Origin of the sequence: Kribbella sancticallisti (assembly GCF_039530625.1) — a bacterium.
Classification (GTDB): Bacteria; Actinomycetota; Actinomycetes; order Propionibacteriales; family Kribbellaceae; genus Kribbella; species Kribbella sancticallisti.
In genome coordinates this window covers 369,081-426,751 of the sequence record NZ_BAAAOS010000019.1, presented here as the reverse complement: position 1 = coordinate 426,751, position 57,671 = coordinate 369,081, and the positions used below count along the sequence as shown (strand labels likewise).

Annotated in this window: 50 protein-coding genes (1 of these 50 only partly in view); 22 read left to right on the top strand and 28 right to left on the bottom strand. The window is 66.4% G+C overall.

The genetic code is table 11. The features are described 5' to 3' along the window. Positions 1–559: the 5' portion of a helix-turn-helix transcriptional regulator gene (locus ABD255_RS16335; protein WP_344214626.1), read on the bottom strand. The gene continues 398 nt to the left of window position 1, outside the view; the window shows 559 of its 957 coding nt (coding positions 1–559); it begins with the start codon at positions 557–559; the stop codon falls past the left edge of the window. Positions 560–748: 189 nt separating this feature from the next. Here ABD255_RS16335 and ABD255_RS16330 point away from each other — a divergent pair, with 189 nt between their 5' ends. The 4 genes from ABD255_RS16330 to ABD255_RS16315 are packed head-to-tail and all read left to right on the top strand — an operon-like array spanning position 749 to position 4,383. Next, positions 749–1,531, top strand: a complete 783-nt coding sequence (locus ABD255_RS16330) for an ABC transporter ATP-binding protein (RefSeq protein WP_344214624.1) — start codon at positions 749–751, stop codon at positions 1,529–1,531. Further along, positions 1,515–2,216, top strand: coding sequence for an ABC transporter ATP-binding protein (locus ABD255_RS16325; protein ID WP_344214622.1), 702 nt, complete (start codon positions 1,515–1,517; stop codon positions 2,214–2,216). Before ABD255_RS16330 ends, ABD255_RS16325 begins: the two co-directional genes overlap by 17 nt. Positions 2,217–2,238: 22 nt before the next feature. Continuing rightward, on the top strand, positions 2,239–3,495 hold the full coding sequence (locus ABD255_RS16320) for an ABC transporter substrate-binding protein (RefSeq protein ID WP_344214620.1): 1,257 nt from the start codon (positions 2,239–2,241) through the stop codon (positions 3,493–3,495). 15 nt (positions 3,496–3,510) lie between these two features. Continuing rightward, positions 3,511–4,383 (top strand): branched-chain amino acid ABC transporter permease, encoded by an 873-nt coding sequence (locus tag ABD255_RS16315; RefSeq protein WP_344214618.1) that lies wholly within the window; start codon positions 3,511–3,513, stop codon positions 4,381–4,383. Here ABD255_RS16315 and ABD255_RS16310 read toward each other — a convergent pair. Then, on the bottom strand, positions 4,336–5,616 hold the full coding sequence (locus ABD255_RS16310; protein ID WP_344214617.1) for an RNA-guided endonuclease InsQ/TnpB family protein: 1,281 nt from the start codon (positions 5,614–5,616) through the stop codon (positions 4,336–4,338). The two genes, ABD255_RS16315 and ABD255_RS16310, sit on opposite strands and share 48 nt — an antisense overlap. A 107-nt stretch (positions 5,617–5,723) precedes the next feature. Between ABD255_RS16310 and ABD255_RS16305 the strand changes: the two genes are divergently transcribed. Both ABD255_RS16305 and ABD255_RS16300 read left to right on the top strand, forming a co-directional pair. Continuing rightward, complete coding sequence (locus ABD255_RS16305; protein WP_344214615.1) at positions 5,724–6,803, top strand: branched-chain amino acid ABC transporter permease; 1,080 nt, start codon at positions 5,724–5,726, stop codon at positions 6,801–6,803. Between the two features lie 230 nt (positions 6,804–7,033). Next, positions 7,034–7,423 (top strand): hypothetical protein, encoded by a 390-nt coding sequence (locus ABD255_RS16300; RefSeq protein ID WP_344214613.1) that lies wholly within the window; start codon positions 7,034–7,036, stop codon positions 7,421–7,423. Between the two features lie 131 nt (positions 7,424–7,554). Here ABD255_RS16300 and ABD255_RS16295 read toward each other — a convergent pair whose 3' ends face one another. The 4 genes from ABD255_RS16295 to ABD255_RS16280 form a co-directional block, all read right to left on the bottom strand. Continuing rightward, complete coding sequence (locus ABD255_RS16295) at positions 7,555–7,698, bottom strand: hypothetical protein (RefSeq protein ID WP_344214611.1); 144 nt, start codon at positions 7,696–7,698, stop codon at positions 7,555–7,557. A 431-nt stretch (positions 7,699–8,129) separates the two neighbouring features. Next, positions 8,130–13,661, bottom strand: coding sequence for a DUF3320 domain-containing protein (locus ABD255_RS16290; protein WP_344214610.1), 5,532 nt, complete (start codon positions 13,659–13,661; stop codon positions 8,130–8,132). Next, entirely contained in the window at positions 13,658–15,853 is a 2,196-nt protein-coding gene (locus ABD255_RS16285) for a HelD family protein (RefSeq protein WP_344214608.1), read from the bottom strand. The genes ABD255_RS16290 and ABD255_RS16285 overlap by 4 nt, the downstream gene beginning before the upstream one ends. A 587-nt stretch (positions 15,854–16,440) precedes the next feature. Then, a complete protein-coding gene (locus tag ABD255_RS16280; RefSeq protein WP_344214606.1) occupies positions 16,441–16,764 on the bottom strand; it encodes a hypothetical protein in 324 nt (107 codons plus the stop codon). Between the two features lie 423 nt (positions 16,765–17,187). On the opposite strand from ABD255_RS16280, the gene ABD255_RS16275 reads away from it, so the two are divergent. After that, positions 17,188–20,286 (top strand): DEAD/DEAH box helicase, encoded by a 3,099-nt coding sequence (locus tag ABD255_RS16275; RefSeq protein WP_344214605.1) that lies wholly within the window; start codon positions 17,188–17,190, stop codon positions 20,284–20,286. A gap of 94 nt (positions 20,287–20,380) precedes the next feature. Beyond that, positions 20,381–21,355 (top strand): aldo/keto reductase, encoded by a 975-nt coding sequence (locus ABD255_RS16270; RefSeq protein WP_344214603.1) that lies wholly within the window; start codon positions 20,381–20,383, stop codon positions 21,353–21,355. Positions 21,356–21,412: 57 nt separating this feature from the next. On the opposite strand, the gene ABD255_RS16265 is transcribed toward ABD255_RS16270, so the two are convergent. Both ABD255_RS16265 and ABD255_RS16260 read right to left on the bottom strand, forming a co-directional pair. Further along, entirely contained in the window at positions 21,413–22,078 is a 666-nt protein-coding gene (locus tag ABD255_RS16265) for a response regulator transcription factor (protein ID WP_344214601.1), read from the bottom strand. Then, entirely contained in the window at positions 22,075–24,099 is a 2,025-nt protein-coding gene (locus ABD255_RS16260; RefSeq protein WP_344214599.1) for a sensor histidine kinase, read from the bottom strand. The genes ABD255_RS16265 and ABD255_RS16260 overlap by 4 nt, the downstream gene beginning before the upstream one ends. Before the next feature lie 158 nt (positions 24,100–24,257). On the opposite strand from ABD255_RS16260, the gene ABD255_RS16255 reads away from it, so the two are divergent. Further along, a complete protein-coding gene (locus ABD255_RS16255; protein WP_344214597.1) occupies positions 24,258–24,716 on the top strand; it encodes a hypothetical protein in 459 nt (152 codons plus the stop codon). A gap of 28 nt (positions 24,717–24,744) precedes the next feature. Beyond that, positions 24,745–25,251, top strand: a complete 507-nt coding sequence (locus ABD255_RS16250; RefSeq protein ID WP_344214595.1) for a hypothetical protein — start codon at positions 24,745–24,747, stop codon at positions 25,249–25,251. An 8-nt stretch (positions 25,252–25,259) separates the two neighbouring features. Here ABD255_RS16250 and ABD255_RS16245 read toward each other — a convergent pair whose 3' ends face one another. Further along, the gene (locus ABD255_RS16245) at positions 25,260–26,129 is read right to left on the bottom strand and encodes a LysR family transcriptional regulator (RefSeq protein ID WP_344214593.1); all 870 of its coding nucleotides are present in this window, start codon (positions 26,127–26,129) and stop codon (positions 25,260–25,262) included. Between the two features lie 61 nt (positions 26,130–26,190). Here ABD255_RS16245 and ABD255_RS16240 point away from each other — a divergent pair, with 61 nt between their 5' ends. Genes ABD255_RS16240 through ABD255_RS16230 form a run of 3 tightly spaced genes read left to right on the top strand, consistent with a single transcriptional unit; the run spans position 26,191 to position 27,532 of the window. Further along, on the top strand, positions 26,191–26,523 hold the full coding sequence (locus ABD255_RS16240) for an aldo/keto reductase (RefSeq protein WP_344214591.1): 333 nt from the start codon (positions 26,191–26,193) through the stop codon (positions 26,521–26,523). Between the two features lie 2 nt (positions 26,524–26,525). Then, positions 26,526–27,230 carry an aldo/keto reductase gene (locus ABD255_RS16235; RefSeq protein ID WP_344214589.1) on the top strand — a complete coding sequence of 235 codons (705 nt, stop codon included), beginning with the start codon at positions 26,526–26,528 and terminating at the stop codon, positions 27,228–27,230. Next, complete coding sequence (locus tag ABD255_RS16230; protein WP_344214587.1) at positions 27,227–27,532, top strand: hypothetical protein; 306 nt, start codon at positions 27,227–27,229, stop codon at positions 27,530–27,532. Before ABD255_RS16235 ends, ABD255_RS16230 begins: the two co-directional genes overlap by 4 nt. On the opposite strand, the gene ABD255_RS16225 is transcribed toward ABD255_RS16230, so the two are convergent. Continuing rightward, a complete protein-coding gene (locus tag ABD255_RS16225) occupies positions 27,504–28,418 on the bottom strand; it encodes a LysR family transcriptional regulator (RefSeq protein ID WP_344214585.1) in 915 nt (304 codons plus the stop codon). The genes ABD255_RS16230 and ABD255_RS16225 overlap by 29 nt on opposite strands. 85 nt (positions 28,419–28,503) lie before the next feature. Between ABD255_RS16225 and ABD255_RS16220 the strand changes: the two genes are divergently transcribed. The 6 genes from ABD255_RS16220 to argG all read left to right on the top strand — a co-directional run bounded on the left by ABD255_RS16220 (position 28,504) and on the right by argG (position 33,840). Beyond that, complete coding sequence (locus ABD255_RS16220) at positions 28,504–29,457, top strand: SEC-C metal-binding domain-containing protein (RefSeq protein ID WP_344214583.1); 954 nt, start codon at positions 28,504–28,506, stop codon at positions 29,455–29,457. 48 nt (positions 29,458–29,505) lie between these two features. Then, on the top strand, positions 29,506–29,910 hold the full coding sequence (locus tag ABD255_RS16215) for a hypothetical protein (RefSeq protein ID WP_344214581.1): 405 nt from the start codon (positions 29,506–29,508) through the stop codon (positions 29,908–29,910). Between the two features lie 142 nt (positions 29,911–30,052). Continuing rightward, a complete protein-coding gene (locus ABD255_RS16210) occupies positions 30,053–30,565 on the top strand; it encodes a VOC family protein (RefSeq protein WP_344214579.1) in 513 nt (170 codons plus the stop codon). A 182-nt stretch (positions 30,566–30,747) separates the two neighbouring features. Then, positions 30,748–31,491, top strand: a complete 744-nt coding sequence (locus tag ABD255_RS16205; RefSeq protein ID WP_344214577.1) for a L,D-transpeptidase family protein — start codon at positions 30,748–30,750, stop codon at positions 31,489–31,491. A gap of 249 nt (positions 31,492–31,740) precedes the next feature. Further along, positions 31,741–32,307, top strand: a complete 567-nt coding sequence (locus ABD255_RS16200) for a hypothetical protein (RefSeq protein ID WP_344214575.1) — start codon at positions 31,741–31,743, stop codon at positions 32,305–32,307. Between the two features lie 84 nt (positions 32,308–32,391). Continuing rightward, positions 32,392–33,840 carry an argininosuccinate synthase gene (gene argG, locus ABD255_RS16195; RefSeq protein WP_344214573.1) on the top strand — a complete coding sequence of 483 codons (1,449 nt, stop codon included), beginning with the start codon at positions 32,392–32,394 and terminating at the stop codon, positions 33,838–33,840. An 82-nt stretch (positions 33,841–33,922) separates the two neighbouring features. Here the strand turns inward: argG and ABD255_RS16190 are convergent, their stop codons facing one another. From ABD255_RS16190 to ABD255_RS16135, 12 genes are all read right to left on the bottom strand, one after another. Beyond that, entirely contained in the window at positions 33,923–35,602 is a 1,680-nt protein-coding gene (locus tag ABD255_RS16190) for a SulP family inorganic anion transporter (RefSeq protein ID WP_344214571.1), read from the bottom strand. Next, a complete protein-coding gene (locus tag ABD255_RS16185) occupies positions 35,599–35,949 on the bottom strand; it encodes an ArsR/SmtB family transcription factor (protein WP_344214569.1) in 351 nt (116 codons plus the stop codon). The genes ABD255_RS16190 and ABD255_RS16185 overlap by 4 nt, the downstream gene beginning before the upstream one ends. Further along, a complete protein-coding gene (locus ABD255_RS16180) occupies positions 35,946–36,140 on the bottom strand; it encodes a hypothetical protein (RefSeq protein ID WP_344214567.1) in 195 nt (64 codons plus the stop codon). The genes ABD255_RS16185 and ABD255_RS16180 overlap by 4 nt, the downstream gene beginning before the upstream one ends. A gap of 92 nt (positions 36,141–36,232) precedes the next feature. Further along, entirely contained in the window at positions 36,233–37,240 is a 1,008-nt protein-coding gene (locus tag ABD255_RS16175) for an RNA polymerase subunit sigma-70 (protein ID WP_344214565.1), read from the bottom strand. 73 nt (positions 37,241–37,313) lie between these two features. Next, positions 37,314–38,690 carry an amidase gene (locus ABD255_RS16170; protein ID WP_344214562.1) on the bottom strand — a complete coding sequence of 459 codons (1,377 nt, stop codon included), beginning with the start codon at positions 38,688–38,690 and terminating at the stop codon, positions 37,314–37,316. A gap of 132 nt (positions 38,691–38,822) precedes the next feature. Beyond that, positions 38,823–39,605: an SDR family NAD(P)-dependent oxidoreductase gene (locus ABD255_RS16165; protein ID WP_344214560.1), complete on the bottom strand. Its 783-nt coding sequence runs from the start codon at positions 39,603–39,605 to the stop codon at positions 38,823–38,825. 11 nt (positions 39,606–39,616) lie between these two features. Further along, positions 39,617–41,239 (bottom strand): aldehyde dehydrogenase family protein, encoded by a 1,623-nt coding sequence (locus tag ABD255_RS16160; RefSeq protein WP_344214558.1) that lies wholly within the window; start codon positions 41,237–41,239, stop codon positions 39,617–39,619. After that, the gene (locus tag ABD255_RS16155) at positions 41,236–42,102 is read right to left on the bottom strand and encodes an ATP-binding cassette domain-containing protein (RefSeq protein ID WP_344214556.1); all 867 of its coding nucleotides are present in this window, start codon (positions 42,100–42,102) and stop codon (positions 41,236–41,238) included. The genes ABD255_RS16160 and ABD255_RS16155 overlap by 4 nt, the downstream gene beginning before the upstream one ends. After that, positions 42,095–43,057, bottom strand: a complete 963-nt coding sequence (locus ABD255_RS16150) for an ABC transporter ATP-binding protein (protein ID WP_344214554.1) — start codon at positions 43,055–43,057, stop codon at positions 42,095–42,097. Before ABD255_RS16150 ends, ABD255_RS16155 begins: the two co-directional genes overlap by 8 nt. Further along, positions 43,054–43,872, bottom strand: coding sequence for an ABC transporter permease (locus ABD255_RS16145; protein WP_344214552.1), 819 nt, complete (start codon positions 43,870–43,872; stop codon positions 43,054–43,056). Before ABD255_RS16145 ends, ABD255_RS16150 begins: the two co-directional genes overlap by 4 nt. Next, positions 43,869–44,819, bottom strand: a complete 951-nt coding sequence (locus ABD255_RS16140) for an ABC transporter permease (protein ID WP_344214550.1) — start codon at positions 44,817–44,819, stop codon at positions 43,869–43,871. Before ABD255_RS16140 ends, ABD255_RS16145 begins: the two co-directional genes overlap by 4 nt. A 10-nt stretch (positions 44,820–44,829) precedes the next feature. After that, positions 44,830–46,341: an ABC transporter substrate-binding protein gene (locus ABD255_RS16135; protein WP_344214548.1), complete on the bottom strand. Its 1,512-nt coding sequence runs from the start codon at positions 46,339–46,341 to the stop codon at positions 44,830–44,832. Between the two features lie 209 nt (positions 46,342–46,550). Here ABD255_RS16135 and ABD255_RS16130 point away from each other — a divergent pair, with 209 nt between their 5' ends. Then, positions 46,551–47,321 (top strand): FadR/GntR family transcriptional regulator, encoded by a 771-nt coding sequence (locus tag ABD255_RS16130; protein ID WP_344214546.1) that lies wholly within the window; start codon positions 46,551–46,553, stop codon positions 47,319–47,321. Positions 47,322–47,360: 39 nt separating this feature from the next. On the opposite strand, the gene ABD255_RS16125 is transcribed toward ABD255_RS16130, so the two are convergent. From ABD255_RS16125 to ABD255_RS16105, 5 genes are all read right to left on the bottom strand, one after another. Continuing rightward, on the bottom strand, positions 47,361–48,344 hold the full coding sequence (locus tag ABD255_RS16125; protein ID WP_344214544.1) for a type IV toxin-antitoxin system AbiEi family antitoxin domain-containing protein: 984 nt from the start codon (positions 48,342–48,344) through the stop codon (positions 47,361–47,363). Between the two features lie 126 nt (positions 48,345–48,470). Next, positions 48,471–48,968 carry a hypothetical protein gene (locus ABD255_RS16120; RefSeq protein ID WP_344214542.1) on the bottom strand — a complete coding sequence of 166 codons (498 nt, stop codon included), beginning with the start codon at positions 48,966–48,968 and terminating at the stop codon, positions 48,471–48,473. A 91-nt stretch (positions 48,969–49,059) separates the two neighbouring features. Then, a complete protein-coding gene (locus tag ABD255_RS16115; RefSeq protein ID WP_344214541.1) occupies positions 49,060–50,766 on the bottom strand; it encodes an amidase in 1,707 nt (568 codons plus the stop codon). Further along, positions 50,763–51,062, bottom strand: coding sequence for a hypothetical protein (locus ABD255_RS16110; protein ID WP_344214539.1), 300 nt, complete (start codon positions 51,060–51,062; stop codon positions 50,763–50,765). Before ABD255_RS16110 ends, ABD255_RS16115 begins: the two co-directional genes overlap by 4 nt. A 398-nt stretch (positions 51,063–51,460) precedes the next feature. Continuing rightward, positions 51,461–54,091: an MXAN_6230/SCO0854 family RING domain-containing protein gene (locus ABD255_RS16105; RefSeq protein WP_344214537.1), complete on the bottom strand. Its 2,631-nt coding sequence runs from the start codon at positions 54,089–54,091 to the stop codon at positions 51,461–51,463. Positions 54,092–54,638: 547 nt separating this feature from the next. On the opposite strand from ABD255_RS16105, the gene ABD255_RS16100 reads away from it, so the two are divergent. Continuing rightward, positions 54,639–55,889, top strand: coding sequence for an MFS transporter (locus tag ABD255_RS16100; RefSeq protein WP_344214535.1), 1,251 nt, complete (start codon positions 54,639–54,641; stop codon positions 55,887–55,889). A gap of 79 nt (positions 55,890–55,968) precedes the next feature. Here ABD255_RS16100 and ABD255_RS16095 read toward each other — a convergent pair whose 3' ends face one another. Then, positions 55,969–56,142, bottom strand: coding sequence for a DEAD/DEAH box helicase (locus ABD255_RS16095; RefSeq protein WP_344214533.1), 174 nt, complete (start codon positions 56,140–56,142; stop codon positions 55,969–55,971). A 147-nt stretch (positions 56,143–56,289) separates the two neighbouring features. Here ABD255_RS16095 and ABD255_RS16090 point away from each other — a divergent pair, with 147 nt between their 5' ends. Continuing rightward, positions 56,290–57,594: a GGDEF domain-containing protein gene (locus ABD255_RS16090; RefSeq protein WP_344214531.1), complete on the top strand. Its 1,305-nt coding sequence runs from the start codon at positions 56,290–56,292 to the stop codon at positions 57,592–57,594. The last annotated feature ends 77 nt before the right edge of the window (positions 57,595–57,671 follow it).

Below are 57,671 nucleotides of genomic sequence, written 5' to 3'. Positions count from 1 at the left end.
CGACCAAATACCACCGCCTCCCCCAAGCCACCAACCGATGCGGCTCCGTACTGCGAACGCCAACCTCCCCGCTCTCCTTCGAATACTCAAACCGCAACCGCTCATTCGCCCGAATAGCCCCAGCGATAGCCGTCAACACCTCAGCATCAACCATCGGCCCACTCCCCGACACCGTCACCATCGCCCCCTGCAACGCCTTGACCCGATGCCGAAGCCGAGACGGCAACACCTGCTGCAACTTCACCAACGCCCGAACAGACGTCTCCTGAATCCCCGCCACACTCCCGCCTGCCGCGGCCCCCAACCCAACCGCCACAGCCACGGCTTCCTCGTCATCCAGCAACAGCGGCGGCAACTCAGCCCCCGCCCCCAACCGATACCCACCAGCCACTCCCGGCCGCGCCTCCACCGGATACCCCAGCGTCCGCAACCGCTCCACATCGGTCCTCAAGGTCCGAGTAGAGATCCCCAGTCGCTCAGCCAAATCAGGCCCGCTCCAATCCCGACGCGCCTGGAGCAGCGACAGGAGCCGAAGAAGCCGCGCAGAGGTTTCCAACATCTCCGGATCTTCTCACTCATCGCGGAAGACTTTCCTCCGCGATTCCGCCCGCGCGGCCGTTCACCGTCACGACAGCCCGATAGACCACCGAGCAGCCCGCATGCCCTGTGCGGACACCACACCAATCAGGCCCGCACTGTGTAGCCCGACGACATGGAAGGTCACTCACCGCGCACCTAGGTTCCACCCATGGATCCAAGCAACGCCCCCGGACGCGATTCCGGGGCGGTGATCGAGACCACCGGACTGACGAAGACCTTCCGCGGCTTCACCGCCGTCAACGGCGTCGACCTCACCGTCGCGGAAGGTCACGTACACGCCCTGGTCGGCCCGAACGGCGCCGGCAAGACCACGCTGTTCAATCTCCTCACCGGCTTCCTCAAGCCCACCGCCGGCCAGATCAAGCTGAGCCGCCGCGACATCACCGGCTCCTCGCCGGAACGGATCGCCCGGCTGGGTGTGGCCCGCTCGTTCCAGATCACCAATCTGTTCGAGCAGTTGACGCTCCAGCAGCACGTCGAGCTAGCCCTGATGGGAACGACGAAACTGGGCCACCGCTTCTGGATATCCGACCGGGTCCTGACCAAGTTCCGCGATCGCGCCGGCGAACTGCTCGACGAGGTCGGCCTCGCCCGGCAGCGCGAAGTACCGGCTGGAACCCTTGCGTACGGGCAAAAGCGTGCACTCGAGCTTGCCCTCGCGCTAGCTCTCGATCCCGCCGTTCTCCTGCTCGACGAGCCGACAGCCGGCATGGGCATGGAAGACGTCGAGCGGACGGTCGACCTCGTCAAACGGATCCGCACGAACCGCACGGTCGTACTCGTCGAGCACAACATGAGCGTTGTCGCGGGTCTCGCCGATCGAGTAACCGTGCTCCAGTTCGGCCAGATCCTCACCGAGGGCACGTACGACGAAGTACGCAATGACTCCCGAGTGATCGAGGCCTACCTGGGCGGTGAGTCCGCTGCTTAGCGTGCAAGGCATCAACGCGTCGTACGGCGAAGCGCAGGTACTGCGGGACGTGTCCCTCGACGTGGCAGCCGGTGAAGTGGTCACCCTTGTCGGCCGGAACGGCGCCGGCAAGACCACCCTCCTGCGCTGCCTGATGGGACTCCACCGCCCCACGGCGGGGAAGGTGACCCTCGACGGCACCGACATCACCGGCGTACCGGCTCATCGGCGCGCCCGCCGCGGCCTCGGCCTGGTACCGGACGACCGCGGCATCTTCGCCAGCCTGAGCGTCGAGGAGAACCTCAGACTTCCACCGACCATCAGCGACAGCGCCTGGTCCGTGGACCGCGTCTACGAGTCGTTCCCGGTTCTCAAGGATCGCCGGAAGTTCCCCGGTACCAAGCTTTCCGGCGGCGAGCAGCAGATGCTCGCCATCGCCCGCGTACTACGGATGGGCGCGCGCCTGCTGCTCTGCGACGAGCCGACCGAAGGTCTTTCCCCGGTCCTCGTGCACCAGATCGGCGACATCCTGCGCGACGTCAAGGCGGCCGGGGTGACGGTCCTGCTGGTCGAACAGAACGTCCGGTTCGCCTCGACCGTTGCCGACCGCCACTACCTGCTCGCCCAAGGCCGGGTCGCGCAGACGCTGGACAACACCGAGGTCAAGGAACGCGAGCACGAACTGCTCGAGTACCTCGGCATCTAACGCATCATCGGAGGAGAAACCCATGCGACGAAACCTCATTCCGGCGATCTCGACCCTGGCGGCCGTCTCGCTGCTCGCGGCCTGCGGCGGCGGGGCGGGCGGCCCGTCCGGTGGCAGCGGGAAGATCAGCGACGACAAGATCGTGCTCGGCGTCATCAACGACCAGACCGGCATCTACAGCGAACTGTCCGGCCCGAACGCGGTCAAGGCGGTCCAGATGGCCGTCGACGACTTCAAGGCCAAGCACGGCGACGATGCCGTCAGCAAGGACATCGAGGTGGTCGTCGCCGACCACCAAAACAAGCCCGAGGTGGCCAACACCAAGGCGCAGGAGATGTACGACCGGCAGAAGGCCGACATCATCCTCGACGTACCGACCTCGTCCGCCGCCCTCGCGGTCGCGGGCCAGGCGCTGGCCAAGAAGAAGCTTTACTTCAACATCACTGCGGCCACGACCGCGCTGACGGGCGACAAGTGCAACAAGTACACCTTCCACTACGCCTACGACACCTACATGCTGGCCAACGGAACCGGTACTGCGGTGACCGAGGCCGGCGCGAAGAACTGGTACCTCGTCTACCCCGACTACGCGTTCGGCCAGGACATGGAGAAGAGCTTCTCCAAGGCCGTCGCCACCGCCGGTGGCAAGGTCGTCGGCAAGAAGTCGTCGGAGTTCCCGAACACCAGTGGAGACTTCTCCTCACAGTTGCTGCAGGCCCCGGCCGCGAAGCCCGACGTGCTGGGCACCATGCACGCCGGTGGTGAACTGGTGAACCTGGTCAAGCAGTACAACCAGTTCAAGCTCAAGGACAAAGGTGTCAGCCTCTCGGTCGGTCTGATGTTCATCACCGACATCCACTCGCTCGGTCCGGACGCGTTGGCCGGCACGAAGTTCACCGACGCCTGGTACTGGAACTTCGACCAGCAGAACCGCGAATGGGCCGACAAGTTCAAGGAGAAGACCGGCTCCCGGCCGTCGTACGCGCACGCGGGCAACTACTCCGCCGCGATGAACTACCTCGAAGCCGTCCAGGCAGCCGGCACCGACGCCTCCGACGACGTCGTGAAGAACCTGGAAGGCAAGGAGATCAACGACTTCTTCCTCCGCAACGGCAAGATCCGCGCCGAGGACCACCGCGTCATCCACGACGTCTACCTGGCCGAGGTGAAGCCGAAGAACGAGGTCAAGGAGGACTACGACTACGAGAAGATCCTGACCACCATTCCCGCGGACAAGGCGTTCAAGCCGGTGTCCGAGAGCACCTGCAAGATGGGCTAGGAGCGGTATCTCTTCATGGCTGACGTTCTTCAACACGCCTTCAACGGCCTGGTCAACGGCAGTTTCTATGCCCTGCTGGCCCTTGGCCTGGCCGTCATCTTCGGAATGCTCGGCGTGGTCAACTTCGCCCACGGCGCGTTCTACATGCTCGGCGCTTTCGGCGCCTTCATCCTGCTCAACGAGGCCGGCGTCAACTTCTGGGTCGCGCTCGTCGTCGTGCCGTTGGTGCTCGGTGCGGTCGGAATGGCGCTCGAGCGTCTGCTCGTACGCCGCCTGGTCGCGCTCGACCCGCTCTACAATTTCCTGCTCACCTTCGGCCTGACCTTGATCATCCAGGACCTCCTGCGGATGAAGTACGGCTCGCAACCCCAGCCCTACCCGCAACCAGCCGGCCTTCGAGGCAGCGTGGATCTGGGTTTGTTCGACTTCCCCGCGTACCAGGTTTTCGTTCTGGTCTTTTCCGTACTGGTCTCGCTGGGCGCATGGTTGCTCCTGGCCCGCACCCGAGTGGGAATGATCATCCGCGCCGCCACCGAACGCCCGGAGTTGACTCGGGCGATGGGCATCGACGTGGGCCGCTGGATCTCCCCGGTCTTCGGCTTCGGGATCGCCCTGGCCGGGCTGTCCGGAGTACTGGCTGCTCCGATGCGGGCCGTCAGCCCTCTCATGGGCGCCGACCTGATCATTCTCGTCTTCGCCGTAGTCGTCATCGGCGGCCTAGGCTCGATCTTCGGCTCGGTAGCCGCCGGCTTCCTGATCGGCATGCTGCAAGCCCTAGGCAACGTCTACATCCCCGGACTGGCCACGACGTCAGTCTTCATCCTGATGGCCATAGTGCTCCTATGGCGCCCAGCCGGCCTCTTCGGCCGCGAGGAGACTGCCGTTTGACGTCCTCCCCGCCGTAACCGACGAGGATTCCAACCCATCTACGCGGAAGGTAGTGAGTTGAGGTTCACGCTTCACAGACATCCGTACTGGCTTGTCTCGGCGCGCACTGACCGCCCGTCCGGCGGCGATGTTGATTGCGGCATTCAGGTCTGCATGGTCGCTGTGGCCGCAGGACTGGCACTGGAACGCTTGGCTCTCGCGGTTTCCAGATGCACAATGCCCGCAACGCGAACACGTCTGACTCGTGTACGCAGGGCTGACCTTCTCGACCCTGCCGGCCGCTTTGTGCTCGAGCCGCTGAACAAGCAGACCCCAACCTTGGCTGCGGATGCCACGGTTCAGCCCGGCTTTGGCGCGTCGCCGGTTCGGCAGGTAGCTACCCGGCCTGGCGGGGTCTGGCTTCGGCTTCGACCGCCGCGTCATCTGCGCGACCCGGAGGTCTTCGACGCGGATCATGTCGAATCGGCGCGCAATATCTGTGGATGTCTTCTCGACCCAGTCCTTGCGGCGAGCCGCGGCGCGGGCGTGCAGTTTCGCTATCGCGGCTCTGACGCGCTTCCTGTGATTCGAGCCGCGCTGCGCCCTGGCGAGTCGCCGCTGAAGATGCATAAGTCGCCGCTGCTCGAACTCCGACAATCCTGGGCAATTGAGCAGTTCACCGGTGGACAGCGCCGCGGACACGGTCACACCGCGATCGATACCTACGACCTCACCGTTGCCCGGCGCCGGGATCGGGTCCGGCACCGCAGCGAACGCGATATGCCAGCGGCCCACGCTGTCACGCTTGACCCGGTACGACTTGGCCTCGGGCAGTGCACGACATACCCGGAACCGCACCCAGCCGACCTTCGGGACCAGCACGCGCGCCCACTTACGGCTGACTTGCTCAACCCGGCCGGCTTGCGGGCCGACGATACGGAAACCTTCATTCCGTCCGGCCTTGCGCCATGTAGGGCGGCGGTGGCTGCCGGCGAAGAAGTTCCGCCGTGCTTGGTCGAAGTCCCGCAGCGCTTGTTGCTGAACGGTCTGCGATCCGCCACGCAACCAGCCAAACACAGCACGCGCTTCGGTCAGTTGCCGGGCCTGCTCAACGAATCCCGGCGTGGGTCTTTTGTCACGTGTCCACATCGACCATTGCTCGACGGCCAGGTTCCACACGTACCGGGCTTGTCCGCAATGCGCCATCAGCCCAGCAGCCTGCGCCGGTGTGGGATACAAGCGATAACGAGACACGGCACCTACTCAACCAGCCACCGCCGACAGTTCGGCGACCACCTTGAGGGGAGGGAGTCGCGGTTCCTCCCCGCCTTGAAAGACAGGGAGGAACCGCGACCTATTTGATGACGGCACTGGTGATCCGCAAGTTGGCGGCAATGCCTCGCCTGTGGCGACTGGTGGCCGTGCTCGGCGGACTGCTGATCGCGCTCGCGCTGCCCTGGCTCATCTACCCGCCGATCGCGATGGACATCATTGCGTGGGCCCTGTTCGCGGTCGCGCTCGATCTGTTGCTCGGATTCACCGGACTGCTGTCGTTCGGCCATGCGGCGTTCTGGGGCAGCGCGGCGTACACGGCCGGCACGATCGCCATCAAGACCGGCGCGCCCTTCCCCGTCGCGATTGCCGGCGCGGCCGTGGTGGCGATGGTGCTGGCCGTGCCGATCGCGCTGCTCGCAGTACGGCGTAGCGGCATCTACTTCGCGATGGTGACTCTCGCCTTCGCACAGCTGGTGTACTACGTCGCGAACCAGTGGCGGAGTCTGACCGGCGGGGAGAACGGCCTGCAGGGCATCCCGAAGAACCTGTTCGGGCTGGATCTATCAGACCCGTTCTACTTCTACTACGCCGGCCTGCCCCTGGCGCTTCTCGGCCTATGGATCGCCTGGCGGGTGGTCCATTCGCCCTTCGGCCGGGTGCTGGTCGCGATTCGCGAGAACCCCGCCCGCTCCCGCTCCCTCGGCTACCCGGTGGACCGATACAAGGTAATGGTCTTCGTTATCTCCGCGGGTCTGTCCGGGCTCGCTGGCGGTTTGTATGCGATCAGCCACGGGTTCGCCTCCCTCCAGGAGGTCTACTGGACCACCTCCGGCAAGGTCGTGATCATGACCGTCCTCGGCGGCATCGGCACCCTCTGGGGCAGCACCATCGGCGCCGCCCTGATCGTCCAGGTCGAGGACTACGTCGCGACCTCCGGCATCCACCTCGGCCCGCTGAACATCACCGGCCCCGGCCTAATCACCGGCCTAATCTTCGTGGTGGTCGTTCTCCTCTTCCGCCGTGGCGTCTGGGGCACCATCGCCCACCTATTACACCGCCGCCGCACCGTCCCGGATGCAGAACCCCACCTCAGCTGCACGACAGCACCCCCGCTCGAGACAGGAACCGTGGTCGAGCACGAGCCCGCCGCAGCGCCGAAGCAGTGAGTATGTAGGCGACCGTCGCAATCAACTTTGGCCATCGAGCAAAGCCCGACCATTGTGGTCCGCTCCGGCGATGTCGACCAGCTGTTTCAACGTCGTTGCCGTCCGTGCATCACAGGCGACCCATAAGGCTCAGAGCTAAGGCTGGTCGGAACCTTGGCCATGAGAGACGATGCCTCAGACCTGTGGAAAGCTCCCACGCGGTCAGCCGTCGCTGCCATAAGGTGATGATGATGTCATCGCTGGAGGGAGTCCGGATGTCCTCGGAAACACCGTACGACCGCGAGAATGGCGAGCGTCTGCTCATCATCGATACGCCGACCGCTGCGCTCAACCTGCCTCGGATGCTGCATCGCTTCAAGGCAGGCCAGGCAGAGCCGTTGTTCTTCGGCGACGAAGGCAAGCCCGAGGGCGTCGTCATCTCCTTCGAGGAATGGGAGCGTCTGGACGCGCTCGCCGAAGAGTCCGCCCAGGCCGACCGTACCCGACAGGTCGCCCGGCAGCGTCTGGCAAGTGCATCGCCGAATCAGTACGTGCCAGTCGACGACCTCGCACAGGAGTTCGGCTGGGATCTCGACGACGATGACGAACCCCCGAACGACGGTACAACGCCGCGACCATGACCGCGAAGTACCACCTGATGGTCCATCCGGAACTGCAAGCTCAACTCCGCGACCTCCACACGAAGGTCCTGCAAGATCCCTCCGGCCCAGAGGCTCAACAGTTCGCAGCCGTCCGCACCGGTCTGAGCGCCCTACGAGACGGCCGGGAAGCGGACCTCGACGGTGAGCGCCTCGGCTACTCCGATCGCCACCCTGACCTCCGCGACTGCGCCGAGATCAAGCTCACGGTGGTCGCGGAGTTCACTCGACGTGGGCGGGCGATGGGACCTTCTCATCGACTGATCTATCGCGAGTTCGAAGGCGCAGCAGCTGACCATCCGCCGGTCCGTCAGGTCATGGCATTCGAGCCTCGAAAAGACGGCCGCCCTTTCGAGGTTGCGGCCAATCGTCTTGGCCGTACCAGAGGTGCACCTCTGGCCGAGCTGGACAGCCTCCCCAACGTCGAGCCGGCCGTCGGCCCGGGCAAAGACCCAACCCGCCCGATCGCCCCAGTTCGCCGACCACTACCTCCCGACCTGGCTCAAGCAATGAAGGGTCTGGAAGGCGTGCCACCAGCAGCCGGTGCCGCGACACCTCCGCGCGGCGACCTCGAACGGCCCATCGGCCCTCGCCATACGCCCGGTTCTCCCACCCGAGAACGCTGACCGGTCGCCCCCGGGTCTCTCCAACATCAGCGACTTCTCCTCCGCGACCTGAACGTCCCTTGCTAGTTCGGCGCTGACGCGATGCCGAGACGGAGAGACCCTGAGGCCATACGTTCGACCGCACCACTGTCGACGCAGCGCTTGATGGAGGCCTCTACCGCGGCGACGATGTCGGAGCCACTGCGCCGCCAGCCAAACATCCCACGAACGGCCGCAAGCACCTCAGCATCGCCCGCGCTGACGGCGTCGACGACTACGCCGATGACCGCGAGGTCGAGTTCGTCGGCCGGCACGTGCTGAACGGACCGGACGTCCTCGGCGTCGGCTGGCACACGAACCGACGCGGCTACTACCTGGTCCAGTCGATAGAAGCCCGACGAATCGAGGCGGATCGGTATGCCATCGACCCGTGATCTCCTGGCGACGAAGCTTATGTTGTCGCGGATGGCTGATCCGATCCGCCCGACACTGAACGCCGCCCTCACTCTCTTGTTGACCAAGTCGCGGTGGATCGGCGCCTCGTGACGGAACAGACCAGTCAGGTAGGTCCGCAACGGTTCCCGCGCCTCGACGCTGCCCAATTCGTAATAGCTGTACGGCGCGGGCTCGGCATAGGGAACATAGGTCACTGCCCATTCAGGCGGCTCGTCGAGATCGATCTCCTCCATCTCGACAGCCAGTGGTTGGGCGCCTCTTGCTGGCTCGGTCGCTGCTGACTTCTCACCCGCGATCGCCCCTTCTATCGCGGATCGGAGGCGGTCCAACTGCCCCTCACGATCGCGATACCAGCTGAGTCCCCAGATCCGATGCAGTCGCCAGCCAAGTCCTTCCAGTACTGCGCCGCGCAGACGGTCTCGATCCCGGGCAGTCTTTGCCGAGTGGTACGCGGCGCCATCACACTCGACGCCAAGCACATACTCGCCTGGCCGATCGGGGTGTCGCACACCGAGATCGATCCGGTAACCGGCCGTGCCCACCTGCGGCACGACCTCGTATCCCCAGGAGCGGATTGCCTGCAACACATCCGCCTCGAACGGGCTCTCGACATCATGCTCGCCCTCGTCCAGTTCCAGTGCCAGCGCTGCGACACCTCGTTGGGCGAAGTCCAGGTATCCGCGGAGATGGCGAACGCCGTCGCTGCTGGTCTCGTGCATCTCGCCGGCTCGGAACGAGCTCACGACCTCGACCCGCATGCGGGCTCTCGTGATCGCGACGTTGAGTCGACGCCAGCCTCCTCGGGAGTTGAGCGGTCCGAACGACATCGTGAACTTGCCGTTCTCGTCCGGGCCGTAGCCAACGCTGAAGATGATGATGTCGCGCTCATCGCCCTGAACGTTCTCCAGATTCTTCACGAAGAATCCAGTCAGGCGGTCGTGCTTCTCGAGCAGACCGCGAAGTAGAGGTTCGTCAGCGGATCGCCGGTCGAGTGCCGCCGTGATCGTGTCTTCCTGGGCGCTGCTGAATGTCACGACGCCGACCGACAACTCTGGATGATGACGTCGGTGATACAGAACTCTGTCGACCACCGCCTCGGCCTCGATCGGATTGTCGCGCGATGAACCGCGGCGGTAGACACCGTTGACGACGAACGACTCGACACCCAGATCAGGTGCGTTGAAGCGAGCACCTGGGAACGTCTGCAGGCCGCCTTCTTGGAGTGGCGAGCCATCAGTCGAGTAGAACCTGTAGTTCGAGTAAGCGATCAGGTTTTCGTGCTGGCTTCGGTAGTGCCAGGTCAGCGGCAGGGACGCGAAGCTGGTCTTGCAGAGCTTCAGCACCGACTCGAAGTCGTCAAGCTCTTCGTCCTCGTCGGACTCGTCGATCGCCTGCGTGAAGAAGGCCGTCGGTGGCAACTGCTTTTCGTCTCCGGCCACGACGAGTTGTCTGGCGCGATAGATGCAGTTGACTGCGTCTGACGGCAGGACCTGCGAGGCCTCGTCGAAGATGACCACATCAAAGGTGAAGGATCCAGGCAAGAACTGTGAGACCGATAGAGGGCTCATCATGAAGCAGGGCTTCAACTCTTGAACGATGTCGTCCGTCCTCGCCAGCAGGTCCCGAATCGGTAAATGGCGGCTCTTCTTCTGTGCCTCGCGCTGAATCAAGGCCGCAGCAGCGCCACCGACCATCTTCGGTCTCCGCCGGTTGCACGCCTCTGCGACTGCAACATGCGCGGACTGCACCAACTGCTTATCGATGCCCTGGAACCGTTGAACCAGCGCATCACGATCGACTGACCTGAACTCGGCCAAACGAGGATCTCCAGCCATCGTCGCCTCGACCCAGGCTTGGAGGAGGGCATGCTCAATGGCTCTTTCCACCGAAGATGAGGGCACTCGGCTGCCGTGTAGCGCGCCGACAACCTCACCGAGGCCGGCACCCTCGAGTTCCCGAACAGCCTTCGTGTACGCGGCCCACTCGGCGATGTCCTCCGGTGCAGACGCTGCCATCTCCGCCAGCAACTCGGCGGCAGCACCGATATCTTCGTCTAGTTCGTCGCGAAGATTCCTCGCCTGCTCGGGGTGGAAGGCAGTGCCGAGTGTCGTTGACGCCGCTCGCCAAGAATTCAGCGGTTCGGCCAGTTCCGCCGCACCGATCGTTGGATCGCTCATCCGGGTCGCGGACAGTTCGCTGACTGCACCGCCAACCAGGTGGCGAACCCTGTCGGCCCAATCAACCGCAGCTTTCAGCGCGCTCCAGGTCGTCTCAGCTCCGTCGTAGTGCGCACCCAGGTCGAGACGGTCCTGCTCGAACGTGTCCAAGAGGGCTGCATCACACCCGACGACGACGCTTGCCTGTTCTAGCGCTTCCACGGCTCTGCCAATCGGCAGGTCGCATCCAGCTTGTTGAGCTATGGTCGACAAGGCATCACAACCCCGCTCAGCGGCGGAGGTGGCTGCGACAGCTGACTCAGCAAGGAGATCCAGCGGCAACTTGATGAGCTCGGAGGCTGCGGCGTCGCCGACCAGCGTCCGTAGCTCCTCGCTCCACGCTCCACCAGACTCCAGAAGGCGCTCTGCGACGATCAAAAGCTGCGGATCCGGGCTTCCGCCCACCGTCAGTTGCTGCGCCATCGGTCCATCGTTCAAGTCTCCGGCCGCAAGCTGAACAGCTCGATGAGCTGTCGAGATCGCGTTTGTGAGACGACCAAAGTCTGTGTCGGTCCGACGGTAATACCGACCCAATCGAGGAGCATAAGTCTGTTCGTCACGTGCCAGGTGCTGCTCAGCGCGCTGCCAGGCCACTGCCTCGTCGAGATGGGCCAGAGTCCCCTTGTCCACCTTGCCGGCAACCGTGACACCGCGCAGGAGCTTGCGATCGGCCCGAGCGCTCTTACTGAATCGGCGCAAACCGACATGGCTCTGCGAGAACCTGACGTTGAGGGCCCCGAGGTCGATGGTCAGGGCCTCCGAAGTAAAGACCTGTTCAATGACCGCACGCCGTTGGTTCACGACGGATACCAGTTCGCCGAGGACTCTGCTGGACTCGTCCAAGGCAGATTGCACAGCAGGATTGAGCCAGTCTCGCTCCGGCAGTGCTGCCTGGCCGCCCAAGGACGCAAGCTCGGCCAACTGCACGGCGCGATCGAGGCTCAGCCCTTCGGCCCGGATTCCTAACAGTGAACTCAGTTGACGGGCGTCCCTCGCGACAGCCTCGAGGCGCTCTGGGGTCCCTTTTTCGAAGCCCAGCAAGGCCTGTAGTTGCCGAACGGTCATCGTCGGCTGCGGCGCCCAGGCCTCCAGCAGACTTGGCGCCCTATCAACCAGACTCCGAGCAGCCGGCAGTAGGTCTGGATCCACCGCCCGCCAGGCCGAACCGACAATTCCCGTCAGCGCCTCCCTGGCGCCGTTGTACTCGTCGGAGAGCTTCTGACGCTGGCCGACCATCTCCCTGACGACATCCAGATCCGAGATCTGAAGCCATGATCCTGGTGCCGCTGGATTCGAGGCGAGCAGATTCAGCAGCTGTACCCGGTCTTCGACGCCGGCTATCGTCTGCGGCAAAGTCAAAGCAACACTGTCGTCGACAGCATGCATCCGACGCGCCAGCGCGATAGCTGTGTCACGAGCTGACGCGGCGGCTTTCCGCAGAGCCTCGATCTCGCCGGGTGTTGGAACAGGATTTTCAAGCTCGCGCCACAGGAAGTCGGCGCCTTCGCTGACTGGCCGCCAGGCTCGCGCCAGCCTTCCGGCCTCGGCCCGCAACTCCTCGAGTCGTACCGCCGTCAAGCCAGACCACTCATTCGGTCTCGTCACCGAGCCGACCTGGAACTCACGGAGCTGCATCATGCGGCCCAGGACCGCGTAGACACTTTGATAGAAGGGTTGCCGGTCTTCTCCCATCGCGGCCGCAAAGCTGCTCAGATTCTCCCGGACGACTTTCAAAGACTGGCGCTCGGACTCGGGCAGTTGCCCCTTGACCTTCGCTCGTTGCTTGAGGGCGCGTCCAAGCTGCCCGACGACCTCCTTCCGTGTCGCCGCGTGGCTGTGCAGCTCGAGAAGAAAGTCGCTCAACCCGACGTTCGCTAGTCTGTTGCGAACGACGTCTAGAGCGGCGACCTTCTCGCTGACGAACAAGACGGTCTTGCCCGTGGCGATCAATTCGCAAATGATGTTGGCGATGGTCTGGCTCTTGCCGGTCCCAGGCGGTCCGTCGACAACGAAGCTCCGGCCCTCGCGGGCCGCGATGATGCACTGCCGCTGAGTGCTGTCAGCATCGAGAATGCTCATCAGATCCTCAGGTGCGACGACTTTGTCGAGATCGTCGTCCTCGATCGCCTCGAAGGAATAGCGATCGGCGCTCGGCGCGGCATCCCCTAGTGCAAGCAGTTGCACCATGGGATGGGCGAGCAACTCGTCTTGATGGTCCATCAGATCCCGGTAGATGGCTTCCTTATGGAAGCTGAAGTTCGTCAGAACCACCCGATGATGGACCTCCCAACCGGCCGACTTGGAGACCCGCCGGCGAACCTCGTCCAGGACCTCGAACACATCGAAGCCATCGGGATCGAGGTCGTCGAGCTCGATCCCGAAGTCCTTCTCCAGCTTGAGCTTGAGTGCCGGGTTGACGACAATCTCGTCCTCGGTTCGTTCAGCCGTGTACGGCGACTGGTTGCCCTGCCGGTGGAGCTTCACAGGACACAGCAGGATCGGGCTGTCCACGGTCGCTTGGGTGTCTTGCTCAACCCAGCGGAGCATCCCGACGCCGGCGTAGAGGGTCCAGAAGCCTCGGTCGGCGTAGACCTGGTTAGAAAGCTGATCGAGTCGCCGACAGGACGCTCGGAGCTTGGCAGGCGTCTTGTCCTTGACCAACAAGCCATCGGACATCAGCGGTAGGGACGGCGCCTCGTTGGCGCCACCTTCCTCTGGCTCGAGGTCGGCTGCTTGCAGAGGTGTTCCGTCCCAGAGCTGCGCCAGCACCTCATCGAGCTCGGCGCCGACGATTTCGAGCGATGCGCTGCGTGTGTGGGCGAAGTAGACCAGCCGCTGACGGCGGTCCAGGTTGAGCAAATCCTCACGCCAGTGGGTGATCTGCCTGGTGAGCTTGTCGACCTGTGCAGCGTTCAGACCGTGGTCTGCACCTGGCATCGTCATTGGATCCACTCCTCGTCGCGCTGCCCTGATGGCAATGCGCGCACTTCTTCCGGTGGACCGGCCAACCGGCGTACGAGACTCTCGACCAATGCCAGGTCTTCGGCGTTCAGCCGACCGAGCAGGTCAATCATTGATTCGGCAGCGCCCTCTCGCTCCAACAGTTCGTCGCCGAGTTCGTCGTGTTGTGAGAATCCTGCTGGCAGGACCTCGCAATGGACAACGTCCAGCTGCTGAGTGCAGCGCGTCATCGCGACGTAGAGCTGCCGCGCGCCCTGAACGCTTTGAGCAGCAATAGCCGCTGGCTCAACCAGGATCACGACGTCGAACTCAAGACCTTTGCACAAGCTCACCGGGACAAGAGTTACCTCGAGGGCGAAGTCACCATCTCGGCCGTCCCCGACCTTGATGTGCTGATCGCCCGCGACCCTCAGCGCCTCGTCGTAGAGGGCGTCTGGCAGGAGGACGCCAGACGTGAGGCTCTCGTCGCGATAGCGCTCAGCCAAGGTCATGACCTCGACCAGCAGCTCCTCAGTCGAGCTTTGCCAGATCTGAGGCTCTCCGCGGCCCACACGAATCGATAGCGGCGGCTCCAGGTCGGGTGAGACCAGGGGAAGTTGCTTGGCCGCGAGGGCCAACGCCGGAGCGGGAACCCGGTAGCCGATCGTGAGTGTGTGGACAGAGGCGTCGGCGGTCGCGAGATGCTCCGTCAGCTCCTGCCAGGTGTCACGCACCCAAACGCCCGTTGCTTGGGCGAGGTCACCAAGCACCGTAAACGAGCCCGACGGACATCGTCTCGCCAGCGCCCGGGCCTCCATCGGGGAAAGATCCTGAGCTTCGTCGATAACGATGTGGCCATAGGTCATGGAGTCGCCGTTGAGCAGGAACGACACCTCGTCAAGGCAGAAAAGGTCGGCCCGCGTCCAAGCCTCGCCGTCCAAGGAGGAGCGGAATAGCCTCGCTCTCTCGTCGGCTGCCAACAGTCCCTCCGCGGCAGAGATCAACCAGCTCTGCGTCGAGTACAAGCTTCGGACGAACTCTTCAGGAGTGAAGCTCGGCCACATCCGGTCGAGGGCGTTGTTGAAGGCTGACAAGCGCCGAATTGTCGCCTCATTGGCACGGACCGGACGGTTCTGCAGTCGCTGGGCATCGGCGTGGTTCTTGGCCGCCAGGGCCGACAACGCCTGGCGGAGTACATCTCTCGCTTCGTTGTGAGGTAGGACTCGCCCCTTGATGTCTTCCACGAGCCGGTAGATCTCGTCGCCCGGGATCCGGATCCGGTCTGCCCCGAGTGGCAACACGAGCTCGTCCTCGTCCCAGCCGATCCGCTGATCCAAGGCACGACGCAGCAAGACACTCATGGCCGCGCTGCCTTTGATCCGCGCGGTCTCGACCGGTTCGACGGTCGTCGCCCGCGCCTCGCCGCCGTACAGGGAATCGAGATCCATCTGGTCGATGTCAGACACGTCGAGAGACGGAAGGACACCGCTGAAGTAGGTCAACAGCGTCGTGCTCGGAGCGACCACCAGCATGCCGAGCTTCCTGATGTCCGGGCGATTGAAAGCCAGCCAGGCGGCCCGATGAAGGCCGACAACCGTCTTTCCCGTGCCTGGTCCGCCCTGCACGACGACGACGCCATCACCCGGGTGACGGATCACGCGGTACTGCTCGGACTGGATCGTCGCGACGACCTCGCGCATCGCGCCGTCACGCGAACGATCGAGCTCTTGTAGCAGCGCGTCGCTGATCGAGGCATCTCCGGCGCTGGTCGCGATGGACTGCGCGGTCTGGCGAACCACCTCGTCCACGACACGCTGCAAGCGACGGTCCTGCTCGATGAAAACCCGCTTCAGAACCAGGTCGCCCGGTTCCTGGGGCGTCGCGTCGTAAAAGGCCGCGGCCGCAGGCGCGTGCCATCCGACCACCACGAGGTTCCGGTCGGTGTCGTAGACCCGGCGACGCCCGATATAGAGCTGCTCGTCCTCGCGGTCCATCCGCCCGAAGACCAACTGACCAGAGCCGCGAGAGTTCCGCAGGATCGCTAGGGCCCGATTCATTGCATGGGCTGTCGATCGGTGCAGCGCCTCGAAGTTCACGATGTTCTGCTCGGCGTCTGCCAATCCCCGGTCGAGCAGATCATAGGCCTGCTCGATGTACCGCTGCTCCTGCTCAAACTCAGGATGCTGAATCGTCATGAGCCCCCCTCAGAGATCGACGTGATCAGCCTGAGGTTGAGGCTAGGCGGCGGCTCCGACACTTCGTCCGGCCGCAACCACCCCTTGCATGAACGATTCCACTTCAAACTCCCCCACCAATCCCCCAGCACTCATCGACGGCCGCCCGCGGCGAACGGGCTGCCGAAGCCCTTCATGGTCGCCTTGTGGACGCATCCACAACCATTGATCGTCACCTCGCCCCCGACCGTTACAACAAGTCGTCACGGAGAGTCCCGCATGCCTCAATCGTTACCAATCGAGACTCAGCCGCGCCGAGCGTCTGCTGCGGACCACAGCACGCGCGTTGCGGAACCAGAATCGGGGACGCGCGAGCGTGCCGCCCCAACGCAGATCTACTGTTATGCCTCACCACAACGGGAGGACACGGATGGTTCTGGACCTCACCGCAGATTTCGCCCTTCGCGACCAGATCATGACGCGCCTGGCTCATCTACGAGATCAGTCGGGCGGCACCGTGACCCGAGAGCAGCTGACCAACTTCGAGATCGACGGAGAGCGTCGCCGGCTGATCGACGCGTCACGGGGAATCTGGAACCCGCGCGACCTCAACGCGACCCTGTCAATCGTGAGCTCGCCGAGCGTGTAAGCGCGCACGGCACTGTGATGTTCACCTCGACATCGGTGATCGGAAGCCTACCTGGGTTGTGGACAGTGAAGGTGTACAGCGCGGTCGAGGTCCCGTCCGGGTCAGGCTTCGTCGGAACTTCACGAGCGCGCCAGGAAACGGCGACGCCGTCTAACTCCACACGCTCTTGGTGCTTGGCGTCGCGGCGAAACGACTGCAGTTGAATCCCGGCGAACGTAACCGCGACCGCCGTCGCTACGCCCGACACCCAGGTTGCAGCATCGCCCCACTGGATCAGCAGCATCCATCCGCCCTTTCCGACTCGCCGGTCCGCGCTCATTTGATCGCAGACGATGGAGACATCACCCGTGGGTGTACTCGATCCATCGCTGTTTAGCGCGAATCGTTACTCAGGTAACTGGTGAGAGTTGGGCGAGTCAAGCAAGAGCCGCTCGTACGGCGCCAGCCACTCATCGGAGCGCCCGGACCATGCCTAGCCGAGAGGACGAACCACGGTAGCCCCGAGCCTGCTGGAGACCTGCGCTGAACCGCAAATCCAGCTCGGAACCGGGACTGCCACGGGTGCTCTTCGGACGAACTCGTGCATCGGTGTCAGACCGGAGCAATAGACGGCTTTCATCGCCGAGCAGCGGTACTCGACATGCGAGGGAGGCGACTCAACGATTGTCGGCATCATCTGGCAAGCTCTCCGCGAGGTGGTGATTGGATGAAGCCAGGGATCTATGACGCGCTCGTTACCGATGGTCTGCTCGAAACCCTCGGCCAGACGGAGGGGCTAACAACCGCGCTCAAGGACGTCGACGATGCCGATCAACCCGAGGTTCTCGCGCGGCACGTTCGAGATGCTGTGCTGCGCGTCCTTGGATCAACTCGTGACCAAGGCCAACGAGTTGCGCTAGTCAACGACCTGCTCCATCGCATGACAGCACAGAACGACGTGCTGCCCGAGACATCCCCGCAGCAGTTGCTTGCGCTGTATCCGCCGGCAGGACCCGGAGTCCATCAGTCTGGCGATGTTCGTCCGAGCACTCCCCTGTCAGACGCAGCACTCCTTACGAACGCACACGGAGAGCCGGCGCTCGGCTCCGAACTTCGAGCAGAGATCGATACCTCCGACGAGGTCGACCTTCTCTGCGCCTTCGTCAAGTGGTACGGGCTAAGACTGCTGGAGCCCGAACTACATCGCCTCCGGCAGCGAGGCGGTCCGTTCCGGGTCATCACCACGACCTACATGGGCGCCACCGATCGCCACGCACTGGATCGACTGGTCAGAGACTTTGGCGCCGAAGTGAAGGTTCAGTACGACGTCCTCCGTACGCGACTGCACGCCAAAGCCTGGCTGTTTCGTCGCGAAACCGGGTTCGATACCGCCTACGTTGGATCGTCGAACCTCTCGCGCGCCGCACTCCTAGATGGGGTCGAGTGGAACGTCCGGCTGTCACGAATAGCGACCCCGAGCCTCCTCAACAAGTTCGGTGCCACGTTTGACACGTACTGGAACGACTCGACGTTCGAGACCTACGACCCCGAGCGGGACCGTGACCGTCTTGACGACGCGCTAGCTGAAGCCAGCCATCGCAAGTCAACGGACCGCGTCACTATCTCGCTTGCGGGTTTGGAGGTTCGCCCCCGGCCCTACCAAGCCGAGATGCTCGAGGAAATTGCAGTCGAACGCGAGGTCCACAACCGGCACCGCAACCTGGTGGTGGCGGCAACGGGAACCGGTAAGACCGTGATCGCCGCCCTCGACTACCGGCGCCTTCGGGACGCCGCCCTCGCACGCGGCGAGCAGGCGCCATCCCTGCTCTTCATTGCTCATCGTCGGGAGATTCTTCAGCAGTCGCTGCGCACCTACCGCGAGGTTCTCAACGACGCGAGCTTTGGCGAGGAGTACTTCTCCGGTGCACGCCCCGAGCGATGGGACCATGTCTTCGCCTCAGTGCAGGCCCTGACCAACTACGACGTCACCACCCTCCCGGCAGACTGGTTCGACATTGTGGTTGTCGATGAATTCCATCACGCCGCGGCACCGACCTATCGGAAGCTGCTCAGCCACCTCCAGCCCCTTGAACTACTCGGGCTGACCGCCACGCCGGAGCGCAGCGACGGGTTCGACCTGCAGTCCTACTTCGGTGGCCGAACCGCCGTGGAGCTTCGACTCTGGGATGCCCTCTCCGATGACCTTCTCTGCCCCTTCCACTACTTCGGCATCGCAGACGGCACTAGCCTTACCGACCTGCAGTGGAAGCGTGGCCGCTACGACGAACTGGAGCTCGAGGGTCTTTACACGGGGAACAAGAGTCGAGCAGCCATCGTTCTGCGTGAACTGCAGGACAAACTCACCGATGTGCATGCGATGCGCGCTCTCGGTTTCTGCGTTTCTGTCGCCCACGCGGAGTACATGGCTCGGGTCTTCAACGAGGCCGGAATCCCCGCGCTCGCGGTATCAGGCCGCACCCAAACCGCCGAACGCGACCGGGCCTTCCGTGACCTCAAGGAACGTCGCGTCAATGCCCTCTTCGCAGCCGACCTGTTCAACGAGGGCCTCGACCTCCCCGAGGTCGACACTGTCCTCTTCCTACGCCCGACCGAAAGCCCCACCGTCTTCCTGCAGCAACTCGGCCGTGGCCTCCGCCAGGCGCAGGGCAAGCCGGTCCTGACGGCCCTCGATTTCGTCGGCCACCAACGCAAGGAGTTCCGCTTCGACAAGCGCTTCCGCGCTCTCACTGGCGAGACGCGCCGCGGCCTTCAACGCCAGGTCGAACAAGGGTTCCCCTTCCTCCCTTCCGGCTGCCAGATCGTCCTCGACAAGGTCACCCAGCAGACCGTCTTAGAGAATCTGCGCACCCAAGTCATCGGGCGCTGGAACGAGATGACTAGCGAACTCCGATCGCACGGTGATCAGGACCTCTCGACGTTCATCCGCGAGTCCGGCGTCGACATCAGTGACATTCTTCGAAGCGGGAAGAGTTGGACCGCGCTTCGACGCAACGCCGGCCTACCGACTCGTGAAGGCACGCCCCGCGAATCCACCCTGCTCCGCCGCGTACGGGCCCTGGCTCACGTAGATGACCCCGACCGCATGCGCACCTACAGCCTGCTCCTAGACGACGCTGCGCCAACGTACGGCGAACTGAGCGAAGCCCAACGGCACCACGCCCGCATGCTCTTCTTCTCCCTCTGGCCCGACGGCGGTGGCTTCGACTCATACGAGGCCGGACTCGAGGCCCTCAGCTCCGAGCAGGCCCTGCGCGACGAGTTAATCCAAGTCATCGACTTCGCCATGGACCGCGCCCGGCATCGAACCCTCGAACTCTCAGGGCAACTCAGCAATATCCCTCTACGCGTCCACGCCCGCTACCAACGCGAAGAGATCCTCACAGCGCTGAACTACGCAAGCCTCCAACGCCGCCCCAGCAGCTTCCGCGAAGGCGTCCTATCGTCCAAAGACACCGGCATCGACGCCTTCTTCGTGACTCTCACCAAGTCTGAAGCCGACTACTCCCCCACCACGATGTACCGCGACTACGCCATCAGCCCCACGCTGTTCCACTGGGAATCCCAAAGCACCACCTCAGTCACCTCGGCGACCGGTCAGCGCTACATCAACCACCGCGCCCTGGGCTCGAACATCCTCATCTTCGCCCGCGAACAGAAGCTCAACGAACTAGGCACCTCCCCCTACCTCTTTCTAGGCCCGGCCACCTACACCACCCACACCGGCGACCGCCCCATCGCCATCACCTGGCGCCTAGACCACCCCATGCCGACCGACCTCTTCCAATCTGCGTCCGTTGTCGCCTGAGGTGATCGAGCTACCAGATATAGAAGCTGAAGTGATCGAACTGAGTGGATTCTTCTGTTGGAAAACTCAGGGCTTGTGAGCGAGGTTGGGAGGTATGGACTTCACTCATTTGGGCCGGACGGGCCTCACTGTTAGTCGGATCGTGTTGGGGACGATGAACTTCGGGCCGCATACGAGTGTGGAGGACTCGCACGCGATCATGGATGCGGCTCATGCGGGCGGGATCAACTTCTTTGATACGGCCAACGGGTATGGGCGGGCGATCTATGCCGGGCGGACTGAGGAGATCGTTGGGGAGTGGTTCGCCAAGAGTCCGGAGAACCGGCATAAGACGGTGTTGGCGACCAAGGTGTACGGCGATATGGGTGAGGGGTGGCCCAATGAAAGGAAGCTCTCGGCGCTGAACATCCGGCGGGCGCTTGACGCTAGCCTCAAGCGGCTGCAGACGGATTACATCGATCTGTATCAGTTCCACCATGTCGACCGCGCTACGCCGTGGGATGAGATCTGGCAGGCGATGGAGGTCGCGGTACAGCAGGGCAAGATCCTGTACGCCGGGAGCAGCAACTTCGCGGGATGGCACATCGCTCAGGCGCAGGCGGCTGCTGAGAAGCGGAACTACACGGGGCTCGTCAGTGAGCAGTCGATCTACAACTTGATCGTCAGGGATGTGGAGCGCGAGGTACTTCCGGCCGCGCAGGAGTACGGGCTTGGTGTCATCCCGTGGTCGCCGCTGCAGGGTGGGCTGCTTGGTGGGGTGATCCGCAAGGAGAACGAGGGCGTACGCCGTACTGAGGGTCGCGCGAAGGAGGCTCTTGAGAGGCTGCGTCCGCAGATCGAGCAGTACGAAGACCTCGCGGATGAGCTTGGGCACGAGCCTGGCGATCTCGCGCTCGCGTGGCTTCTCCACCAGCCGGCCGTGACTGGGCCGATTGTTGGGCCGCGGACGATGGAGCAACTCGAGTCGGCGATCCGCGCCGTAGACGTCAAGCTCGACGACAAGGCGCTCGCCAAGCTCGACGAGATCTTCCCGGGCTACAAGACCGCCCCCGAGGACTACGCCTGGTAGAGCCTCCCAAAGCCAGAACATCGCCCGTACGACGTCGCGTCGTGCGGGCGATGCCTGTCAGTGGAGGTCAACCGAAGGATCTCCGATGCCGGATTCCTTGGCTTTGAGGGCGGCGGCGGTGCGGTCGGGGACCTGGAGTTTCGTGAGGATTTGGGAGACGTGGTTGCGGACGGTCTTGTCTGACATGCCGAGCCGCCGCGCGATTTCGTGGTTGCGGCAGCCGGTGGCCAGCAGCTCCAGAACCTCACGTTCGCGCGGCGTCAGGTCCGGGAAGGCCCTGGCTGTAGGCGATTCGACCTGGAGGCCGGAGTAGAAGGCGACGATTCGCCGGGCGACGGCGCCGCCGTACACCGCGTCGCCGGACGCGACGGAGCGGACGGCGCGGACGATCTCCTCACCATCGGCGCCCTTGACGAGGTAGCCGCGGGCTCCCGCCCGGAGGGCCGCGAAGACATGTGCGTCGTCCTCGTGCATGGTGAGCACGAGGATCGGCAGTTCGGGCTGCGCGCGCAGCAGTTGCGTGATCGCTGTGACTCCGTCGAAGCGCGGCATGGAGAGGTCGGTGAGTACGACGTCGGGCGAGAGTTCGCCCACCGCGCTCACCAACGCCTCCCCATCCCCCACGCTGGCGACGACGTCGATGGTCTCGGCCTGCTCGAGGATCGCCGTCAGCCCGTAGCGGTACATCGGGTGGTCGTCGGCAAGCACTACGCGGATCGTCATGGGCTTGGCCGACCTCGACGCGCGGCTGACTGCAGGTCCAGCGGGAGTACCGCGGTCACAAGCGTCCCGTGCGGGTTCGCGGGTTCCACGAGGAGGTTGCCACCGACATCGGCAGCACGCCGGCGCATCGAGTCGAGGCCATGTCCCGAGCCGGCGCCAGGACTCAGTCCCCTGCCGTCGTCGGATACCAGCACACGGAGATCTCCGTTGGCACGAGCAAGCCGTACTGCGCAGTGGTCCGCCGCCGAGTGCCTCGCGACATTCGTCAGGGATTCCGCGACGATCCGGAACGCCGCCTCCTCGACCTGCGGTGGCAACAGCGGCAACGCATCGGTCTTCAGATAGAAGGCCGGGCCGCCGGGATGCCCCATGCCAAGCGACGACGCGGTGTCCCGCACGGCACCTTCGAGGCCGCGCAGGTCGAGCGACGTCGGCCGCAGCCCGTCAAGCACCCGGCGGATCTCACTGACCGCTACCTCGGCCTCAGCACGTGTCCGGTCGAGCAGGTCCGGCACAGCATCGGGATCACTCCGATGTGCGGCGCTTGCAGCCTGCAGGCCCAGCGCGATGCCGGCGAGCGACGGACCGAGCCCGTCATGCAGGTCCCTGCGAAGCCGATCCCGTTCCGCAAGAGTGGCTGTGGTGACGCGCGTCCGTTCCCGCGCAAGCTCCTCTGAGAGCCGTGCCGCCCCAACAACGACAGCCAGGTGCGGTGCAAGAGCTGTCACCAACCGCAGGTCTTGCTCGGTGACCCGCGCTGAACCCTGACGCGGCCCAATCGTCAACGTCCCCAGCTGCACTCCCCTGTGGCGCAGCGGAAGATCGAGCCCCGCACCACCCGCCAGACCAACCTCAGCGACCACCCGGCCCTCAAGATCCCGCACCACCGCGTACGTCGTACCGGCGGCTGAGGCGACAGCCTCGAGCATCGAGGCGACAGGGTCATCGTGCTCGACCTCCAGTCCGGCACCGACCCGGTCAACCAGGGTGAGGGGATCGGCACGCTCCCCCAGCACCAGTCGATCGACCAGAGTCCGCAGCCGCTTGGCCACTGGTATCACCAGCAGAGCAACCACGGCAGACGCGGCCAGCAGCGGTAGTGGTCCCTCGGGCACGAGCCGAGCAAGCGCGGCGGTGAGTCCGCCGATGACCAGAGCTACCAGCAGCGTGAGGGGGACGTAGAGCAGCGTGCGACGCAGTGCCACCTCGATGCCGAGCAACCGGTACCGCAGTACGCCGATCGTCACCGCGACCGGAACCAAGCCGTACGTGATCCCGAACAGCACGCGGTACTCAGTGAAGACCGTGGCCACCATCGCAGCGACCACGCTGAGCAGCCACAGCAACTGCTGCCGCTCCGGGGTCTTGGCGCGGATAGCGCGGACCAGGGTGCCGACAACGGTGACAGCCGCTGTGGAGATCAGGAGGACGACCGCAGGCAACCCGACCAGCCAAACCCACCACGTCGGGGCGTCCCACGGCAGCTGGGTCCCGCGCACGGTGTCATCCACCCCACCCTGACCAGTCGCCACCGCCAGCACAGCAAGCCCGACCCCTACGAGTGACAGCCGCACGTGCCAAGACCAGAAGGCGGACGCCGGCCGGCCGGTTGGGTAGAGCGGCGGGAGCACGATCGCCGGCAGGAGCAGCGACGGGAACCAGGTCCACGACGCGAGCCAGGCAGCCGCAAGCCCCAGCGGCAGGGACTGGTCGGGATCGGTGAGCGCCCGGGTGGCGTACGCGTCGGCAGCCAGGTTGGTCACCTGGAGCAAGCCCGAGACGACCAGGAGCCAGCCGATCCAGTTCCGTGGCCGCAACTGGATCAGCGCGGCACCCGAGAGCGCGAAGGCGGCGACGATCAGACCGAGCCACAGATCGACGCCCTGGCCGACGACCTCGGGGCGATCCATGACACCGCCCGCGAGTGAGAACGGGACGGTCGCGAAGAGAAACAGGGTGAGCACAGCGAGCGACCAGCCGCCGATCCGGCGTACTCGGTCGTCGTCACGCACCGCTCCCATGCCCAAAGTGTGCGCCGAATCGAGCCGGCTGTCCCGGGACAGAAGTCCTGGAGCGTACGGGAGGCCGTCCCGGGCCAGACCCGTCCCGTGACGGATCCGTCCCGGCGGCAAGCCGTGGTGCTCTCAGAGAAGTCACTTCCAACCCAGAGGGGGATCCCATGAGCACCGCCACCACGACGTCGCACCGGATCGACGTACTTCACCCGCTGATCGCCGCGGCGATCGGCGCGATCACCTTCGGCCTCACGATGACAGCCGGCGAGGTCTTCGACCTCAACTCCGAAACGGACGGAGGCGAAGCAACCACCTGGTCCGAGATCGCCCTGTACGCCGGCATCGTCGCCGGCGCGATCGTCATCGCGGTCTGGCTCGGTCTCCGCGCCCGAGCAGGTTCGCCCAAGCGGTTGTCCGCGACGGCACTCGGTCTCGCCATCGCGTCGGCCGTCACCTTCGTCGCCTTCTGGTCGGGCTGGCCACACGTGTTCGGAGCGGTCGCTGTCGTACTCGCCGTCGAGCACCGACGCCGGGTCGGCTCGTTCTCCGCCGCCACCCTCACCGCGGTCGTCCTCGGCGCGGTCGCCTTCGTCGCAGCCGCCATCACTTGCCTGTTCGGCTGAGCAGATCATCGCCAAAAGGAGTGATGACATGAAGCACAAACTGGCCGTCCTGCTCGGCGCTTTCGCCCTCGTCGGGGTCGCTGCCGGCCCCGCGTCCGCGGCGGGCGGGGCAGACCACGAATTCATGGTCGAGGACTACAACGCGTACGAACGCTTCGCGCCTGGCGAGGGTCCGTGCGTCTCGTGGGCGGGGACGTTCCACGAGGTCCGGTCAGGCGGGTATCGACTGGTCACCGCGCCCGGCGGTCAGGTCGAGGGAGAGTTCCACGTCAACGGCGTCATCAACGGGCTGGTCGAACTGATCCCGGACGCCGCCGGACTGCCGACGTACTCGGGCACCTACCGCGAGAAGGTGAACGCGGTAGTGACCTCGTTCGCCGAGGAGGACGACACGTCACGCGTTGCGCAGTACCGGCTGCGCAGCACGCTCCGGGGTACCGACGGTTCGACTCTCGTACTCCGGCTGTCGGGCAAGTTCACGATGAACGCCAACGGTGTCGTCGTGGTGACCAGGGACACCTTCACCTGCGAATAGTCCCTCGCTCATTCCCCGACGGAGTCGATGAAGGTGTGGATGACGTCGCGGGGGTCGTCGCGGCGCCAGGCGATTGCCAGTTCGGCGGGTGCGAGGTCGGGGACCGGGCGGAAGGTCAGGCCCGGGCGTTCGTAGAGGTGGGCGTTGCCCTCGGCGATCAGGGCGATGCCGACGCCGGCGCTGACCAGTTCCAGGACCTCGTCGGCGGCGGTGGCCTCGGCGGCGATGAGCGGCGGCCGGCCGGAGCGTGCGTCCAGCGCGAGCCAGAAGTCGCGGAGCACGCCGGCCGCGGCGGGCAGCGCGACGAACGCTTCGCCCAGCAAGGACGCGAACGGAACGTCGGGACGGTCGGCGAGGCGATGTTCTACAGGCAACGCCACCCAGCGGCTTTCGCGGACCAGTACGCGAGTGGCGATGTCATCGGCCGGCACCGGGATCCAGAGGAAAGCGACGTCGCTGGTGCCATCGGCCAGGCCGGCCGTGGGGTCGTCCCAGCCGACCAGTCGAAGCGACACGGTCCATCCCGGGGCACGTTCGCGGAAGCGCTGGACGGCTGGGCGCTGCAGGTCACGGCCGACGGCGGTCTGCATGCCGACGGTCAACTGGTGGGGATGGCTGAGTGCTCGCGCCTCGACGTACCCGCGGTCCCACGCCTCGAGCATCGACCGAGCCACCGGGAGGAGCGAACTGCCCTGCTCTGTCAGGGCCAAGCCGCGCGGCAGCCGTTCGAACAGAGCGAAACCGAGTCGGCGCTCGAGTGCGCGCAGTTGCTTCGACAGAGCCGGCTGCGACACGAACAGACGCGCGGCCGCGGCAGTCACGGTCAGTTCCTCGGCCGTCGCGACGAAGTACCGGAGTTCCCGCAGATGCGCGTCCATAACCGTTGGTTATACCAGCAGGTCTTGGACGCCGAGGCCGGGTCGCTTCGAGAGTGGAGCCATGACAAACACCCTTCCGATGCGCAGTCTCGGCGGGCTCGACGTACCGGCGATCGGGTTCGGCGCGATGGTGCTGTCGCCGGGCGTGTACGGCGAGATCGACGACGAGCGGGCGATCACGGCCGTACGCGCGGCGATCGCGGCCGGCGGCACCTTCATCGACACCAGCGACGCGTACGGCGACGGCGGCCACAACGAGCAGGTGGTCGGCCGGGCGATTCGCGGGCGCCGCGAGGAGATCACCGTGGCGACCAAGTTCGGGCTGCGACCACCCGGCCGCGTACGTCGATCCGGTCATGTCGACTCCCCGACGGCGCACAACCTCATCCGCTGAAGGTGGGATTCGCGTTCGAGGAGTTGCTGGTGAACGCCGAGCCGAAGTACGTCCGCGGCTATGCGGAGAGCAGCCTTCGCAATCTCGGGATCGACGTGATCGACCTGTACTACCTCCACTTCCCCGATCCCGAGGTTCCGATCGAGGACTCCGTCGGCGCCATGGCCGAACTCGTTGCTGAAGGCAAAGTCCGCCACCTCGGAGTGAGCAACGTGACGCCGGACCAACTGCGCCGGGCGCATGCCGTCCACCCCGTCGCCGCGGTGCAGACCGAGTGGTCGATGTGGCGGCCGGTGGACCCCGACCTGCTCGAGGCAGCGCGTGAACTCGGCATCGGCGTCGTCCCGTGGAGCCCACTCGGCGCGGGCTTCCTGACCGGCACTGTGCAGAAGGTCGGAGCGGACGACTTCAGGAGCAACGCTCCAAGGTTCGACGCACAAAGCCTGGCGACGAACAACGCGTCGTACGCCGCGCTCCAGGCCCTGGCGGCCGACCTGGGCATCACCCGCAGTCAGCTCGCGCTCGCCTGGTTGCTGCACCAGGATCCGGCGGTCGTCCCGATTCCGGGCAGCCGTACGCCGGCACACATCGTAGAGAACCTGGCGGCGGCCGACATCACCTTGCATCCGGACACGCTCACCCGAGTCGACGCCGTGCTCGCTCGCATCAAGCCCGTCGGCGGCACGCTGCTGCAGGACGCACGATGAGGCTGCTGACTACCGCGTTGGTTACCCTGACCCTCGCTGGCTGCGGCGGAGCCGACCTGTCGAGTACTACGTCAACCCCGTCTTCCTCCCCAGCGCCGCCCGGGGACGTGATGGCTCCCGCGCAGGCGTACGTCGATGCTGTGGCGCGCGGTGATCTCGACGGCCTGGTGAACGCCTTCCACCCCGACGGCCAGAAACTGCTGGTGCGGTGGGCGCCGGCCGGATCGGACGGGTGGCTCGCGCACTACGACTTCACTCGCCGCGGTGACCGGATCAGCGTCGCGAACCTGCAGTATGCGTGAGGGCGTGGACTTCAGTCGTCGGGAGCATGCCGATGAGGGCGTCCGCGGCCAGGGAGGCTGCGGAGCCGGTGGGGATGGCTACTGAGACTTGCCAGCAGTCTGCTGAGTTGGGGGCGAGGGGGACGGTGATGTGGTCGCCTCGTTTGGCGGCGATGCGTTCTGGGACGAGGGCTACGCCTAGGTTGTGGCTGACCAGGGCCAAGAGCGTGTGTACGTCGTTGACCTCGATGGTCACTGGGTGAGCGACGCCGGCGGTGGTGAAGGCGTGGTCCGAGATGGCGCGGGCGCCCCAGGTGCGGTCGAAGTCTACGAACGACTCTCCGGCTAGGTCTTGGAGCGACACCTGTGAGGCGTTGGCTAGGCGGTGCTCTGGGGAACAGACCATGACCATGTCCTCTGTGGACAGAGGACGTAGGTCTAGGCCTTCAATTGCGTGGCCTGCGGTAGCTACGAAGGCTAGGTCGAGGCGGCCGGACGCCAGTTCGTCGAGCATGGGGGTGGAGCCGCCCTGGCGGACCTCGATCTCTACGCCGGGGTAGGCGGACCGGAACTTGGCGAGGAGGGCGGGGACGTCTACTACGCCCAAGCACTGCTCCAAGCCGACGGTCAGATGGCCGCGGAGTAGGCCCTGTACTGCGGCGACCGCGTCCCTGGCTGCCTCGGCGGCGGCCAGGGTGCGGCGGCCTTCGCAGAGGAGGGCTCGGCCGGCTTCCGTGAGTTCGACGCTGCGGGTGTTGCGGACGAAGAGGGAGGCGTGGAGTTCGCGCTCGAGGGCGCGGATCGAAGCGGAGAGGCCGGACTGGGAGATCGACATCGCCTCGGCGGCTCGGGTGAAGTGCTTTTGTTCTGCGACGGCGACGAAGTGTTCGAGATGCCTCAGCTCCATGACTCAGAAGTATAGGTGATCGGACTCGGCCGATTCTTCGGTCGGAGAGGTCAGCGTCCGCGATGGGTTTGCGGCCTGTCGGGGGTTGTCCACAGCGTTCGGATTGGCGGCGGCGGAGGCGGTCGAAGTCCATATGTTCTTGGGCATGAAGGACTCGATGGCGGACGAGCTCCGCGCCCACAGGATCGACGACCGCCTGGCAGGTCTACTGGACTCCGCCCAGGCGCATTTACAGGTTCACCAGCCCGAGCGCGCGATCGCGATCTGGGAAGAGATGATCCGCGCAGGCGGAGAGGAAGGTGATTGGGGGTTTCTGGAATATGCGGATCATCTCCTGGGGATTGGCAAGGGAGAGGAGGCCACTGCGCACTTGGTGTCGCTGATGCTCGGGCGGCGCTTCAGCGGCGAGCCTTGGCGCTTGGCTGCGGAACTACTCGAAGAGCGTGGAGACTTGGAGACGGCTCTGCTCTTCTTCTCTGCGGCGGTCAGCCACCTACCGAGGGCACGCTCTGGCGAGCCGCCGTGGGCGCGGCAAGTCCGTGCTGGTCGGCGACGACTCAGATGGGCTATGGGCATCCCGCTGGACGACAACGATCTGCTCGGTGACATTGGTGTGTCCGAGTCGGACGACAAGTGGTTCGATCTGCTCAGGCTGATGGGTGAGCCAGAGGTCGTGGAGGGGCGGCTTCACTTCTGGCCGCGCGGCGACTTCGAGTACGCCTGGAGGCTGTGGAGCGCTCAGATCGCTGCCACGACAGCTGACGAGTACTACCGAAAGATCGAGCTAGTACTGCGTACGCACGGCGGCGGGCGGCCCGTGCTGGTGCCGCGCGGCGTGCGCGGCTGGATGGCCGGTGTGGACGCAATCAACGAGGTCAGGTCGATGGGTGAGCTGCGCGCCTTCGCGAGTCGGCTCGACGATGGGCGGACAGTCGAGTGGCCGCCCGAGCGCGGCCAGCCGTGTTGGTGTGGATCAGGAACCGCCTACGAGGAGTGCTGCGGGCAGAGCGGGGCGCTCGTCGGGGCCGCGCCTGGGTGATCCATGCGGTGCGCGGTTGGCGAGACGCCGGTCGGTAAGGTGGGCCGCATGGCTGATGAGTACCGCGTTGAGGTTGAGCTCAATGATGGAGAGCACGGGTTGTCCTTCTGGGAGCGGCTGCGGGCGCTGGACGTGGACGATGACGCGCGCAAGCGGCTCGGGAGCCAGGTGACGGTGACCCGGGACGGTTCGCGGATTCTGATCTACGCGAACACCGAGGCGGATGCGCGCGAGGCCGAGAAGACCGTGCGCGAGGTGATCTCGGAAGATCACCTGAGTGCGGACTACACGTTGACTCGCTGGAGTCACGCGAAGCAGGAGTGGACGGATCCGAGCGTTCCCGAAGACGAGAACGCGCCGGAGCCGAGCTACGAGGGTGTGGAGACGCCCGACCCGCGGTACGTGGTGTTGCAGGCTTACAAGCCGGAGTTCCTGCGGGATCTCGGGCTCTGAAACCAGACACCATGAGCGGGTCGGACCGATGTCGGTTCCGGCCCGCTTTTCATTTCCCCCCTGCCGGCGCTGGTTGGGCAGAGAGCCGGGCTAGGAAGAGAGAACGGCGGGTCCGGTGGAAGGCGCGGGGCTGGTGGAAGGCGTGGGTCCGGTGGAAGGCGCCGAGCTGGTGGCGCAGGGCGGTGGAAGGCGCAGTCTGATGGAAGGTGCGGGGCTGACGGAAGGTGCGGGGCTGATGGACGGTGCTGGGTTGTTGCGGAAGGTCGATGCGGTCATGGTCAAGGTGCCGGATCTTGACAGTGGGCTGGCGTTCTATCGGGACAAGTTGGGGCATGAGTTGCTCTGGCGGAACGACGAGATCGGGCAGGCGGGGTTGCGGCTTCCCGAGGGTGAGACCGAGATCGTGTTGGCGACTGACGTGGGGTATGGGCCGAGTTGGTTGGTCGACGATGCCGATGAAGCTGCGGCGGCTGTGGTCGAGGCCGGTGGAGAGGTGAGGGCTGGGCCGTTCGACATCCCCGTCGGTCAGTGTGCGGTGGTGGCTGATGCGTTCGGCAACGAACTGGTGTTGGTGGATCTGTCGAAGGGGCTGTACTCGACTGATGACAACGGTTCGGTGACGGCTGTGGAGAAGCGGGGGTCCGGGAACCCGTAGGAGTACTAGCCTCGGCGGGCGGCAGCGGCGTACGGCGGGTCATCGGTGCACGGCGCTGCCCTTCTGCGACTCTGAGAATGCCGACGGAAAGGGGAACCGTGTCTCGACGACGTGGTCTCGTTGCTGGTACCGCCCTCCTTGCAATCACCCTCACGGGATGTACCGATGTTGCAGCCGATCCCGTGACCACGCCTTCGTCCACTTCCTCTGGTACTACGCCGACGGTTGGGCCTTCCGGTAGTCCTTCGGAGACACCTTCTGCCACTCCGTCAGGCACCCCCTCGGCGACGCCGTCGGTTGCCCCCTCCCCCACACCGACCGCGAAGCCGACGAAGCCCGCCAAGCCGCGGCCGCCGGCGGCATACGCGAAGCAGGTCGAGGCCAAGCTCGACGCGCTTGGGTATCCCGTCGGGGACGTCGACGGCGACATCACCAAACGCGCGCAGCAGGCTCTGTGCGCCTGGCGCGAGACGCACGGCATGCCGATCAGTCGCGGCGGACTCACGATGGCCGACGTCCGATCGGTGCTGAGAGCAAACAGAAAGCCGGTGGCGACCAAGGAACCCGGCATCTACGTCAACAAGACCTGCCAGGTCCTCTACCAGGTCGTCGGCACGACCTATAAGCGGATCGTCTGGGTGTCCACCGGCGCTCCTGGCTACGACACCCCGAACCGCACCGGCAAGGTCTGGCGCAAGTGGGCCGGCGCGCACGAGAGCAGCCTGTACGACGACGCCTACATGTACGACTCGATCTACTTCCTCAAGGACCGCCCGGGCATCGCTCTCCACGGCTCGCGCGTGAACACCCTGATCAAGACGTACCCCGCCAGCCACCGCTGCGTACGCGTGATGCGCCCGCAGATCCACGAAATCTTCGGCGAGACCGCCATCGGCACCAAGGTCCAGGTCTACGGCAAGTACTGACCCAGCTCAGTTGCTACTTACTGTAACGCTGGACCCCCGCCGACCGATGTGACGATTACTATGCGTCGTCGCAGTCAGCTCCTGGGGGAATTCATGCGTTGGGTATCACTGGTCTTCATCTGCTCTTTTGCTCTGGCCGGCTGCGGCGGGCAGCCGGACAGGGCGGACACACTGCCTTTGGCCGACGAAGCTCCGTCGGCCACCGGGGCTCCAAAGACAACCGAATCAAAAGCACCCGTGGCGCCAGCGGTGAAGGACAGCACTCTCACCGCGGCGCAGGCCAAGACCGCTCTCCTGACGTTGGACGACATGCCCACGGGGTGGACACAGCAGAAGCCCGACCCCGACGACGATGAAGATCCCACGGTGACGCCGAAGCGCTGCTCCGCGGTCCTGGACGCCGTCGATCAGCAGGGAAAGCCACTCGCCGAAGCGACAGCGGTCTTCAGCCCGAGCGATCTCGGCCCGGAACTGGATCACACAGTCACCTCCTGGCCGCGATCGCAGCTTCCGGTCCTGAAGAAGCTGACCGATGCGTTCCGGCAGTGCCCGAAGTTCACCAGCACTTCCAAGGACGGCAGTTCTGCGACCTTCGAGGCAACGGGTCTGTCGTTCCGGAACCTCGGCGACCGCACACTCGCCCTCCGGCTCAAGGCGAAGAGTGATGGCATCAACCTCGTACTGGATGTCGTCTACATCGCCAAGGGCAACAACGGGGTGACTCTCATGGTGACCGGGCTGCAGCCGCTCGACGGCGCCGTCCTCGAAGGGTTCGCGAAGAAGGCCCTCACCCGCCTGGACGCCGCATCTCGCTAGCTGGGCAGCGCGGGCTAGCGCCCACGGCGGCGGATGATCGACCGCTGTTTTGCATAATCATGCAGGAGAGTGCATACTTTTCCTATGTCTAAGGTGCTGACGTCTCTGCCCGCCGGTGAGCGGGTCGGTATTGCGTTCTCGGGTGGGCTCGACACGTCCGTGGCGGTTGCGTGGATGCGCGACAAGGGGGCGGTTCCCTGCACGTACACGGCCGATATCGGGCAGTACGACGAGCCGGAGATCGACTCGGTGCCGGGGCGGGCGTTGGCGTACGGGGCGGAGATCGCACGGCTGGTCGACTGCAAGGCGGCGCTGGTCGAGGAAGGGCTGGCGGCGCTGACCTGCGGGGCGTTCCACATCCGGTCGGGCGGGCGGGCGTACTTCAACACGACGCCGCTCGGACGGGCGGTGACGGGGACGTTGCTGGTGCGGACGATGCTCGAGGACAACGTGCAGATCTGGGGTGACGGGTCGACGTTCAAGGGCAACGACATCGAACGGTTCTACCGGTACGGGCTGCTGGCGAACCCGAACCTGCGGATCTACAAGCCGTGGCTCGACGCCGACTTCGTCACCGAACTCGGTGGGCGGAAAGAGATGTCCGAGTGGCTCGAGGCGCACGAACTCCCCTACCGGGACAGCACCGAGAAGGCCTACTCGACCGACGCCAACATCTGGGGCGCGACGCACGAGGCGAAGACGCTGGAGCACCTCGACACCGGGATCGAGACCGTCGACCCGATCATGGGCGTGCGGTTCTGGGACCCGGCGGTCGAGATCCTGACCGAGGACGTGACGATCGGGTTCGAGCAGGGCCGGCCGGTGACGATCAACGGCAAGGAGTTCGGCAGCGCGGTCGACCTGGTGATGGAGGCCAACGCGATCGGCGGCCGGCACGGCATGGGCATGTCGGACCAGATCGAGAACCGGGTGATCGAGGCCAAGAGCCGCGGGATCTACGAGGCGCCGGGGATGGCGCTGCTGCACGCGGCGTACGAGCGGCTGGTCAACGCGATCCACAACGAGGACACGGTGGCGAGCTACCACAACGAGGGTCGGCGGCTCGGCCGGCTCATGTACGAGGGCCGGTGGCTGGACCCGCAGGCGCTGATGGTGCGGGAGTCGCTGCAGCGGTGGGTCGGGGCTGCCATCACCGGCGAGGTGACGCTGCGGTTGCGCCGGGGCGAGGACTACTCGATCCTCGACACGTCCGGCCCGGCGTTCAGCTACCACCCGGACAAGCTGTCGATGGAGCGGACCGAGGACTCGGCGTTCGGACCGGTGGACCGGATCGGGCAGCTGACGATGCGGAACCTGGACATCGCGGACTCCCGCGCCAAGCTCGAGCAGTACGCGGTGATGGGCATGATCGGGACCAGCCACCCCGCGCTGATGGGTGCGGCCCAGGCTGCCTCGACCGGGTTGATCGGCGCGATGCCGCAGGGCGGCGCCGAGGCGATCGCGTCCCGCGGCGAGGTCTCCGAGGAAGAGGAGATGCTGGACCGCGCGGCGATGGAGTTCGGCACCGACTGAGCTGATCGTTCAGTCGAGCTTGTAGCGGCACGATGAGGTTGCCCCCGTCTGACACTGCGCTGGTGTCAGGCGGGGGTTTCGCTCAGTCTGTGCTTGGGGTGAGGAGGCCGGCCCGGTGCAGGTGGGCGCGGGCGGCGGCTATCGCTTCCGGGGTGGTGGGGAAGACTCGGTCGAGGGTGCGTAGGTGGGCGATGACAGCCAGGGCATCCAGCGGTTGGTTGTGGGTTGGCTGGATGCCGGAGACCAGCACCGCCATACCGCGATGCTCCAACTTCTCGATGGCGTCTTTGAGGACCAGGGCACCCGTGGCGTCGATGGCGCTCACGGCGGACATCCGCAGGATCACCACCGACACCTGAGCTACCTCCGAGAGTTCCAGCAGGAAGCGGTGGGCGGCGAAGAGGAGCGGGCCGTCGATGCGGTAGGCAACGATGTGTTCGTCCAGGAGAGCGCGTTCTTCGGCCGTGTGATCGCCGGGAAGGTCGGGGTGCAACGGCATTTGGCGGAGGCGGGCGCTCCGCGCTACCGCTCGAAGTGCCAAGGCGCCGGCGACGATCAGGCCGAGGATGACCGCCTTGACCAGATCCAGGGCCAGGGTCGCGACGGCCGTAAGAGCCAGTACTACGGCGTCCGAGCCCGTCGCTCGGGTCATAGCGCGGACGGAGCCGACCTCAACCATGCGGACGGCCGTGGCAAGCAGTACTCCGGCCAGCGCGGCCAACGGAATCCGTCCGACCAGGGGCGCCGCGGTGTAGACGATCAGGGCCAGCAGGGCTGCGTGCACCAGAGCAGCGAGCCGCGAGCCCGCGCCGGAGCGGACGTTGACAGCGGTTCGGGCGATCGCGCCGGTCGCCGGCACTCCCCCGAACAGCGGCGTGACCAGGTTGGCCAAGCCTTGGCCGAAGAGTTCACGGTCGGGGTCATGCTTGTGGTTGACGCCCATCCCGTCGGCGACTGCCGCGGAGAGCAGGGACTCGAGGGCGGCGAGGGCTGCGACAGCCAGCGCCGGGCCGGCCAGAGTCCAAAGCACCGAGAGGTCCAGGAAGGCAAGCGAGGGCGCAGCAAGTCCGGAGGGCAGGGTCCCGATCCGCACTACGTCCAGCCCCGCTAGCTCGGCGACCACCGTCGCCCCCACCACCGCGACCAGCGAGAACGGCACCGTGGGCCGGAGTCGGCCGCCTGCCAGGATCATGAGCGCGACTACGACGGTGATGGTCGCAGGAGTCCAGTGCGGGTGGGAAGCGAAGTCGGCGACTGCATGAGCCGCGATCACCACCACCTGGTCGCCTTCGGGCATCGCCACCCCGAGGGCGGACGGTAGTTGCTGGAGCCCGATGACGCAGGCGATGCCGAGCGTGAACCCTTCAACGACGGACGCCGGGACGAAGGCCATGTAGCGACCGGCTCTCGCGATCGCCAGGCCGATCAGGATCAGTCCGGCGAGCATGCCGACCGCCAGCACCCCGCTGGCGCCGTACGTGTGCGTGATCGGGACCAGGACGACGGTCATCGCGCCAGTCGGGCCGGAGACCTGCAGGCCCGAGCCGCCGAACACCGCGGCGATCGCGCCGGCGATGACGGCGGTCGTCAGGCCCGCGGCGGCACCGAGTCCCGAAGAGATCCCGAAACCGAGCGCGAGCGGGAGTGCCACGATGGCGACGGTGAGGCCGGCCATCAGGTCGCGGCGGGGTTGGCGCAGGGTTGAGGTGAGGTCCGATCTGATCGGGAGCAAGGCGAGCATCCGCTCCCCGACAGCGCTCATCCGACGGTGGATTCGGCTTCGCGCAGTTCAGCCAGGAGTTCGTTCTGGCCGGCGATGAGTTCGGTCAGGATCCTGCGGGCGACTCGGAGCAGGTCGGCAACGTCGTTGCTGGCGATCGCGTAGATGACCGCGGAGCCCTCGCGGTGTGAGGTGACGATGCCGTAGCGACGCAGTACTGCGAGTTGTTGCGACAGGCTGGACGGTTCTATCGCGATGTCGGCCAGCAGATCGCGCACCGGGCGGGGTGAATCCTGCAGCAGTTCGAGCACCCGGATCCGGACGGGGTGCCCGAGCATCCGGAAGAACTCGGCCTTCGCCTGGTAGAGCGGAACCGCCATCCCGGTCATGCCTCGACCGGGCCGTTCTCGGCAGGCTCGAGGAGAACGCCGTTCTCGGCTGCCATCCGGTGGAGGCTCTTCAGCTCACCGGTGCGGACATCCATCGCGTAGTAGTCCTCGTCACGCTCCGCCTGGGCGAACGCCTCCTGGGCGGCCGCGATCCGGACCCGCAGGTCCGACTCGAACTGGCTGACGTCCATGACAGAACTCCTCTCCGCTGACGGGTTCACTATGTAGTGAATTGAAGAATTTTGCAATTCGACAACAGCTGAAGCCGAGCCTCGCAAGAGCGTCAGGCGTCCGTGTCGTGGTGGTGGGTGCGTTCCAGGTGGAGTCGGGCGCGGTGGTCAGAGGTGGACTCGGGGAGGGTGGTCAAGAGGTCGGGTAGGGCGAAGGTGTCGAAGAGGGTGGGGTCGAAGAAGGCGACCGCGTGGATGATGCCGGCCGCGGTGAGGGTAAGGACCTGGATCTGGAAGGCTCGGTGGACGCCTTCGGCCGGGTCTCGCATGTAGACGGCGAAGCCTGGTTGGCCGTTGGCCTTGATCGGGACCAGGTACTGGTCGCCGGGGGCTTCTGCGGGGCAGTGAGTGGAGATGAGCCGGGCGATGTTCTTCGCGCCGCGGAACCAGGAGGTGAAGGGTGGCATCTCCCAGATGGCGTCGTCGGTGAAGAAGCGCTCGATGGCCGGTACGTCGTACTGCTCGAAGGCGCCGGCGTAACGGTCGAGCAGGAGCAGTTGGTCCGGCAAGGTGTGGTCGACGACTCCGCTTGGGCCGGGCTCGAACTGCTCCCTCGCTCCGACGAGCAAGCTGGCGACGGCGGTTGTGGAGGTGTCGAGGACCTCGGCAACCTCCGTAGCCGGCCAGCCATTGAGGTCGTGCAGGATCAGCGCGGCCCGCTGCTGCGGCGGGAGGTACTGCAACCCGGCGATGAGTTCCAGCCCGATCGTGTTTCGGTGTCCGCCGACCAGGGCGTCAGGAACAGGTTCCAGCCACAGGACCTCCGGGCGCTGGGATAGCTTGCCCTCCGGGTGGTTGCTTGGACTGCCCAAACCTGTCGGAAGAGGACGCGGGCCGGCGATCGAGGCCAGGCACGCTTGGGTTGCCAGGCCGTAGAGCCAGGTTCGTGGGAAGGTCTGGCCGTCGAGACCGCAGTAGTACTTGTCTGCGCGCCGATAGGTCTCCTGCAGCAGGGTCTCGGCGTCGTGGATGGAGCCGAGCATCCGGTAGCAGTGCGCCAGCAAGCCTCGCCGGAACGGGTCGTCGGCGCGGAGGTCGTGACTGCCGAAGTCGTCTGCCATAGCGGGCTGCTTCTCATGGCTCTGCGTAGCCACCTCCAACTTACGGCACCCACCCCCGTACTGCGAGCGCCCGCTACTCGGTCGGCCAGGGGCGGATGGCGGTGCGGGACTCGATCACGGCCGCGAGGCGGAGTACGGCCAGGTCGGTGAAGCGGGGGCCGGCTATCTGCAGGCCGATGGGGAGGCCCTCGGACGAGAAGCCGCAGTTGACCGAGGTCGCCGGGTGGGCGGACATGTTGTACGGGACGGTGAACGCGATGTGTTCGAAGGGCTTGAGCGGGTCGTCGGTGGGATAGGCGAGTTCGGCGGCGAAGGCGGTGATCGGCGCGACTGGGGACAGGATGAAGTCGTAGTCGGCGAAGGCCGCGTCTACCGCGACGGCCATGGCGGCCATCTGGGAAAAGCCGTCGAAGACCTCGAAGCCGGAGATATCGGCGGCGGTGGACACCCAGCGGCGGATCTCCGGGAGGACCTTGGCCTGGCGCTCCGGCGGCAGCGCGTTGATGTCGGCGGCTGAGCGGACGCGCCAGAAGCGGTCGAGGCCGTCGAGCATGTCGCGGGTGATGATCGGGGCAATCGGCTCGACCACCGCGCCTGCCGACTCGAGCAGTGCGGCGGCGTTGGTGACGGCTGCGGTGACTTCGGGGTCCACTGGGAGGCCTAGGCCAGCGTCTAGGAGTAGACCGATGCGCAGCGTGGATGGGGAGAAGTTGTCGGGCTCAGTGATGGGTGGGAGTGACGTCGGGTCGACCCGGTCGGGGCCGGACATGACGGTCAAGGCGAGCGCGGCGTCGGACGCAGTACGGGTGAGGGGGCCGATTGCTCTACCTGGGTAGGGGGTGCCGACTGGTACTCGGCCGTGGGTTGGTTTGAGGCCGACTACGCCGCACCAGCCGGCCGGGAGTCGGATGGAGCCGCCGATGTCTGTGCCGATGTGGATCGGGCCGTACCCGGCGGCGGCTGCTGCGGCTGCTCCTGCGCTGGAACCGCCTGCCGTCTTGCCGAGGTCCCAGGGGTTGCGGGTGAGGTGGTGGAAGGTGGAGACGCCGGAGGAGAGCATGCCGTACTCGGGCATGGTGGTCTTGCTGAAGATGACTGCACCGGCGGCGCGGAGGCGGGCTGCGGCGGGGGCGTCTTCGGTGGCCGGGATCAGTTCGGTGGCGGCGGTGCCTTGTGGGACTGGGGTGCCGCGGGTGGCGATGTTTTCCTTGATGGTGATCGGTACGCCGTCCAGCGGGCCTGCGGGTTCGCCTTGTTGCCAGCGGTGCTCGGAGTCCTTGGCTGCGTCGCGGGCAGCCGAGGGGTCGAGGGCGTAGGTGGCGCAGAGTTTTGGTTCGAGGGACTCGACGCGGGCGAGGACGGCTTCGATCACCTCGACCGGCGACAACGAGCCGTCGCGGTAGCGGGACAGCAGGTCTGTGGCGGTCAGATCGGCGAGGTTCTCGGTCATCCGCGGCTCCAGGCTCCGGGTCGGACGGTTCAGGCGGTCGAGTTCTGGCGGTCGAGTTCTGGCGGTCGAGTTCTGGCGGTCGGCTCAAGCGGGTCAGTGACGCGGGTCGCGTTCGGGCGGTCGGGGCATGGGCTAGTTCGGTGGGTTGAAGCGGCCGCCGACGGCGGTCCAGCCGCCGTCGACGTTGAGGACGCTGCCGGTGACGAAGGTGGAGGCGTCGGAGGCGAGATAGACGACAGCGCCGGCGAGTTCGTCGGGTGTCGCCCATCGGGCGAGAGCACTCTTCTGCGCGTACGCGTCGTACCACTCCTGGTTGGCCTTGATCTGCGCGGTCAGCGGGGTTTCGACGACGCCGGGCGCGATGGCATTCACCCGTACTCCGTTGGGCCCGAGCTCGGCGGCGGCGGTTCTCAGCAGCTGGACAAGTCCGGCTTTGGTCGCCGCGTACACCGATTGCCCCGGTTCCACGGTGGTCGCGCGAATCGAACTGAAGCCCATGATGCTGCCGGATCCACGGGCGGCCATGTGCTTGCCGAAGGCACGGATCAGGTCGAACGAGGCGCGCAGGTTCAGCGCGACGACCCGATCGAACTCCTCGCCGGTGTAGTCGAGGATGCGTTTGCGGACGTTCGTGGCGGCGGTGAAGACCAGGATGTCGACGTCACCGAGCTTCTCGGCGGCTGTGGTGATCGCGGCTTCATCGAGGACGTTCAGCTCGTACGCCGTCAGGTGGTCGCCACGGGCGGCTGTCTCCTCGGCTGCCGCGAGATCTCTGTCCGCGCAGGTGACCCGGGCTCCTTGGGCTGCCAGCGCCAGGGCTGATTCGCGGCCGATTCCGCTGCCGGCGCCGACGACGACGGCGTGCTTATCGTCGAGCCTGAACAGCCTCGAGTAGTCGCGCTCCAACTCGTTCACACCTCCATGGGTCACGGGCGCCGGGGTGTTGGGCGGATGATCGCCATCCGGGTGGTGGTGAGTTCCTCGATGGCGAAGCGGGGCCCCTCGCGGCCGGTGCCGGAATCCTTCACACCGCCGTACGGCATCACGTCGGAGCGGAAGCCGGGGACTTCGTTGACCACCACTCCCCCGACGTCGAGCTGGTCGATCGCGGCGAAGGCGGTCTCGAGGGAGTTGGTGAAGATGCTCGCGTGGAGGCCGTATCTGGAGGCGTTGACGGCGCGGAACGCTTCGGCGATGTCGGGGACCGACCGGATGGCGATCACCGGGCCGAAGATCTCCTCGTCCCAGGCGAGCTGCCCGTGCGGTAGATCGAGCAGGACGGTCGGCCTGATGAGGTCCGCCTCGGCTCCCGCCGAGCTCGAGGTTGGCGCTGAGGCGGGCGAGCCGGGCGCGGTGGAGGTGGGCGTGGTGGAGGCAGGGGTGGGGTGGGCGAGGGTGGCGCCGGCTGTTAGGGCTTCTTCTATCCAGGTGCGGACTCGGGTGGTGGAGCGGGGGTCGATCAAGACCGAGACCTGGGTGTTGGGGTCGCGGGGGTCGCCGACGGTGATCTGGGCGAGGCGGGGGGTCAGTTCGGCGAGGAAGGCGGCTCGGACTGACTCGACGACTATTACGCGTTGGACGGAGATGCAGGCTTGGCCGGAGGCGTAGTAGCCGCCTCGTACTACGGCGTCTGCAGCTGCCGGGAGGTCTGCGTCTTCGGCTACTACGAGGGCGGAGTTGGAGCCTAGTTCTAGGAGGACCTTGGTGGGGGCGGCGTCTCGGGCGATCTGGTGGCCGACGGCGGCTGAGCCGGTGAAGGAGACTGCGCCGATTCGGCGGTCTGTGGTGAGGGTTGAGCCGACGTCTACTCCTCCGGTCACCAACTGGACGGCCGCGGCCGGTGCGCCCGCGGCAACCAAGGCTTCGCGGAAGAGGTGGACCAGCCAGAGGGTGGCTAGTGGGGTTTGCGGGGCCGGCTTGACGATTACCGGGCAGCCGGCGGCTAGAGCAGGGGCAATCTTGTGGGACGCCAGAAGCAGTGGGTAGTTGAAGCCGGCGATGCCGATGACGACGCCGATGGGTTTGCGGACCCAGAAGCCTTGCAGGCCGTCGCCGCTGGGGAGGAGGTCGAGAGGGACGGTTTCGCCGTGGAGTCTGGCGACTTCTTCGGCGGAGGTTTCGAGGGTTAGGAGGGTGCGTTCGATTTCTACTCGGCAGTCGATGAAGGGCTTGCCGGTTTCGAGCACGAGGAGGTCGACGAAGGCGTCGCGGTTCTCGGAGACGGCGGAGAGCGCTCCCTGGAGGGCTTTGCGGCGGATGTGCGAGGGCAGGCGGCCGACGTCGGATCGTACGGAGAGCGCGTTCTCGAGGGCTTGCTGGGCCAAGGCGACGTCGCCTACGGGCGCATCGGCCACCACCGACCCGTCGTACGGGAAGACGACGGGCGCGGTGGACGGCGCCGCGAGCCATGCGTCGCCGATCGGAAGACCGGCCGGGAATGGTAAGCGTGCCGGGAAGGGTTCGCCTGCCGGTGTCGGTTGGCGTGCTGGGGTGGGTTGGCCGGCGGACGTCCGACCGTCCCCGGACATCCTTGGGGAGTTGGTGGTCATGTGGGGGCTCCCTTCAGGAGGTCGGAGGTGGTGGCGCCGGCTAGGGCTCGGGGAAGGGTGGGGATGGATGAGACGAGGCGGCGGGTGTACGGGTGGGTGGGCGTGGCGTACACCGTGCCCGTCGGGCCGGTTTCTACTATTTCGCCGGCGTTCATGACGGCTACTCGGTCGCAGACGTGCTTGATGACCGAGAGGTCGTGGGAGACGAAGATCAGGGTGAGATTGAGTTCGTCGACCAGGTCGGAGATGAGATTGAGCACCTGGGCTCGGACCGAGACGTCGAGCGCGCTGACTGGTTCGTCGGCGATGAGGATGCGTGGGCGAGGAGCCAGGGCTCGGGCGATGGAGATGCGTTGGCGTTGGCCGCCGGAGAACTGGTGGGGGTAGCGGTCGCCGGCATCGGCGGACAGCCCGACCGATTCGAGCAGCGAGCGGACGCGGTCGCCTGAGGCTGGATGCCCTTGTACTACGAGGGGTTCGGCGATGATGTCGCGGACTCGCATGCGCGGGTCGAGGGAACTCATCGGGTCCTGGAAGACGAGTTGCAGGTTCTCGCGGAGGAATTTCAGGCGGCGTTCGGGGAGGCGGGTGATGTCGGTGCCTTCGACGACCGCCTGGCCGGAGGTGGCGCGGTCGAGGGCGGCGATGATCCGGAGCAGGGTGGACTTGCCGCAGCCGGATTCGCCGACGATGCCGAAACGTTCACCCTCCTGTACTTCGAGGCTCACGCCGCGCAGCGCGTGGATGACTGGTGCGGGACGGAGGAGAGAAGTACGAGGGCGGGTGTAGTTACGGACCAAGTCGGTAACGCGGATCGCGGGGCGAACTTCCGCCGTACTGCGGGCTGCGGACGGCTCAAGCATGGGTCGTCTCCAGAGCCGGGGCCGGGTGGTGGCAGGCGAAGCCGTGGGAAGGGGTGCCGTCCCACGGCGGGACGGTGGCGCAGAGGTCGGTGGCGTGGGCGCAGCGGGTACGGAAGACGCAGCCGGAAGGGAACTGACCAGCGGCGGGAACATTGCCGGGGATGGTGGGGAGGCGGCGGTCGGCGGATTCCAGGTCTGAGGCGGCGATAAGGCCCTGCGTGTACCGGTGCCGCGGGTTGGTGAAGACCTCCGCGACCGGACCGGACTCGACCACGCGGCCGCCGTACATGACCAGGACGCGTTGGCAGACGGTCGCGACCACGGCCAAATCATGGGTGATGAAGAGCAGAGCGGACTCCCGCGCGGCGACGCCTTGGACAATCAGGTCGAGGACCATCGCCTGCACCGTGACATCCAGAGCCGTCGTCGGCTCGTCGCAGATCAGCAGTGCGGGGTCGTTGGCCAAGGCAAGAGCCACCACGACTCGTTGCCGTTGGCCACCAGACAGTTGGTGTGGGTAGGCCCGGAGAGCACCAGAAAGCTGCACACGGTCGAGCAACTCGGAAGCAGCAGCACGAGCGGCACGGCGCCCAGGAACGGTGCGGTGGATCAGCATCGCCTCGGCGACCTGATCCCCCACCCGCATGGTCGGATTGAGCGCGGTCATCGGCTCCTGGAACACCATCGCCAGATCCCGCCCGCGAACGCGAGACATCCGCCGCTCGTCGGCGCCGATCAGCTCATGCTCGACCCCCGAGAGACGCACCGAGCCGGCAGCGTGCACGTCCTCAGGCAGCAGTCCGAGAATGCTCAGCGCGGTCAGCGACTTGCCGGACCCCGACTCGCCGATCAACCCGACCCGCTCCCCCGGCCCGACGGTCAGGTCCACGTCATCCACCAACGTCTTGGACCGCACCGAAACGGTCAGCCCCCGCACCGTGAGTACGTCGCTCATCGCCGGTCCTCCAGCTTCGGATCGAACCGGTCCCGCAACCCGTCACCCAGCAGGTTGAACCCCAGCACGGCCAGCGCGATCGCCACCCCCGGGAACACCGCCAGCCGCGGCGCACTGAACAAGAACTCCTGGCTCTCCTGCAGCATCCGTCCCCAGGAAGGCGTCGGCGGCGGCGTCCCGTACCCGAGGAACGACAGCGCCGCCTCAGCCAGTACTGCGATCGCGAAGGACACCGACGCCTGCACGGTGATCAGACTCGTCACATTGGGAAGCACATGCCGCAAGGCGATCGGGAACGGCTTCCGCCCAGCCGCCCGGGCAGCCAGCACGTACTCCGTCCGCATCACCTGCATCGCCCCACTCCGGATCACCCGGGCGAACGACGGCACCGTGGCGATGCCGATGGCAATCATCGCCGTCAGCGTGCTCGCCCCGAACACCGCGCCGAACATGATCGCCAGGAGCAACGCCGGGAAGGCCAGCAGCAGATCGTTGCCCCGCATGATCAGCTCAGCAGCCCACCGCCGGCTCATCGCCGCGAGAATCCCCAGCGGTACGCCGATCACCGCCGCGACCCCGACCGCCACCAGGCCGACGAACAACGTGGTCCGCGACCCGACCATCAGCTGGCTCAGCACATCCCGGCCGAACTTGTCGGTCCCGAACCAGTGCGACCACGACGGCTCGGCCAGCCGAACCGCCGGGTCCACCAGCGTCGCGTCGTACGGAGTCCAGACGAACGACACCAAAGCGGTGAGCACGATCAGGACGACGATCACGCCACCGACCACGAGACTCGGGTTCAGCCGTCTCATCGGGCGCTCACCCGCAGCCGGGGATCCAGCGCGACGTACAGGAGGTCGACGAGGAAGTTGACGAAAAGGACGGCCACGACGAGCACCATCACCACGTCCTGGACGAGCAGCAGGTCGCGGTTCGAGACGCCGTCCAGGAGCAGGCTGCCGACCCCGGGAATGACGAAGACGCGCTCCACCACGACCGCCCCGATCAGCAGCGTCGCGAGTTGCAGACCGAGCACCGTCACCACGGGAACAGCCGCGTTCCGCAACCCATGTCTCCACAGCGCGGGAAACGGCCGCAGCCCTTTGGCCCGGGCAGTCCGCAGATAGTCCTCCCGCAGAACCTCCAGCACCGCACTACGCACATACCGCGTCAGTACTGCGCCCTGCACCAACCCGAGCGACAACGCTGGAAGGATCAGCTGTTTCAGGAACATCCCCGGATCCTCGGCAGGCGGCGTCCACCCGTTCGCCGGCAACCAGCCCAGTTGCACCGCGAACACCATGATCAGCAGGATCCCCGCCAGAAACGCCGGTACTGCGACGCCGACCTGCGACAGCGCGGACAGCGCCAGCCCGGAGAGCCGACGATGCCGCGCGGCCATCACCGTTCCGGCCGGCGCGGCAAGCACCAGCGCGATGATCATCCCGGTGACGACCAGCCACAACGTCACCTGGAACCGGTCGAAGATCTGCGGGCCGATGGCCGCCTTCGACACGTACGACGTACCGAAGTCGCCCTGGAGCAGCCCGCCCAGCCAGTCGACGTACTGCGTGGGCAGCGGCCGGTCCAGCCCGAACTGCTGCCGCAACTGGGCCACAGCCTCGTCCGATGCGTTCACGCCGAGCGCGACCCGCGCGGGATCGCCCGGCAGCACCGCCATGAACGCGAAGACGAGCACCGAACTGACCGCGAGGCTGACCAGCAGCACGCCGGTACGTTCGATCAGGCGGAGGATCATGGAGTGTGTCTCAGGAGCGCGCGAGGCGGGAGAGGTCGAAGGACTCGGTGATCGCGTTGGCCGGCAGGCCGGTCACGTTCTTGTCCGCGACCATCAGGTTCGGCAGCAGGAAGAGCCAGTCCGCGGCCGCCTGCTCGGACAGCCGCCGGGCGGCCTTCTTCATGTCCTCGGTCTGAGCCGCCTCGTCGCCCGCATCCGCCGAAGCGAGCAGCGCCTGCAACGTGGGATCGTCGTACCGGGTGTAGTACTTCGCGTTGAACACCGCGCCCAAGTCGCGCGGCTCGACGTGCCCGATGATCGACATGTCGTAGTCGGCGTTCTTGAAGACGCTCGTCAGCCACGCCGCCGGGAACTCGAGCTGGTCGATCGTCACCTTCAGCCCGGCCTGCTCCAGCTGGCTCTTCACCACCTGACCGCAGGAGGTTGCGTAGGGCAACGTCGGAAGCCGGAGCCGGAGCGCAGTACCGGCAACGCCCGCCGAGGCCAACGCCGCCTTGGCCTTCGCGAGGTCGAACGGCGCGACGCTGGTGAGATCCTCGTACCACGGGTCGGTCGGCGGCACCATGCTGCCGATCAGCTTGCCGCGTCCCGCGAAACAGGTGTCCAGCAACGCCTTGTGGTCGATCGCCTGGCGGATCGCCTGGCGGACGGCGACGTCCTTGAACACCGGGCGTGAGTTGTTGAACGAGAGCACGACCTCGCCGTTCGTGGTTCCCTCGATCACCTGGTACTTGTCGTTGTTGGTGAACTGGCTCAGGGCCTCCGGCGCCTGCACGGTGCCGACCACGTTGATCGTGCCGGTGAGCAGGGCGTTGTTCAGCGCGGTCGGGTCCTTGAAGTACTTCAGGGTGACCTGGTTGAAGAACGGCTTGCTCCCCCAGTACGCGTCGTTGCGCTGCAGCACGATCGAGTCGCCGCGCTTCCAGGTGCCGAGCTTGTACGGCCCGGTGCCGACCGGCTCGGTGGCCAACTTGTCGACGCCGGTCTGGGAGAACATCGCGCCGACCCGGGTGGTCATCCGGAACAGCCAGCCGTTGCTCGGCTTGGTCAGCGTCACCTGCAACTGCGTCGGCGACACGGCCTTCGCCTCCGCGACCACGTCCATCGCCGCCTTGAGCGAGGTGGTCCAGGCCGTCTTCACCCGATTGATGCTGAAGACGGCATCGGCCGCGGTGAAGGCGGCTCCGTTGGTGAACTTGGCGTTGTCGACCAACTCGAAGGTGTAGGTCTTGCGGTCCGGCGAGACCGTCCACGACTTGGCCAGGTCCGGCCCGATCTTGCCGCTGTCGTCCTGCTTGACCAGGCCGTTGTAGACGTTGCCGAGCAGCGCCTGCGGGATCGCGGCGCCGTCCGTGGTGGTGAAGTCGAGGCTGGCCGGCTCGGCGACCAGGCCGATCGACAGCGACTGGTCCGCGCCCGGGGACGAGCCGGACGACGTACCGGAGCCGGCTGAGCAGGCCGCGACGGCCAGCAGCCCGGCGGAGGCGATCAGGGCCATCGCCCGGGTGGAATACGACTTCACGCGAACTCCTCTGGTGCCGCCGGCAGTTGCCTTCATGCGCCGCATTTTGCCTGTCCGCCGGTGTGACCCGGCCGCCGGATCGCCGACGGCGATCCAAGCGTTACGGGTCCAACCAGCTTTACCCATCAACTGGTCGGACCAGTGGACTAGGTACTAATAGGCCACTAGATTTGTCGCTACCGATCGGACTGTCAAGCGATGAGGTGCGGATGGCCAGCGGATCCCAGCGGGGACTTCAGTTCGAGCCCGTGCAGCCCGTCCGCGCCTATCAGCGCATCGTCGAGCAGATCGAGGAGGCGCTGGCCCGCGGCGATCTCGCCCCTGGCCAGCGGCTACCCAGCGAACGTGACCTGGTCAGCCAGTTCGCCGTCAGCCGCTCCACCGTGCGGGAGGCGCTGCGGGTGCTGGAGAGCAACGGCGTGGTCCGCTCCCGGCCGGGCGATCCGAACGGCCCCGAGATCCTGCCGTTCTCCCCCGGCCCGCTGCGCAAGCAGATGACCCGGCTCGCCCGGGTGGACGAGCTCACGCTCAGCGAACTGATCGCGTTCCGGATGATCATGGACGGCGCCGCGATCCAACTCGCGTCCCGGCTGCGCACGCCGGAGCAACTCGCGGAGATGGAGCAGACCCTGGTCGAGATGCGCGCCGCGATCGACGTCGACTTCACCGCGTTCAGCGAGGCCGACGTGGCCTTCCACGAGGCAGTCGCCCGGGTCAGCCGCAACTCGCTGATCCAGACCTGCAACGAGGTGGTGCGCGGCGTCGTCCTGGGGCTGATCTCGGACAAGATCGCGCACGCCGCGAACAGCCGCGCGCTGATGCTCGAATCGCTCCAGCACCACGCGGAGGTGGTCGAGGCGATCCGCGCCGGCGACGGCCACGCCGCCGCCCGGATCGCCCGCCAGAACCTCTACGACTACTACGCCAGCTACGTCCCGGCCCCCGACCGCGACCCTCTGCGGGCCCTCATCGAGGACTGAGCGCCGAACTCGCTGCCGGGTTATCTGGCCCATGCCGGGTTACAACCCTGCAGCCGTCGCAGAACCCGCTATCGGGGCCCTTCGCGCCGAGGACCGCCGGATGGCCAGCCGGATCCGGCGAACCACCTCCGCCGGCTGCGCGAGTTCAGCCCAGATCACTCGGACCACCTCGTAGCCCAGATCCCGCAGCCTGTCCTCGCGCGCCTTCTCGGCGACCAGGGCAGCGGAAGTCCTCCCGCCGTATTTGAGCACGCCGTCGAATTCGATGATCAGCCCCCACCGCTCCAGCAGGAAGTCGACCCGGCCGATCAGTCGAGCCGATTCGTCCCGGATCTCGACCTGCGGAATCGGCGGCGGTAGACCGAGATCGGACAGCAGGACCCGTAGGCGCGACTCTCCGACAGACTCCGATCGGCCGTCACCGAACTCCACCGCACGGTTGGCTGTCCCGATGCCGACCCGGCCGGCGAAAAGCGCCAGAGCGTCGGCGAGCTGATCCCTGCTGGCGATGACCTTCCGCAGCGCCTCGTCCACCACGGACACGGCGATCGGGTAGCGGGCGTAGCGGATCGCCTCGACGACCGACCGAGGACCGGGTGTCGCCAGCACACCACCGACCTCGACGGGGTCGACCACCTCGGGCCGCGGCGAATGCTGCACGACCGAGGCGTCGGCTCGGCCATGTCCCGTCAATCTGGTCACATGAATGCGGGTGAGGTCTAGCCCACCCGCCTCCAAGCCATGCAAAAGCAGCGCCGACTGGTGACTCACCACCGCCCGGCCGCCGAGTCGGTGGTAGACGGCCTTCGCAGCGCGGAGGTGTCGCCACTGCACTCGGTCCCAGTTGGCGAGGGATTCCTCGCCGGGTCTCAGTTCGGCGTACGCGCCGCGGCACAGCCTGACCCAACGGCCGGCTCTGACCCGTGACCGGATCTCCGTGTCGGAGTAGCCTGCGGCGAGCGCGTCCGTACGGTCGAACCAACCACCCCGTTTGGCGGCTGTCATCGCCAGTTTCGTGTTCATGCCACAGAAGATGCCGGCTCAGACCGGGCCACCTGCAGTGGGCTTTCGAAGCTGTGGACGAACGCTGTTTGTTGGGCCGCTGTCGGGTTGCAACCTGCCAGCGGGCCAACAACCGGCGAGTGGAGGTCAGTCGGCGTGTTCGAGAACCCGGACCCGGGGGACTTTGAGCTCCCGGCGAGCCCGGTGCGTCCAGTCGGAGCAGAGGAACCGCGCCGCCGTCTCAGGCCAGGCGACTACCACTACTTCCTGGCTCTTCGTGGTGGTGACGAGCGTCTTCAGAGCCAACAGCACCTCGCCGTGGGTGATGGACACGTTGACCCGGCAATCGTTCAGGCCGCGGAGTCTGCGTGAACTGTGTTCGATCACCGACGCCAGGTCGGTGTCCGGGTCCGCGAGCGCCATCGCGGTCGTCGTCCGGGTCGCGGCCGCTGTGGACAGTCCCGCGACGTCCGCGAAGCTGCTGCCCAGCAGGGCCATCGGGCCCGCCAGACCCTCGGTTGGATGGGTAGAGACGAGCAGGTGGTAGTCCACCGGTTCGTCCTGCCTTGCGTGCAGGGCGGCGACACGTCGTGCGTCGCCCTCGCTCATCTCCCGCTCGATGAGCACCACCACGTCGTACGTCATGCGTGGCTCCCTTCGCCGACCCTTCCTTTGTAACCCCAAAGGGCCGGCGAATCCCGTCAAAGCCGCAGCAACTTCATCGAAATGTCAAAACTCACTGCATCAGGTCCGGGATCTGGTCGGCGTGCAGCCGTCCCCGGTCGCCGGCCGCTTGCGCCTGAACGCGACCGGTAGCCCGTCGCGCGTCGGCCTTCCCCGCCGACTCGGCACCGGTCTTGGCCGGCGGTACTACGCCCTGCGGGTCCGCGGGGCGACGGTGGTGCCAGTCGGTCAACGCCTGGTACGCCGCGGCGACCGCGAGCAGGCGATCCTCCCCGAACGGCTTGCCACCGAGGATCGTGCCGATCGGAACACCCTTGGCGGTGAAGCCGATCGGCAGCGCGAGTTCGGGCAGTCCGATCGCGTCGAACGGGTTCGGGCTGGTCTGCACGACGACGTCGCACTGCTCGAACAGGTCGTCCAGGACTCGCTGCAGGAGCAGCACCTTCGCTCGTTGGCCGATCAGGTACTCGTCGGCGCCGAGCAGCGCGCCCTGGAGCCAGCCGGTGACCGAGACCCCGAAGCCCTTGAGGTCGGAGCGGAGCATCGGGAGGAAGGGTTCGCTGCGCTCGGGGAGCCGGACGTTGTTGAACGCGGCGCTCGTGAGGGTGTCCCATTCGTCCGGCAGCGTGACGTCGACGACCTGGAGATCCTCGACTTGGGAGAGGGTGTTCAGTGCCGCGCGGCGGGCGGCCGCGGCCTCCGTAGTACCGGCGGTGAAGTTGGGGATGACGCCGACCCGGGTCTTCCAGCGGACCTTCACCCGGCGGCCGCGCAGTACGGGGGTGGCGGCGGTGATCAGGTCCGGGACGGGCGGGAGGCCTTGAGTTCTCGGGTCGTTCGGGTCCTCGCCCGCCATCGCGGTGAGCATAATCGCGGCATCCTTGGCGTCCCGGGCGAGCGGACCGGGATGGTCGCGGGTGTAGCTCAAGGGTACGATGCCGTAGAGGGAGACGCGCCCCATCGTGGGTTTGAGGCCGGTCAGGTTCTGTGCGTTCGAGGGGGCGGTGATCGAACCGCCGGTCTGGGTGCCGACGCTCGAGGTCGCCATCCGTGAGGCGACCGCGGTGGCCGAGCCGGAGGAGGAACCGCCGGGCTCGACGGACGGGTCGGCCGGGGTCCACGCGTTGACCGTGGTGATTCTGCCGTCGGGGGTGGTCGCGCGGGTGGTGGCGAGCGGGCCCATCTGGGTCTTGCCCACGACGATGCCGCCGGCTGCCGTCAGACGCTGTACCGCGGTGGCGTCGAAGGGCGGGACGAACTTCTCGAAGAGGTACGAGTTCGCGGTGGTCGGGATACCGCGGGTGTAGTAGTTGTCCTTGATCGCGAGCGGGATGCCGTGCAGGGCGCCGCCGCGGGTGCGGCCGAGCGCTCTTGCCCGGACCAACGCTTCGTCGGCGAGGACCAGGTTGAAGGCTTGGTAGGTGGCGTCGAACGCGCCGATCCGATCGAGGTACGCCTCGAGGAGTTTCTCGGGGCGCAATCTACCCGTGCGGATGAGCGTGGCGGCTTCGGCGATCGTCAGTTCGGTGACGTCCTTGAGTGCCTCGGGGCGGACCGGGACGTTCGGGCTGAGGAGGGACGGGGCGCCGGCCTGCGGTCCGGCGTACGCGACGGACGGGAGGACGACGGTGCCGACCGTGGCCGCTGCTGCGAGGGCGCCGGCTCGGTGGAGGAAGGAACGGCGGTCGACGCGGGAGTCCATCGGACCGTCGGTCTCGCGCGTGGTCGTGGCGACTGGCTTGTTCTCCAAGGTGCTCACTGGGCCTGCCGCTTCACGTCGATGGAGGGGAAGAGCGCGGGCGGAGCGACCTGCTGGGCGAGCGCTGAGCGATCGGCCTCCGGCCCCGGTACTGCGAACTGGTACGCGGCCAGCGGGACGATCGTGGAGCGGACGAAGCTCCGCAGCCCGGCCAGGGCGGTGTCGCGGCCGGGGCTGCCGGTCTCCGGGTCGGGGCTGGTGCCGGCCGGGAGTTGATCGAGATCGATGCCGAGTGCTGCGAGCCGGGCGCGAATCATCACGTCGAGCTCCGCGTCGGTCGGTGGGGTGAGGCTCACCGGTACTCCTCGAGGTCTGTGGCGGAAGACTGCAGACCTGTTATGTCACGACCTGTGTGTCCTCAGATTTCGCTGAGGTCGCAACTAAGTTAAGGAGCTGAAGTAGTGCGGTTCAGGCGTGAGCCGATCGCCACCTGGATCCTGCAAACCCCTACACCACCTGGCTAACCGGCCAGGTCGTCACCCTCGACGGGGTCTTGCGGCCGGGAGAGCGAGCGTGACGGCGTGACGGACCTCCGGCAGGCTCCGCGCGACCGGCCTGCTTCCGGCAGGGTTCGCGCGGCCGGCCGGCTTCCGGCAGGGTTCGCGCGGCCGGCCTGCTTCCAGCCGCGAGCTTGCTCGCAGCCCCGGCCCGGCAGTTGCTGACTCCTGCAGGCAATCCCCCACCACCGCGTTGGCTAGTGGACAGGTACGTCGGCTCGGGTGTCTGGGGCGAGGGTGGTTAGGAAGTGTGGGGCGTCTATGAGGCGGAGGTTGGAGGGGTCGAGTAGGTGGGGATGGAGGGCGTAGACCTCAGCGCCGGACTTGGGGTCTATGTCGCCGGTGACAACGGCGATGAAGTCGGCGCGGTTGGCGGCGTCGAGGTCCCAGTAGCGGTCTGGCTCGCGGCGGGTGCTGAGGCGGTGGGCGAAGGTGGTGACGTCCTCGGCGGCGCCGCGGTGGTAGCCGACTACTGAACCGTCGGCGCAACGGACGACAACCTCGTTGGTGCGAGCCGCCGCGTGCCAGCAGGCGAGCTCCCAGAGGCTGACTCGATCACCTGCTCCGTGGACCTCCTCCATCGCCGCCGCCATGAGTGCGACCTGCCCGGCGTACCGGGCGACGTTGTGGCCGTAGCCTGCTGTGCTGAGGTTGACGTCGTACCAGCGGAGTTCCTTGGTGTGCAGGTCGACTCCGAACGGCAGCAGGATCTTCGCCGGGCCGGTCAGGTCGAAGCGCTCCTCGACCGCGGCCGGGTCGAACAGTTCGGACGGCCGTCGCATCACGCCGGCGAAGCCGCGGAGAAGCTTGTCGAAGGGGACGTTGTTGTAGCTGAAGACGACCGGCAGTACGTAGCGCCCGCCGATCCTGCGCAACGCGACGAGGTCGAGATCGACGAATTCGGTGGCACCCAGCGGTGCGGGCGCCGACGTCAGATCACCGGAGTGCACCAACGCGTCCTGGTCGAACCGGAGCCGGGTGTAGTCGCACAGCCCGACGAACCGCCACTCCTCGTCGAACACCGCGACCGAGAGATCGAGATCCACCCGCTGCTCGGCAGGCTCGACCCAGTGCAGGAAGAGCCGAAGCAGGTCGCTCGACGCAATCGGCTGCGCGCTCCCCCGGGTCATCCGCAGCAGCGTCGATGAGGCACTGCGCTCCGACCCCGGAGCCGCCAGGCGCGACAACTCCTCATCCAGGAAGGCTCGTCGCACCCGCGGCAAAGCTGTTGCCCGACGCAACAACTCCCCCACCAGTACTGCGGACAGCGCGGTGGCGAGGCCGGCGGGAAGAGGCTCGCGCTCGTCCACGGTGGTCCACACTCGCGCGGACCCACCTCGGGGGAAGAAGAGCCGGAGGTCTCCCGGCGGGGTGCGCACCTGGCCGAGCGCGGCGGTCAGTACGACTGGTGACACGTCGGAGACGGCGGTCGTGACCGCGTCTGTCAACGTCGGATGCGCGTCCACCGGCAGAGCCCGAGCCAGGTGGACCAGCCTGCGCAGCAACTCCCCCGGCCGCCCACGCAGCAGTTCGAGCGCGAGATCGGGACGCCCACTGCTGAACGCGCCCTCGACCCGGCTCGCGAAGGTGTTCATCCGCAGCCGGCCATCCTCCAGCCGGATCACCGGATGCTTCGCCGCCTCCGCCAGCACGGATCGCCCAGCTGGTCCGGAGGTGTCCAGGCCGCGTCCGCGCAACCCTGGGTTGCTTGCGGACGTGAACCTCGTGGCGCGGAGGACCGCGAACGCCAGGGCTGCGCGTGGGTAGGTCGTCGCGTGGTCGAAGGGGTGCAGGTTCTCGGCGACTCGCTTCCAGGCGCGCTGGTGCCGAAGCATGTCTTCGACCAACGGCTCGACTGGCAACTGGTTGAGGCGGCCCAGGACAGCACGGCGTGCTGCCCGTGGGAGGGACTGGCGGCGTACGGGTGGGGTGCGGAGACCTGGGTCGGCGCCCATCAGCGCGTAGAGGAGGCGGAGGGCGTCGGTGGCGGTGCCGACCAAGCTGTCGATGAGGTCGGGATGCTGCGGCAGCAGGCGGGCCAGGACCACAGCGCGGGTTTCGCGGACCGGGATCACGGTGGGAAGCCAGGATGGGTCTGCGTCGATGAGTAGCAACTCGAGGTCGGCCCGGTCGCGCGCGGACAGCGGGGCCTGCCTGGAGAGGAGGTCGGCGGTGGTGGACCTAATGGAGCCGGCAAAGCTCGGGCTCAGCAGGCGGAGGCGGTCTGCGCGCGCCTTGGTCGGCACCTCGTCGAAGGACGGCTTCAGGAACGGGTCGTCGGGATCGATTCGCCGCAGGCAGATCGGGCAGGCGCTGAAGTCGGAGCCGTCCCAGCATGAGCGGCAGACCAGGTGTGCGCAGGGTGACACCGGGTGCACCACGTCGACCTCGCCGCACAGCACACAGGGCTGATCGGGCTCCTGCAGCAGGCGGGCGAAGACTCGGTCGATGTAGAAGGTCTCGGTGTTGGCGGGGACGCTCTCGGGGAAGCCGCGGAACAGCGGTACGTGGTTGGCGTCCTTGCCTGACTCTGCGTCGAGTAGCTCGAGCAGCGCCTGGCCGAGCCCGGCCAAGGCGAGTGGGTTGAGGCCGGCGCAGTGCCGGTAGAGGCCGGCCGACAGGAGCAGGCCGCGCTGGATCAACTCGGCTTGCAAGGCGGCCAGTCCGGCCTGGGTCGTCAGGGGCCGGCGCAGCCAATGCCAAGCCGAGCGGCGGACGGATGGGGTGAGGCTGACGGCGTCGACCAGTCGAGCGCGCCGAAGCAGCACCGCGGCTAGCGCACGCGCCGTCGGCGACCCCGGCTCGACCGACGACAGTTCAGCCGGCACCGACGACCTCCGCGAACGATCCGGCAACGACAGGCTGCCCCGACGGACCCGGCACCAACGGCCTCCCCGAACGATCCGGCATCGACGGCCTCCCCGAAACGGCACAGCGGACAGAAGTGCCAGGGGCGGAGAGCGAACGCGCTACGTGGCCTGGGCAAGGAGAAGGAAGCACGTCCATGAGCCGCCCCTGGCAAGACGAACGCTATCGGGTGGCACCGACAGTTTCGGGAGGGCCTCGATCGCGCGACGGGGGCGAGAGGCCGGGGAGAAAGAAGAGCTCCGATACCAGGGTCGGGGCCGCCCCGCCCAGACCCCGGTACCAGAGGACTCCAGGATAGAGGCGCCGGACAAGTCCTGGCGCACCGGGCACCCGTTTCGGCCTTGAATTTGCCGCCATCAAACCTTTGAATGGGCAGCACCAGTCACGCACTGGTACGAACCAGTGACGTGGGGTCGATCACAGCGCAGGCGCGAGTTCAGCGCAGGGAAACCCTCATCGTTACCCGTGGCAGGTGTCGGGCCACGGATTGTGGTTATGGTCTCGGGCATGGTGGGTGGGGTGGTGGAGCGGGCGCGTTGGCGCGATGTGTTCGGACATGCCGAGTTCAGAGCGCTGTTCCTGGCCGGGGTGTTGTCCGTGGTGGGCGACCAACTGGCTCGCGTCGCGCTGTCGGTGCTGGTGTTCGAGCGCACGGAGTCGGCGGGGCTGACCGCGCTCACCTACGCTCTGACCTACATCCCCGACCTGGTGTTCGGTCCGCTGCTGGCCGGAGTCGCCGACCGGTACCCGCGGCGCCGAGTGATGATCATCACCGACCTGGCGCGCGCGGTACTGGTGGCGGCGATGGCGATCGACATGCTGCCGCTGCTGGTCGTGATCCTGCTGCTGGTCGCCTTGCAAGGCTTCGGCTCGCCGTTCAACGCCGCCCGGGCGGCGACCCTTCCGGTGGTACTTCCAGGCGACCACTACGTGCTCGGCAAGGCCGCCAACGACATGGTCGTGCAGTTCAGCCAGGTGCTCGGCTTCGGAACAGGCGGTCTCGCCGTGGTCGCGGTAGGGACCTCCGGAGGCCTGCTGCTGGACTCGGCGACCTTCCTGCTGTCCGCAGCCCTCATCGCCTTCGGGGTGAAATCTCGGCCGGCTCCGGCGGCTGCGCGCCAGGACGACGAGCCGAAGCGCACCTACTTCAAGGACATGGCCGCTGGAGCCTCCCTGGTAGCCCGTACTCCGAGTCTGCGCGCCCTGGTCGCTCTGGCCATGGTGGCCGGGTTCTACGTCACGGTGGAGGGCCTGGCCGTCCCGTACGCGAACGAGATCGGCGGAGGACCAGAGGCAGCCGGCCTGCTCCTGGCCGCGAGTCCAGCCGGTGCTGTCGCAGGCATGTGGCTGATCACGCTCTGGCCACCAGAGCGACGCATGCGCCTCCTGGGGCCGCTGGCAGTCGCTGCCTGTGTCCCGCTCGTCTTCTGCGCCTTCAGGCCAGGACTGGTCCCCACCCTGGTTCTCTGGGCACTCTCGGGCATGGCTTCGGCGTATCACCTGCCGACCAGCGCCGCCTTCGTTCAGGCAGTGCCGGACCACCAGCGCGGCCAGGCCTTCGGAGTCGCCAGCACGGCGCTCAAGGGCAGCCAGGGCCTCGGGATCCTGCTCGCGGGCCTGATCGCGGACAGGTCGTCGCCTTCGCTGGCACTGGCGGTGGTCGGCGCCGCGGGCATCCTCGCCGCCCTCGTGGCGGGCACCGCCTGGACGCGAGCCCGCCAGGGCTGGGAGGGACCTGCGAAAACCGTGACGGAATGAGCGGCCGGAGATTCAGGGAATTACCGCCGGACGCGGTCCGTAAAATGTGAGTTAAGAAAATTCCGGATTCAGCCGCGGCTCACCATTCGTTACCGCCGGTGAACCACTCGTTACCGGAACCGCCGGTCTGGCGCAGCCACTCGTTGCCACCGCCCGTGAACCACTCGTTCCCGCCTCGGAACCACTCGTTTCCGCCGGTGAACCACTCGTTGCCGCCGCGGAACCACTCGTTGCCGGTGCTCTTCTTGGACATGGTGGGGATCCTCTCGTCGCCATCCGTCAGATGGAATAGATGTGCTGTGGGGATGACCTCACGTGAACGGGCAGTTACTATTCAGCAATAACCGTTCAGGTCTATCTGTGTGAGGCCACCATGATTCTGATCGGTCGGAGCCGGTGGGTGCCACCCCGCCGATGGAAGCTCTGGTCGTTACCGCGTCCGGCGCTGGGCTATGTGCTCGGTGTGGACGCGGTCGCAGTCACGATCACCGCCCTGGCGTTGTCGTCGACGATGTCCGGCGAGCGGCCTGGCGTCAGCCCGTCCGAGTGGACGGCCTTCGCCGTGCTGGCGGTCGCCTCCATCCTTCATCTGGAGTCTGCCCGCGGAATCGAGCGGCGACGCGAGATGGCGGCGAACACTTCGCCGTACACCAATCTGAAGAGCCTCTGGGTCTTCGCCGGGCTCCTGCTGCTGCCGCTCTCGCTGGTGGTCGCCCTGGTCGTCGTCTCGTACGGCTACTCCTGGATCCGCGTCTACGGCCGGACGATCGCGCATCGCAAGGTGTTCTCCGCGAGCACGTTCATCCTGGCCAGCGCCGCGGCCGCCGCGGTGCTGCAGGCCGGTGGTCTGCTGACCGAACCACGAGTCCCGACCAGCGCGTGGACGCTGCTGGTCGTGCTGGCCGCCGCGACGACCTGGTGGCTGGTGAACTTCGCTCTGGTGATCGGGGCGATCCTGCTCGCCGCTCCGGACGCCACGGCGCGCGGTGCGCTCGGGGATCTGTCCGAGCAACTCGTGGTGGTCGCCGGGCTCGGCCTGGGTGTCGCTGTCGCGGGCCTGCAGGCCTCGTACCCGTGGATCGTGCCGATCCTGATGGTGACCGTGCTCACGCTGCACCGCGACCTGCTGCTGCCGCAGTTCCGGCGTGCTGCTGGGACCGACGTGAAGACCGGGCTCGCCACGCCGTCGTACTGGGCGAATGCTGTGCCGGTCGAGCTTGCTCGCGCCGAGACGCTGCGCAGTACGGTCGGGTTGTTGATGCTCGATCTGGACCGGTTCAAGGAGATCAACGACACCTACGGTCACCCGGCCGGTGACCGTGCGCTGAAGGCGGTCGGTGAGAGCGTCCGCGCCGAGGTGCGGCAGGGCGATCTGGTCGCCCGGGTCGGCGGCGACGAACTCGCCGTACTGCTGCCGGGTGCTTCGGAGACCGAGGTGCTCGAGATCGCCGAGCGCATCCGGGACCGGCTCACCACGCTGACCGTTTCGGTCGAGACGGCGTCTGACACCACCGCGGTGATCACCGGAGTGCCGGCTTCGTTCGGCGCGGCTGTGTACCCGGAGGTCGCGGAAACGATGGACCAGTTGGTCCTGGCCGCCGACAACGCGCTGCTGACAGCCAAGCGAGCCGGACGGAACAAGATCGTCGCCGCCCGCCCGAACCCACCGGCCGTCGGCTCCGACCAACCAGTCGGCGACGTCTGAGTCCGTCCAGCCCATCGCTACACGCTTCAGCGCCGCGGGGCCGCTCGAACTTCCTCCACGCCGTCCCCGCTTCCCTC

Coding starts and splice junctions, on each gene's coding strand:
- ABD255_RS16330 (WP_344214624.1), top strand. CDS start 749: ATGGATCCAAGCAACGCCCCCGGACGCGATTCCGGGGCGGTGATCGAG.
- ABD255_RS16320 (WP_344214620.1), top strand. CDS start 2,239: ATGCGACGAAACCTCATTCCGGCGATCTCGACCCTGGCGGCCGTCTCG.
- ABD255_RS16315 (WP_344214618.1), top strand. CDS start 3,511: ATGGCTGACGTTCTTCAACACGCCTTCAACGGCCTGGTCAACGGCAGT.
- ABD255_RS16305 (WP_344214615.1), top strand. CDS start 5,724: ATGACGGCACTGGTGATCCGCAAGTTGGCGGCAATGCCTCGCCTGTGG.
- ABD255_RS16300 (WP_344214613.1), top strand. CDS start 7,034: ATGTCATCGCTGGAGGGAGTCCGGATGTCCTCGGAAACACCGTACGAC.
- ABD255_RS16295 (WP_344214611.1), bottom strand. CDS start 7,698: ATGAGAAGGTCCCATCGCCCGCCCACGTCGAGTGAACTCCGCGACCAC.
- ABD255_RS16290 (WP_344214610.1), bottom strand. CDS start 13,661: ATGACGATGCCAGGTGCAGACCACGGTCTGAACGCTGCACAGGTCGAC.
- ABD255_RS16285 (WP_344214608.1), bottom strand. CDS start 15,853: ATGACGATTCAGCATCCTGAGTTTGAGCAGGAGCAGCGGTACATCGAG.
- ABD255_RS16280 (WP_344214606.1), bottom strand. CDS start 16,764: ATGCTGCTGATCCAGTGGGGCGATGCTGCAACCTGGGTGTCGGGCGTA.
- ABD255_RS16275 (WP_344214605.1), top strand. CDS start 17,188: ATGAAGCCAGGGATCTATGACGCGCTCGTTACCGATGGTCTGCTCGAA.
- ABD255_RS16270 (WP_344214603.1), top strand. CDS start 20,381: ATGGACTTCACTCATTTGGGCCGGACGGGCCTCACTGTTAGTCGGATC.
- ABD255_RS16265 (WP_344214601.1), bottom strand. CDS start 22,078: ATGACGATCCGCGTAGTGCTTGCCGACGACCACCCGATGTACCGCTAC.
- ABD255_RS16260 (WP_344214599.1), bottom strand. CDS start 24,099: ATGGGAGCGGTGCGTGACGACGACCGAGTACGCCGGATCGGCGGCTGG.
- ABD255_RS16255 (WP_344214597.1), top strand. CDS start 24,258: ATGAGCACCGCCACCACGACGTCGCACCGGATCGACGTACTTCACCCG.
- ABD255_RS16250 (WP_344214595.1), top strand. CDS start 24,745: ATGAAGCACAAACTGGCCGTCCTGCTCGGCGCTTTCGCCCTCGTCGGG.
- ABD255_RS16245 (WP_344214593.1), bottom strand. CDS start 26,129: ATGGACGCGCATCTGCGGGAACTCCGGTACTTCGTCGCGACGGCCGAG.
- ABD255_RS16240 (WP_344214591.1), top strand. CDS start 26,191: ATGACAAACACCCTTCCGATGCGCAGTCTCGGCGGGCTCGACGTACCG.
- ABD255_RS16230 (WP_344214587.1), top strand. CDS start 27,227: ATGAGGCTGCTGACTACCGCGTTGGTTACCCTGACCCTCGCTGGCTGC.
- ABD255_RS16225 (WP_344214585.1), bottom strand. CDS start 28,418: ATGGAGCTGAGGCATCTCGAACACTTCGTCGCCGTCGCAGAACAAAAG.
- ABD255_RS16215 (WP_344214581.1), top strand. CDS start 29,506: ATGGCTGATGAGTACCGCGTTGAGGTTGAGCTCAATGATGGAGAGCAC.
- argG (WP_344214573.1), top strand. CDS start 32,392: ATGTCTAAGGTGCTGACGTCTCTGCCCGCCGGTGAGCGGGTCGGTATT.
- ABD255_RS16190 (WP_344214571.1), bottom strand. CDS start 35,602: ATGAGCGCTGTCGGGGAGCGGATGCTCGCCTTGCTCCCGATCAGATCG.
- ABD255_RS16185 (WP_344214569.1), bottom strand. CDS start 35,949: ATGACCGGGATGGCGGTTCCGCTCTACCAGGCGAAGGCCGAGTTCTTC.
- ABD255_RS16180 (WP_344214567.1), bottom strand. CDS start 36,140: ATGGACGTCAGCCAGTTCGAGTCGGACCTGCGGGTCCGGATCGCGGCC.
- ABD255_RS16175 (WP_344214565.1), bottom strand. CDS start 37,240: ATGGCAGACGACTTCGGCAGTCACGACCTCCGCGCCGACGACCCGTTC.
- ABD255_RS16170 (WP_344214562.1), bottom strand. CDS start 38,690: ATGACCGAGAACCTCGCCGATCTGACCGCCACAGACCTGCTGTCCCGC.
- ABD255_RS16160 (WP_344214558.1), bottom strand. CDS start 41,239: ATGACCACCAACTCCCCAAGGATGTCCGGGGACGGTCGGACGTCCGCC.
- ABD255_RS16155 (WP_344214556.1), bottom strand. CDS start 42,102: ATGCTTGAGCCGTCCGCAGCCCGCAGTACGGCGGAAGTTCGCCCCGCG.
- ABD255_RS16150 (WP_344214554.1), bottom strand. CDS start 43,057: ATGAGCGACGTACTCACGGTGCGGGGGCTGACCGTTTCGGTGCGGTCC.
- ABD255_RS16145 (WP_344214552.1), bottom strand. CDS start 43,872: ATGAGACGGCTGAACCCGAGTCTCGTGGTCGGTGGCGTGATCGTCGTC.
- ABD255_RS16140 (WP_344214550.1), bottom strand. CDS start 44,819: ATGATCCTCCGCCTGATCGAACGTACCGGCGTGCTGCTGGTCAGCCTC.
- ABD255_RS16130 (WP_344214546.1), top strand. CDS start 46,551: ATGGCCAGCGGATCCCAGCGGGGACTTCAGTTCGAGCCCGTGCAGCCC.
- ABD255_RS16125 (WP_344214544.1), bottom strand. CDS start 48,344: ATGAACACGAAACTGGCGATGACAGCCGCCAAACGGGGTGGTTGGTTC.
- ABD255_RS16120 (WP_344214542.1), bottom strand. CDS start 48,968: ATGACGTACGACGTGGTGGTGCTCATCGAGCGGGAGATGAGCGAGGGC.
- ABD255_RS16100 (WP_344214535.1), top strand. CDS start 54,639: ATGGTGGGTGGGGTGGTGGAGCGGGCGCGTTGGCGCGATGTGTTCGGA.
- ABD255_RS16095 (WP_344214533.1), bottom strand. CDS start 56,142: ATGTCCAAGAAGAGCACCGGCAACGAGTGGTTCCGCGGCGGCAACGAG.